This is a genomic window from Pseudomonas guariconensis (assembly GCF_015680235.1).
In the GTDB taxonomy this organism is placed as follows: Bacteria; Pseudomonadota; Gammaproteobacteria; order Pseudomonadales; family Pseudomonadaceae; genus Aquipseudomonas; species Aquipseudomonas guariconensis_A.
In genome coordinates, this window is the sequence record NZ_JADLJL010000024.1 from 1 (window position 1) to 57671 (window position 57671).

Below are 57671 nucleotides of genomic sequence, written 5' to 3' on the forward strand. Positions count from 1 at the left end.
CCGGAGCGCAGCGCAGGGGCCGGATGCAGGAGCCAGCGTTTTTTGGTTACTTTTTGTCGCGTTTGACAAAAAGTGACCCGCCGTAAGGGCGCAAAGGTGACTCAGCGTCGCCATCGCAAACGGACTGTTCGTTTAAATCAATACCAACGAGTCGACCACACACCGGGCGCATTGGAATCGCGAAATATCCATTCGCCATGGCGGCGCTCACTCATCTTTTCGCCTTTACGGCGACCTACTTTTGCTCTTGGGCAAAAGTAGGCAAAAGCCGCTGGCCCCTGCCTGCCTTCGGCGCTCATGCAATGGGGAACTTTTCTTCAATACCCACCCCAGCCTTCTGCCCCAACATGGCGCCCTCCTCCACAAGGAATACTTACCATGAGCCTGTCATTGTCCATGGCCGCCTTCGCCCTGGCGGCCTCCATTTCACCCGGCCCAGTCAATATCGTCGCCCTGGGTAGCGGTGCCCGCCACGGGCTGCGTGCCAGCCTGGCCCATGCCGCAGGCGCCACCCTGGGGTTCTGCCTGCTGCTGTTGCTGGTCGGCCTTGGCCTGCACGAGCTGCTCCTGCGTTGGCCGCACCTGGGTCAGGTGCTGCACGGTGCTGGCGTGGCGTTCCTGTTGTACATGACCTGGAAGCTGGCCAGCGACGATGGCCAGCTGGGTAGCGAACACCGTCAGGGCGCGCCATCGGCCTGGCATGGCGCGCTCATGCAATGGCTCAACCCCAAGGCCTGGCTGGCGGCGATCGCAGGGGTCGGGGCCTACACCGGTGGCGAGCAGCACTTGCTGTGGCTGTTCGCCTGGATCTATGGGCCGATCTGCTTCGTTTCGATAGCCAGCTGGGCCTGGGCAGGCAGCGTGATTCGCCACTTCCTGGGCAACCCGCGGCACATGCGTGCGTTCAACCGCACATTGGCAGGCTTGCTGGCGGCCAGTGCCGTTTACCTGGTGCTAGGGTGAGCCTGCGCCTGATCGCCGCTCGGCGACCTAGCCCTGCCGATAATGCCCCGGGGTCGCTGCCAGGTGCTGCTTGAATGCCCGCTGTAGATGCGCCTGGTCGGCGAACCCCGCCTCCATCGCCACCTCGGCGATCGGCCGCCCCTGGCGCAACTGCGCCCGGGCATGCTGCACGCGTTGGTCCAGCAGGTAGCCGTGGGGCGTCAGGCCAAAGCGCTGGCCGAAGGCGCGTATCAGGTAAGCCCGTGACAGGCCCACAGCAACGCAGATGTCGTCCAGGGTAAGGGGGTCGAGCCGGTGCGCACGGATGAACGCGGCTGCAGCTTCCAGACGTGGATGGGCGCGCAACCCGCTGGCCGGGGCGCGTTCCAGATAACCCGGCAAGTCCTCGAAGAAGCGAGCCAACAGCGCCTCCCGGCCAACTGTCTCGGCATCGAAGAGCGCAGCGAATACCGCCAGCAGCCGGCCGTAGAGCGCAGGGGACGCACTGTAGGTCGCCTCAGGCAACGCGAAGCCACGGGCCTGCAGCCATGGCAGGTCGACGAAGAGCATCAGGTAGGACCAGGGTTCGCCCTCGATCGGGTTGCAGGCATGCACCACGCCCGGGTTCATCACGACCGTGGCGCCTGCGCCCACCTCCCGCTGGGTACCACCGGTGAGGTAGGTACTACGCCCCCCGGTGATCACACCGATGGAAAAGCTCTCATGGGAATGGGCCGCGTAGCACACCTGGCGCCCATCGCCCACGCGCCGGGCCTCGACGAAGGGCAATGCCGGATCCCGCCAGAACCGCGACACCTCGATCATCGCCCTGCCCTCACTCGCCGCCGCCCTGCACGACCACCAGCAACTGCGCCTGGCGCGGCCCGACCGAGCGCAGGCGGTGCGGGGTCTGGGCATTGAAGTGCAGGGCATCGCCCTGCTCCAGCACTACCCGTTCGTTCATGAAATCCACCTCCACCTGCCCTTCATGCACGAACAGGAACTCTTCGCCCTGGTGCTCCTTGAAGGTCGGGTCGCTGAATTCGGTCGGCGGCTGGATGAGAAACGGCAACAGGCTGCGCTGGCCGACCTGGGAAGTCAGCACCGTATACCCCGGGCCTTGGCCATCGCCCACCAGCGCCTGGCGTTCGCCTTGGCGCACCAGGCTGTAGCGGGCCTGGGCATGCTGGTCGTCGGCGAACAGCTCCTCGACATTCACGTTCAGCGCCCGCGCCAGCTTCAGCGCTGCGGCGATCGACGGGGTATTCAGGCCGCGTTCCACCTTGGACAGGTAGCTCTTGGTCATGCCGGATTTCTCGGCCAGCAACTCCAGGGTGATCCCTAGCTTTTTTCTCAGCAATTTCAGTCGGATAGACATGTGACGCGGTTTTCCCGGGCGAACGTACTTGCTTATGACACTTTGTGTCATATAGGATTATTTGTGTCATGCGCTTGACCGCCCCGCACCGGACTACCCCACGCAGCAGGTAACGAGGCGACAAGTACCGACATTGTCCATCACGCCACAGAGGATACCCCCATGGCCAAGACCCTGACACACAGCAAGGACCAGTTGGTCCGCCAAGCCCTGACGCAGATGCAGGGCTCGCTCGCCGATAATACGTGGACCGTGCGCGAAAAGCTGGCCCTGACCTGCCGAATTCTCTTCGACCATGGCCATGATTCAGGCCTGGCCGGGCAGATCAGCGCACGTGGCCCGCAGCCGGGCACGTTCTACACCCAGCAGCTGGGCCTGGGTTTCGACGAGATCAGCGCCAGCAATCTGCTGCTGGTCAACGAAGACCTGGACGTGCTCGAAGGCCAGGGCATGCCTAACCCGGCCAACCGTTTCCATAGCTGGGTGTACCGCGCACGCCCGGACGTCAATTGCATCATCCACACCCACCCAACCCACGTCGCCGCGCTGTCCATGCTGGAGGTACCGCTGCAGGTGTCGCACATGGACCTCTGCCCGCTGTATGACGACTGTGCCTTCCTTGAGGCCTGGCCAGGGGTGCCAGTGGGCAACGAAGAAGGCGAGATCATCAGCCAGGCCCTGGGCGACAAGCGCGCGATCCTGCTCTCGCACCATGGTCAGCTGTCGACCGGCAACAGCATCGAGCAGGCCTGCGTCTACGCCCAGCTGATCGAACGGGCCGCGCGCCTGCAACTGCTGGCGATGTCCGCAGGCACCATCAAGCCTATCGCCCCGGCGCTTGGCCGCGAGGCCCATGACTGGATCGACCGGCCCAAGCGCCATGGCGCGGCCTTCGCCTATTTCGCCCGGCAGAGCCTGCGCCGGCATACCGACTGCTTGAACTGAACCCTGAACGCCTTGCTTGCGGAGCCTTTCATCATGACCACAGAATTCCACGGCATCATCGGCTACACCATCACCCCCTTCAGCGCCGACGGCGAACAGCTCGACCTGCCTGCTCTGGGCCAGTCCATCGACCGGCTGATCGACCACGGGGTACAGGCCATCGCCCCGCTGGGCAGCACCGGCGAAGGTGCGTATCTGAGCGATGAGGAATGGCGGCAGGTGGCCGAGTACAGCCTGGCGCGCATCGCCGGGCGCGTGCCGAGCATCGTCAGCGTCTCCGACCTGACCACCGCCAGCGCCGTGCGGCGCGCCCGTTTCGCCCAGCAACATGGCGCCGATGCGGTGATGGTGCTGCCCTCGGCTTACTGGAAGCTCGGCGAGACCGAGATCATCCAGCATTACCGGGCCATCGGCGCGGCCATCGACATCCCGATCATGCTCTACAACAACCCGGCCACCAGTGGGACCGACATGTCGGTAGAGCTGATCCTGCGCATCGTGCGCGAAGTCGACAATGTCACCATGGTCAAGGAGAGCACTGGCGATATCCAGCGCATGCACAAGCTGCACCTGCTCGGCGAAGGCCAGGTCCCCTTTTACAACGGCTGCAACCCGCTGGCGTTGGAGGCGTTCGTGGCGGGCGCCAAGGGCTGGTGCACCGCCGCCGCCAACCTGATCCCCGACCTTAACCAACGCCTTTACCAGGCGATACGGGCGGGCGACCTGGCGCAGGCCAAGGCGTTGTTCTATCGCCAATTGCCGTTGCTGGACTTTATCCTCAAGGGCGGCTTACCGGCCACTATCAAGGCCGGGCTGGCCATGACCGGGCTGCCCGTGGGCGAGCCACGGCGGCCGGTGTTCGGCCTGGACGAACAAACTCGCCAGGCTTTGCAGGCGCTGTTGAGGCACTGCCACGCATGAATTAAAGCCGCCGATCGCGGGGCAAGCCCGCTCTCATAGAACAACGCATAACTATTTGATTTTGCAAGTCCTTGTGGGAGGTTGCGCTAGCCGCTTGTTCTTTATGCGACAGCGCAGCCCGGGAGGGATGGGTGATCTCCCACAGGATGTCTCCATTCCCGGAGCCAGCGCTGCCCTGTAGCAGCGGCCTTGCGCCGCGATCAAGGGCGCAGCCCTTGCCTACCCCTAGAGCCGCCAATCGACGCCAAGCATCACCGTCCGAGGTTCGCCGTAATACACCCCGTTATAGAACCCGATGTTGTTGTAGTAATGCTCATCGAACAGGTTCTTCACGTTCAGCGAGGCCGACAGGTGCTCGTCGAACTGGTAGCGGGCCATCAGGCCTACCACCGAGAACGCGCCTTGGCTGACGGTATCGGCCACGGTGATGAACTTGCCTTGCTCGGTACGCCCGATCGGGCGCTTGGTCGACTTGTAGGTCTCGCTCTGCCAGTCCAGCGTGCCGCCAACCGTCAACGCCGGCGTGAGCTTGTAGGTGGTGGCCAGACGCACCAGGTTCAGCGGCTGCTCGGGGCTCTTGCGGGTTCGGTCGGCCGCGGCGGCATGGGTGTAGCTGTAGCCCAGGCTCATCTGCCAGTCGGGCATCACCTCGCCTGCGACCTCGGCCTCGAAGCCCTCCACCACCACGCCCTTGCCCCCGGACTTGTAGAACACTTCGTTGCCGCCTGGGTCCACCGAGTCGTCACGCTCGGGCACGTTGTCCTGCTTGCTGCGGTACACCGCGCTGCTCAGGTTCAGACGGTCTTCGAATAGGCTGCCCTTCAGGCCCACCTCATAGACCTTGCCGACGATCGGGTCCAGGTAGTTGCGGTTCACGTCCCGCACCGTCTGCGGGTTGAAGATATCGGTGTAGCTGGCATACACGGTGTACTGCTCGGTCAGGTCGTAGAGCACACCGGCGTAAGGGGTCCACTGGTCGCTCTGGGTCTGTTGGGTGCGCGGCAGCTCCTTGCCGTTGAGGGCATCGTCGTAGGCCCATTGGCGTTGTTCGCTCTGCCAGGTGCCGTAACGGCTGCCGAGCACGACATGCAGCCGCTCGGTGGGGTTCACACGGGTGGCGATGTAGCCGGCCTTCTGCCGGGTATAGCCACGCGAAGCGTCTCGCCCGGAGTCGGTGTCGAAGAACTTGGGGATAGAGCCCATGTGCTTCCAGTCCGGGATCTTGGTGTAGTCGTCCGGCAATGCCTGGCGCACCAGGTAAGGCTCGGTGTTGCGCCGCTGCGACTCGCCGTAGCCGACCATCAAATCATGGCTGCGACCGAACAGTTGGTAAGGCCCGGCCAGGTTGAAGTCAATGGCGTCCATCTTCTCCACGCCGGAGAAGTGCGCCAGCCAGGCCGTCATGCCGCTGCGGTCGGCCTCGGGGAAGCCGTTGCCGCCGTAGTAAACCTTGCCATCGCTGTCGCTCTGGCGATGGGTATAGGCCGCCTTGAGCAGCCAATCGTTGCCCAGCCGCTGGTCGAGGGTGACGAACACAGTCTCGTCCTTCAGGGGCCAGGACGACCAGGGTGCGGTAAGGTTGGTCGAGCGTGGCAGGTTGGCCTTGCTGCCGTCGGCGTTCCAGATCGGCACCGTGCCCCAGGACGAACCCTGCACGTGCTTGTTCTGGTAGTCATAGCCGACCGCCAGCACGGTACTGTCGCTCAGGTCGGCCTCGAGGATCCCGTAGGCGACCTCGCGCTGGTTGGCGTATTTGTCCATGAACGACTTGGCGTCGCGGTAGGCCAGCACGGTGCGCCCACGCAGCCGCCCATCCCATCCCAGCGGGCCGCCGACATCGAGGTAGCTGTAGTAGTTGTCGAAGCTGCCGGCACTGGCGCCGGTGCGGATCGCCAGTTCATGGGTGGGCCGCTTGCGTACCATGGCGATGGTCCCGGAAGGGTCGCCCGCGCCGGTGGTCAACCCGGTGGCACCGCGCACCACTTCGATGCGGTCGTAGATGATGGTGTCGGAGTCGGACTTCAGGCCCGAGAAGGTGTTGAGCATCCCATCGACCTGGAAATTGTTGATCGCGTAACCACGCGAATAGTAGGCCGGCCGCTCCGAATCGTTGCGCTGCACAGTGACCCCAGTGACATGGGCCATGGCTTCGGACAAGGTGTTGAGCTGAAAGTCGTCCAGTTGCTGGCGAGTCAGTACCGAGACCGATTGTGGCGTTTCCTTGATCGACAGATTCAGGCGCGTGGCTGCGCTCATGCTGCCGGTGGTGTAGGAGCCGGTATGCTCCGTGGTGCTGCCCAGGCCTTGGGCGAAGATTTCGGTGGAACCCAGTTCCAGGACCTCTGCGCTGACCTGGTTGTCGGTTTCTTCGGCCAGGGTTGCAGTGGCGGTGACGCACAACCCCAGGGTCAGGGTCATGTAACGGCTGATGGGCGCGAACATCGCTGCCTTACTCCTTGTTCGTTTCGATGAATGTCCTTGCCTGCCGCACGGCGGCATTCACTTGGGAACGAATCACTTATGCGAATCGTTATCGATAATTCATCGAGACGAAAAAAAGGGCGGTTTCCTACCGCCCTCTTCTAGCTTTCCTACACCTATGGCATGACCGGTGGCACGTATTGCAAGGTCGTGCCCAGCGCCCACAAGAGCACCAGCACCAAGGGTACATGCACCAGCAGTTGCACGAAGGAGAAGCCGATCAGGTCCCGCGCCTTGAGCCCCAGCACTCCCAGCAGCGGCAGCATATAGAACGGGTTGATCAGGTTCGGCAGCGCTTCGGCGGCGTTATAGATTTGCACGGCCCAGCCCAGGTGGTACTGCAGGTCGTTGGCCACCAGCATCACGTAGGGCGCCTCGATGATCCACTTGCCGCCACCGGACGGGATGAAGAAGCCCAGCACCGCCGAGTAGACGCCCATGAGCACGGCATAGGTGTCGTGGGAGGCGATCTGCACGAAGAAGGTGGAGATATGGTGGGCCAGGGTCTGTTCGTCCACGCCCTTGACCTGGGTGAGGACAGCCGCGATCGAGCCGTACAGCGGGAACTGGATCAACACCCCGGTGGTGGTCGGTACGGCACGGGCCACTGCGTCGAGGAAGCTGCGCGGGCGCCAGTGGAGCAAGGCGCCGAGCATGATGAACAGGAAGTTGTAGGTATTCAGGCCCGAGATCGCGGTGATGGCAGGCTTGGTGGCAAATTCGTGGTACAGCCAGCCTGCGGCCAGGGCCACCAGCAGCAGGGTCAGGATCGGGCTGTACTCCAGCCACTCACCCGGGCGCGTGCGCTGGGCCGGTGGCGGCGCGCTGAAGCTTGGGTCCACGCCGCACTGTTCGGCGGTGCGGGCACTGTTCGGGCCGGGAGCGGTGGCATAGGCGATCACCAGCGAGACGATCACCAAGGCCGCCAGCATGACGCCGGACTGCCACAGAAAGATGGTTTCGGTGAACGGGATCACCCCCGTGATAGCCAGGATCGAAGGCGGCAGACTGGCCGGGTTGGCCTGCAGCTGCGCGGCCGAGGACGACAGCCCCAGCGCCCAGACCGCACCCAGGCCCAGGTAGGCGGCGGCACCGGCGGCGCGATAGTCCATCTTCAGGTCCTGGCGGCGTGCCAAGGCGCGTACCAGCAAGCCGCCGAACACCAGCGACAGCCCCCAGTTGAGCAGCGAGGCGAGCATCGAGATCAACGCCACCCAGCACACCGCCGAACGGCCGTTCTTGGGCAGCCGGGCCAGGCGGTCGATCAACCGCGCAGCGGGCGGCGAACTGGCCACCACGTAACCGCCAATGACCACGAAGGCCATCTGCATGGTGAACGGGATCAGGCTCCAGAACCCATCGCCGAAGGCCTTGGCGGTGTCGGTGGGCTTGCCGCCCATGAGCATGGCGCCCAGACACACCAGCACCACAGCGAGGGCGGCGAACACCCAGGAGTCGGGGAACCAGCGCTCGGCCCAGTTGGAGCAGCGCAAGGCGAAACGGGCGGAGCGGCTGTCTTGGATTTCAGCGGCCACGGTAGTCTTCCTTTTATTGGTTTTATGGTTTTTTCAAGAACAAGCACAAAACCCTGTGGGAGCGGGCTTGCCCCGCGATAGCGTCCGCTCAGGCGATGATGTTGCCTGGCCTGACGCTATCGCGGGGCAAGCCCGCTCCCACAGGGAGGGTCTACAACCTCTGATGTCAGAAGGTCATTTCCTTCACATCGTCCGGCACGATCAGCTTGCCGGCGGTCTTCTCGATGATCTCCTCGACGCTTACCCCAGGAGCCGTCTCGCGCAGGATGAAGGCGCCGTTTTCGATCTCCAGGTAGGCCAGATCGGTGAGCACCTTACGGATGCAGCCGGCACCGGTCAGCGGCAAGCTGCAGCGCGGTAGCAGCTTGGACTCGCCGTCCTTGGAGGCATGGGTCATGGTGACGATGATGTTCTCGGCACCGGCCACCAGGTCCATGGCGCCGCCCATCCCCTTGACCAGTTTGCCGGGGATCATCCACGAGGCGATGTTGCCTTCCACGTCCACTTCGAAGGCACCGAGCACGGTGAGGTCGACATGGCCGCCACGGATCATGGCGAAGGATTGGGCTGAATCGAAGATCGAGGCACCGCGGCGGGCGGTGACGGTCTGCTTGCCGGCGTTGATCATGTCGGCGTCGATCGTGCCTTCGGTGGGGAACTCGCCCATGCCGAGCAAGCCGTTCTCGGACTGCAGCATCACGTCCATGTCGGCGGGCACATAGTTGGCCACCAGGGTGGGGATGCCGATGCCCAGGTTGACGTAGTAGCCGTCCTTCAGTTCACGGGCGACGCGTTGCGCCATCTGTTCGCGGGTCAGTGCCATGGTCAGGATCTCTTTGTTGTTCTGTGGGCGGCGCTCAGGCCTTGACGGTGCGCTTCTCGATGCGCTTCTCGAAGGTGCCGACGATGACCCGGTCGACATAGATGCCCGGGGTGTGGATCTCGCTGGGCAGCAACACGCCCGGCTCGACGATCTCCTCGACCTCGACCACGGTGATCTTGCCGGCGGTAGCGGCCAGCGGGTTGAAGTTCTGCGCGGTGTTGCGGTACACCACGTTGCCGTAGTGGTCGGCCTTCCAGCCCTTGACGATGGCGAAGTCGCCGGTGATGGATTCTTCGAGGATGTACTTGCGGCCCTTGAACTCGCGCACTTCCTTGCCTTCGGCGACCGGGGTACCGTAGCCGGTGGCCGTGTAGAAGGCCGGGATGCCGGCACCGCCCGCGCGCATCTTCTCGGCCAGAGTGCCCTGGGGGGTCAGTTCCACTTCCAACTCACCGCTGAGCAGTTGGCGTTCGAACTCAGCGTTTTCGCCCACGTAGGAGGCGATCATCTTGCGGATCTGCCGGTCTTCCAGCAGCACGCCCAGGCCGAAGCCGTCGACGCCGCAATTGTTGGATACCACGGTCAGGCCCTTGACACCGCGGCGCTTGATTTCGGCGATGAGGTTTTCGGGGATGCCGCACAGGCCGAAACCACCGGCCAGCACCGTCATGTTGTCGGTCAGGCCTGCGAGGGCCTCTTCATAGGTTGCTACGCGCTTGTCCAGTCCGGCCATGCTCAGTCGCCTTTTGTAGTTGTTGGAACCGTGGACGCATCTTCACCGCTGCCGACTGATTTGTTAATTTTGTTTTCGTCATCGATTGATAATTTTTTCAAAACAAAAACAGGTTCGCCATGAACGTCAAGCAGTTACGCGCCTTCGTCACCGTGGCCAAGTACCAGAGCTTCGCCCAGGCCGGCGAACACCTGCATATTTCCCAGCCGGCACTGAGCCTGACCATCAAGGCGCTGGAGGACAACCTCGGCGGCGCCCTGCTCACCCGCACCACCCGCAGCGTCAGCCTGACGCCCGAGGGCGAGGTACTGCTGCCCCTGGCCCGGCGCCTGCTGGCCGACTGGGACGACACCGAAGAAATGCTGCGCCAGCGTTTCACCCTGCAACTGGGGCGGGTCTCGGTAGCGGCCATGCCGGCATTTGCCGGCAACCTGCTGCCCCGGTCGTTGAAGGTGTTTCGCCAGCGCTACCCGCGGGTCAATGTCACGGTGCACGATGTGATCAACGAACAGGTGCTGGAACTGGTGCGCCATCGCCGCGTCGAACTGGGCATCGGTTTCGAGCCGGAGAACCTCGACGGGCTGCGCTTCCATCCGCTGTACCTCGACCGTTTCGTGGCCGTGGTGCCCGCCGATTCGCCCTTGGCCGAGCAGCCCCAGGTGAGCTGGCAGCAACTGCTCGCAGAGGACTTCATCGCCCTGCAACGGCCCTCGGCCGTGCGCCTGCTGCTCGAGCAGAATGTGGCGGCCAGCCACGGCAAGCTGGCGGTGGCCTTCGAGAGCCACCAGTTGTCGACTATCGGCCGCATGGTCGCCAACGGCCTGGGCGTCAGCGCCGTGCCAGCGCTGTGCATCAACCAGATGCAGGAGCTCGGCGCCCGCTGCGTGCCCCTGGTCGAGCCCAGCGTGGAGCGGCGCATCGGCGTCATCGCCCTGGCCGACCACAAGCTTTCCACCGCAGCGCAAGCGCTGCTCGACGTCGTGCTTTCCCACACCGATCCACAGGAGGTGACATGCGTTTCGTGAATCTGGCAGGTTCGAAGGTGCCGGCCATCGGCCAGGGCACCTGGTACATGGGCGAGGACCCGCGGCGCAAGGCGGCTGAAGTGGCCGCACTGCAACAGGGCATCGACCTTGGGCTGACCTTGGTCGACACCGCGGAGATGTATGCCGAGGGCGGAGCCGAAGAGGTAGTCGGCCAGGCCATCGCCGGGCGCCGCGACCAGGTGTTCCTGGTCAGCAAGGTGTACCCGCACAATGCCAGCCGGCGCGGCGTGCCGGCGGCCTGCGAGCGCAGCCTCCAGCGCCTGGGCACCGATTGCATCGACCTGTATTTGCTGCACTGGCGTGGCCAGTACCCGCTGGAGGAAACGGTCGAAGCCTTCGAGCGCCTGCGCGAGCAAGGCAAGATCCGCCGCTGGGGCGTGTCCAACTTCGACCTCGACGACCTGCTCGAGCTGGGCAACGACGATTGTGCCACTAACCAGGTGCTGTACAACCCGGCCCAGCGCGGCATCGAGTTCGACCTGCTGCCGTGGAGCCAGCAACAGCGTTTGCCGACCATGGCCTACTGCCCGCTGGCCCAGGCCGGGCGCTTGTTGCAGCACCCGGTGCTGGTCGAGATCGCCGAGCGCCATGGGGCGACCCCAGCCCAGGTGAGCCTGGCCTGGGTGACGCGCCATGATGGGGTGATCGCCATTCCCAAGGCCGTGGATCCGATGCATGTGCGGCTCAATGCGGCGGCGGGTGAATTGGTGCTGCGTGCTGAAGACCTGCAGGCGATCGACAAAGCGTTTCCGGCGCCGACGCGCAAGCAGCACCTGGCGATGGTGTGACCCTCATCGCCGGCAAGCCGGCTCCCACCAGGCCTGCGCTGTCTTCAGAGACCCCGCCGTAGCTGTGGGAGCCGGCTTGCCGGCGCTTGGACCTTAAGCGCTAGTGAAAATCCCGGCTACGCACATCCAACCCCTGCAGCAGAAGGCTGATATCTTCCAGCCGCCGGGCAACCAGATGGCGCACGCCCTTCTCCTGTTCCAGCCGCCCGCTCACCTTGAGCAGCTGCGAACCCACCAAGGCCCTGCGCTGGCGCTCGGCCAAATCGCGCCAAACCACCACATTGACCATGCCATGTTCATCTTCGAGCGTGACGAAGGTCACCCCGCTGGCGGTCTGCGGCCGTTGCCGCCCCACCACCAGCCCGGCCACCGCGACGCTGTCCCCATGCTCGACCTCGGCCAGTTCCACGGAGCTGCGACAGCCCAGCGCTCGCAAGCGCCGACGTAACAAGGCCAGGGGGTGCGGCCCGAGGGTGGTGCCCAAGGTGGCGTAGTCGGCGAACAGGTCCTCGCCCACCGTGGGCATCGGCAGGGCCACGGGTACCTCGGGCATTGCCTGCACCTGGGCGAACAACGGCAATTGCGCCTGCACCGCCGCGACCTGCCAGCGCGCCTGGTGGCGGTCGCTGGCCAGGGCACGCAAAGCGCCGGCATCGGCCAGGCGGGCCCTGGCGCGGCTGTCGAGCTCGGCGCGCAGGCACAGGTCTTCGACATCCCGCCAGGGGCGCAGCGCCCTGGCCTGCTCCAGGCGCCGGGCATCGGCCTCGCTAAAACCGCGAATCTGTCGCAACCCCAGGCGGATCGCCAGTGCGCCTTGCGCGTCAGGCTCCAGGGTGCAATCCCATTCGCTGTGGCACACATCCACCGGTCGCACCTCGATGCCCTGGCGCCGCGCCTCCTGCAACAGCTGATCCGGGCTGTAGAAGCCCATGGGCCAGCTGTTGACCAGGGCGCAGGCGAAGATCGCCGGCTCATGGCATTTGAGCCAACTGCTGGCATAGCAGAGCAAGGCGAAGCTGGCGGCGTGGGACTCGGGGAAGCCATAGCTGCCAAAGCCCTTGATCTGCTCGAAGATGCGCTCGGCGAAGGCCTGCTCGTAGCCATTGCGTTTCATGCCTTCGAGCAGCCGTTCGCGGTGCGGCTCCAGGCCCCCGTGACGCTTCCAGGCCGCCATGCTGCGGCGCAGCTGGTCCGCCTCGCCAGGGGTGTAGTCAGCGGCGACCATGGCCAGCTCCATCACCTGCTCCTGGAACAACGGCACGCCCAAGGTACGCCCGAACACGTCCTTGAGCTTAGGCGACGGGTAGGTCACCGGCTCCTTCTCCAGGCGCCTGCGCAGGTAGGGATGGACCATGTCGCCCTGGATCGGCCCAGGTCGGACGATGGCCACCTCGATCACCAGGTCGTAGAACTTCTGCGGCTTGAGCCTGGGCAGCATGGCCATCTGCGCCCGCGATTCGATCTGGAAAACCCCCATGGTCTCGGCGCGGCTGATCATGGCGTAGGTGGCTTCGTCTTCCTTGGGGATGCTCGCCAAGGTCAGGTGCCGGCCACGGTGACGGGCCAGCAGGTCGAAGCAGCGCCGCAGGGCGCTGAGCATGCCCAGGGCCAGCACATCGACCTTGAGCAAGCCGACGAGGTCGAGGTCGTCCTTGTCCCACTGGATCACCGTGCGCTCGGCCATCGCAGCGTTTTCCACCGGCACCAGGTGGTCCAGTGGCTGCTCGGAGATGACGAAGCCGCCGGGGTGCTGGGACAGATGCCGGGGGAAGCCGATCAGTTCGCCGGCCAGCACCAAGATGCGCCGCAGCGACGGGCTCTGCGCCTCGAAGCCGGCCTCGGCCAGGCGCTGGGCATCGGGAATGCGGTCGCTCCAGCGCCCGCAGCACTTGGCCAAGGCATCCACCTGGTCGGCCGGCAGCCCCAGGGCACGGGCCACGTCACGCACGGCACCAGCGGCATGGTAGGTATTGACCACCGCGGTGAGTGCCGCGCGGTGCCGGCCATAGCGGCGGAACACGTACTGGATCACTTCCTCGCGGCGCTCATGCTCGAAGTCCACGTCGATGTCCGGTGGCTCGTTGCGCTCGCGGGACAAAAAGCGCTCGAACAGCAACCGGTGCTCCATCGGGTCCAGCTCGGTGATGCCCAGCACGAAGCACACCACCGAGTTGGCGGCCGAGCCACGGCCTTGGCAGAGAATGCCCTGCTTGCGGGCAAAATCGACGATGTCATGGACGGTGAGAAAGTAGCTTTCGTAGCCCAGCTCCTGGATCAGGCACAGCTCCCTTTCCAAGGTCGCCAGCGCTTCGGCGCTCGGCCCCTGGGGCCAGCGCTCGGGCAGGCGCAGCTGGCACAAGTGGCGCAACCAGCTGCCAGGCGTATGGCCCTGGGGCACCAGTTCGCGGGGGTACTGGTACTTCAATTCTCCCAGGTCGAAGTGGCAGCGGCCGGCGATGGCCTGGGCCTCGGCCAGCAGGTCGGCCGGGTACAGCTCGGTGAGTTCGGCCCACGTGCGCAAGTGGCGTTCGCCATTGGCAAACAGGTAGCGCCCGGCCTGGGCCACTGTGCAGTGCTGACGGATCGCCGTCATGCAGTCCTGCAGGGCGCGGCGCCCCCGGACATGCATGTGCACATCGCCGCAGGCCACGGCGCGGATCCCCAACCGGCCTGCCAAGCTGCGCAACCGCTGCAGGCGGCGAGCATCGTCGCAGCCACGGTGCAGGTGCACCGCCAACCACAGGCGCGGGCCGAACAGCGACTGCAGCCACTGGCCGGTGGCCGGGTCGTCGTCGGCATCGGCGACCCACAGCGCCAGCAGGCCCTGGCAGCGCCCCTGCAGGTCTTCGGCCAGCACCTGGTATTGACCCTTCTGCGCCCGTCGCCGGGCCTGGGTGATCAGGCCGCAGAGGTTCTGGTAGCCCGTCAGGTCCTCGACCAGCAGCACCAGCCTGGGCCCCTGTTCCAGCTGGACTTCACTGCCGATGATCAGCCGTACCCCATGTTGCCGGGCGGCCTGCCAAGCCCGGACGATACCGGCCAGGGTGCATTCGTCGGTAATAGCCAGGGCCTCATAGCCCAGGGCCTTGGCCCGCCTGAACAGTTCGTCGGCGCTGGAGGCGCCGCGCTGGAAACTGAAGTTCGACAGGCAATGCAGCTCTGCGTAGCCTGGCGCGCTCATGCGAACCAGCCTTGCAACCACAATGGCCCTGGCTGGGCCAGGTCGCGATAGGCCCAGCCGCGCAAGCCATCGCGGGTTTCGATGCGGTAGTAGTCTCGGCGCACATCGCCGCCGTCCCACCAGCCGGACTCGATGCGCTCAGGCCTTGTCAGTAAACGCAGGCCCGCCTCGGGCAGGGGCTGGGGCTGAGGCAGCAGCCAGCCGGGGCGGCTACCCGGCGCGACCGGCAGTACACCCGGTGCGCCCTGCTCGGCCACCTGCCAGGCGCATTCGGGGCGAGGGTCGGCTTCGGCGCACAGCCCCGTGACCGCTTCATCGCCCAACCGCGCACGCAGGCGCTCACGCAACTGCTCCCAGGGTTGGGCCTGCTGCGCCCGGGGGGTGAACAATGCCTGGTGCTGGGGAACGAAAGGCGGCAGGTCCTCGGCCAGCAGCCGCAGGTTGCGCACCGGTGCGCGGATACGCAGCGGCTCCAGGCGCCCCCGGGCCAGCTCGAACAGCATCGCGGCCTCGCGCTCGGCGGCCAGCAGGCCGACCTTGAGCTCGGTATCCGGCCCTTCGACGTGCTCCAGGTACAGGTTCAAACGCTGCACACCGCAATCCCGGCCCGCGAGAAACGCCGCCAGGTCGTTGATCAATCGGCGCAGGGGGAACAGCAGCGCCTGGTGCGACTCGACATCGAAGTTCAGCTCCAGCCGCGCCTCGAACCGGTCCGGCGGCTGGTAGAACGCCAGCCCCAGGGTGCGCAGGCCGAGCAGTTGGTCTAGGTGCAATTGCACGTCGGCGGCGAAGCGTCGGGCCAAGGTGTCGCGCGGCAGCGTCAGGACGTCGCCGAGCCGGCGCAGGCCCATGCGGACGAACGCCTCCGCCGCCGCCGGAGGCAGCCCGACCTTGCCGATCGGCATGTTGGCCAGGGCCGCCCGGGTCTGTTCGGTCGTTGTCACAGCCAGGCCGTCATGGCTATTGGCGAGCATGCGTGCGGCCACCGGGTTGGTCGCCAGGACGATGCGCTGGCGCAGCCCCAGCGCTTCCAGCTCCTGGCGCAGGCGCGCCTCGAACACAGGCCATGGCCCGAACAGCCCCAGGCTGGAGCCGACTTCCAGCAGCAAGGCCCGGGGGTAGTGCCGGCTGACCTGGGCACTGAAACGGTAGGCCCAGGCGGCCAGCAACTGCTGGAGCTGTTCGATGCGCACCGGGTCGGCCTCCACGCAGGTGAAGCCATCGGCCAGGGCGCGGGCGGCGGTGAGGGTCTGCCCGGCACGCAAGCCGAGCGCGGCCGCAGCCGAGTTGACCGATTGCACGATACGCCGTTGGTGCGGCCCGCCGATCAGCACCAGGGGCGCGTCGGGATCGTCGTGCTCACGCAGGAGGCTGTCCAGTGCCAGTTGCGGAAAGACAATGCACGCCCAAAGCATGGTGCATCAACCCCGCCCCGGGCAGGCGATGGGGGTGGCCGGCGGCAGGCCGCCACGGCACTTGAGGACCCGCCACTGGGCAGGCCGGGCATCGATGGCGATACGCAAGGCCGCAGGCGAGGGATTGTGCGCGGCTTGCTGCGGTCGGCAGGCGAAGGCCAAGGCCTGGCCGGTCTCGGCAGCCACCTGCAGGCGCCGCAAGGCGCGGTCATCGGCACGCTCGGGCCAGCACAACACCGCTGCACAACTGCCGGAACGCAGGCACTGCTCAGCCGCCCACAAGGTATCGGCCGGTGCCGCCTGGACCTGGGCCAACCAACGCAGGTCGACCCCTGCCGCCTGCCAGGCCGGGGCATAGGGGATGAACGGCGGCGCCACCAGCACCACCCGCCCACCCTCGCCGGTAAGACGCGCCAGGCTCGGCCAGAGCAGCTGCAGCTCGCCACAGCCCGGGCTGGCCAGCAGCAGCTCGCTGAGCGCAGCCGCCGGCCAGCCCGCGTCGGGCAGGCACTCGTCAAGCGAGGCATGGCCGGTGGGCTGCAAGCCCTGCGGCCGAGCCTGGGCCTGGCGCCCGCGCCATACCCGGCGCTGGTCGAGCAGGCCGTCGAGGTCGACTACCGCGCCCATCAGTCTCGCCTCAACAGGCCACAGAACACGCCTTCGATGACGAAATCCCGATCCGGTGCCACATCGATCGGCGCATAGGCGGGGTTGCGCGGTAACAGGCGGTAGCCACCCGGGATGCGCTGCAGGCGCTTGATGGTCACCTCACCATCCAGCCGGGCGACCACGATCTGCCCGTCGCGGGCCTCGCCCTGCTGGCGGATGCCGACCAGGTCGCCATCGAAGATGCCGTCGTCGATCATCGAGTCACCGCGCACCTTGAGCAGGTAGTCGGGGGTGCGGCGGAACAGGCTGGGGTCGAGCAGCAATTGTTCATGGATGCCCAGGTCGGGGCCGATCGGCGCACCGGCCGCCACCTGGCCCAGCACCGGGATCTCGAGGATCTCGGGGCGGCGCAACGGTTCGGCCAGGCGGATGCCACGGGCCTGGTTGGGTGTCACGTCGATATGGCCAGCCTGGCTCAGGGCGACGATGTGCTTGCGTGCCACGCTGCGCGAGGCGAAACCGAAGCGCTGCGCGATGTCGGCCAGGCTCGGAGGCTGGCCGTGATCGGCGATGCGCTCGCGGATGAACGCGAGAATGGCGCGGCGTTTGGGGGTCATGTTGTCCATGGAGTACATTTGTACTCTTTTCGTAGAGCACTGAACAGCCCCCTTCGTCGCTACCTTGGCTATCTCGCCCGAGCGATCAGCACTGGAAACACAAAAGCCGGTAGGTAAAAAGCCCGAGTCTCGCCAACCACTGACATCGCACGCGTCGGCTGTGCTGTGGCAAACTGCCGGTTCTATTGGTTGACCGATGAAATCGCCTCCCTATGCCTGAAGCACACCCCCGCTCTGCTCCCAACGCCAAGGCCAATGAAAGCGAATCCGAACCGCTTGCCCGTCGCGGGCGCCCGGTTGGCGATCGCGACGCCAAAAGGTCCGAGCTGCTGGCGGCGGCGATCGCGGTGATCGCGCAAGAAGGCTATGCCGGCGCTACCATGCGCAAGGTGGCGCAGCACGCCGGGTGCACCACAGGCGCGGTGACCTACTACTTCGCCAACAAGGAAGAAATGGTCAGTGCCGTTGCGCAGACCCTGTTCGATAAGGTCGACGCACTGCTGGACATCGACCTCGATCAGGTCGACATCAAGTCGCTCATTGAGCAGTGGCACCAATGGATCAGCCTTGACGAGCCAGGCAACTGGCTTGCATGGCTGCAACTGCTCACCCATGCCCGGCACCAGCCCGCGTTCGCCAGCGTCATCAAGCAGCGCTATACCAACTTCCGCGAGGTGGCCACTTCGGTGCTGGAGGCCGGCCAGCGCCAGGGCCAGATCCGTGAAGATGTGCCGGCCGATGTGTTGGCCGATCACATTGCCGCGTTCAGTGATGGCTGGCTCATGATGCTGCCTTTCGAATCCGAGCCTGTCAGCGCAGAGCGCGGGAAGGCCTTGATTGACGCCTTCATTGTCATGATTTCTCCCCCCAAAAGCGCCAAGTCCTAAGTCGCCTCCCGGTAAACCCGGCGCCTTCCCAGGAAGGCGTCACCCCACCAAACCGCTCGGTCTTCGCCGCCTTCCGTCGTCGCGCAGCCGTCGCCCCGCGCCTTGCCGATCCAACCCAAGCACCAGGCCCCGATAGCGCCTGCCCTGCTTTTTTGCAGGCTCTGGCGCCATTGCGTCTTGCATGTAAGCAAAACTCCTGTATTTTACAAAACACTTGATATAACAAATAAAACACAACCAAGTGGCAGGAGCGAAAATGGGCTTTAGCACCAAGACGCTGTCGCGGTCCGAGCAGGCATGCCAGGGCTGCCGGCTCCTTATTCCACAAAGACGCAGGTTGTCTGAAATGGACGACCTCACCTTCCCCCACCTCTCCCAACCTGGCCTCGGCCTGACCCTCCACGCAAGCGGGCGGGCAATTCGCAACGGGGCACGGAGGGGCGCCATGATCACGTAACGCCAACTTCCGAAGGACAGCCCTTTGTCCGACGCGTAGCGATAGCAGGCCCTGCCAACAGCGCACCGGCTTTTGCGGCCCTGCTTGCCTGCGATTTGCCCTTCGTCCCGACGAGGCCCGCACAGCCCATGTTCAAAAACATCTCGCTCACCTTGAAACTCTTCCTGCCACCCGCCATCGCCCTGTTCGGCCTGTTGCTGTTCGTGGGCTACACCGCGGTGCAACTGGACGACAACGACAGCCGATTGGTGTCGCTCGAAAAACAGCGCTACCCAACGCTGGAAGCTGCCGACAACGTGATCTTCCAGTTTTCCCGCCTGCCCGGCCTGCTCAACAGCGCCGTGGCAGCGGGCGAGCGGGACACCTTGGATGAAGCGAGCGACGTGCTGGCCGACGTCCATGCACGGCTGCGCGACCTGGAACCGCTGACCGCTGAACGGGCCGACCGACACCGGGAGCTTCAAGCCTGGTCGGCGGCGATCAAGCGCTACGCCGATAACGCGCTTGCCTCCTCCGGCCAACTGCTCGACGGGGCCGCGTTCGATGATTTGCGCCCCCATTTCGACCGCATGGCCAGCGACCTCAAGAACGCCCAGGCGCTGGGCGAACAGTTTCGCAGCCACGCCTACGCCGACTTCCAGAGCAGCTTGACCCAGGTCCGCGCCGACAACGCCACCACCACGCACGTCGGCTACCTGCTCAGCTTTTGCCTGCTGCTGTTGGTCAGCGCCAGCGCGGCCTGGGTGATTCGTCAGGTCATGGGCAATGTCCGCGGCGTCATCGCGTCGCTCAGGACCATTGCCAGCGGCGATGGCGACCTGACCCGCCGCGTGCATGTCGACTCCTCGGACGAAATCGGCGAAATGATCGGCCTGTTCAACGGCTTGCTGGACAGCCTGCAAGGCACCCTGCGCCAGGTCATCGAAACCGCCGCGCCCCTGGAGCAGATGTCCCGCGAGCTGCACCGGCTCACCCAGGACGCGGAGGACAGCGCGCGCTCGCAGCAGGAGCGCACCGAGTCCATCAGCCGTGACATCGACACCATGACCAACAGCATTCAGGAAGTGGCACAGCGCTCCGGACAGGCCTCCGAGCAAGCCAGCGCCGCGGCGCGCCAGGCGAACGAAGCCAGGCACAACATCGACAGCCTGTCCTCCAGCATCGGCGACCTGGGCAACAGCGTGCTCGGCTCGGTGCAGGCCATGGAACAACTGGAAGCAGAAACCCAGCATGTCGGCTCGGTGCTGACGGTGATCCGCAGCATCGCCGAACAGACCAACCTGCTCGCCCTGAACGCCGCCATCGAGGCGGCACGGGCCGGTGAGCAAGGGCGAGGCTTCGCCGTGGTCGCCGACGAAGTGCGCAACCTGGCCCAGAAAACCGCCGCTTCCACCGCGCAGATCCAAGACATCATCCAGCGCCTGCAAAGCAGCGCCAGCGGCGTCTTGCACGCGATGAACCTGAACGGCGAGAAGGCCAGAACAAGCATCGAGCGCTCTGAACATGCCACGCAGACCCTGGAGGCGATTACCAAGGCCGTTCGCCAGATCGATGAGTTGAACGCCGGCATCGCCCGTTTCACCAATGAGCAGATCGGCCTTTCCCGTTCGATCCAGCAAGACACCGAGAAGCTGCAACAGGATACCCAGGCCACCACGCAAGGTGCCGACGCCACCGCACGGCTCGGTGAGCAATTGGTCGGTACGGGCAACCACCTTCGCAGCGCCACCGCTCAGTTCCGCATTTGACCCTTACCCACCACAAGAGCAGTTGAAGCATGCAAGGCATTAGAGCACTCGGTATCGCAGGCCTTATCGCGACCACCCCGGCAATGGCCCTGGACCAGGGAGACTATCGATTCAATGGCTTCGGCACTGCCGGCCTCACCCACCTGGGAGGCGAGGGTCAAGGACGGAGCTTCGGCATCAGCGGGCAGACCACGGACGCCTGGCGCGGTGACCAGCTCTCCCGGCTGGGCGGCCAGCTCCAATATGGGCTCACCGACACGCTGGGGATGACCGTGCAGGGCACCCTCAAGCCGGAACAGGACACCTGGAAAGGCAACCTGGAATGGGCCTACCTCTCCTGGAAGGCGACCGAAGGCCTGACATTGCGCGCAGGGCGGCTGCGCCTGCCGATCTACATGTACTCCGAAACCCTCGACGTCGGCGTCACCCACCCTTGGTTGCGGCTGCCGGATGAGGTCTACAGCCAGGTCCAACTGAGCAACTACGAAGGCGCCGATGCCCTCTACACCCTGCCCACCGGCATCGGCTCCGTGACGCTCCAGGTGGCAGGCGGCCAAGCCGCCAAGCGCAACCTGTTCGCCATGGATGATCTGTACGACATCGACTACAAGAAGATCTTCGCGGCGAATGTCAGCCTGGAAACCTACGACTTCGGCACGCTGCGCGTCGGGTATGCCGAAGCAGACATCGACACGGACCTCAGCGCGTCGGTGGTCGCCCCAGGGGGAGCGCCCACGCGTGTCGACTTCCTGAGCCTGAACCGCAAGAAAGGCCGCTTCGCATCCATCGGTTACCAGTACGACAACGGCACCTGGGTCTCCTCAAACGAGTGGACCAGCAACAACACCGAAGGTGACCAGCAAGGCAGCATCGATGCCTTCTACCTCATGGGCGGGCGCCGTTTTGGCGACGTGCTGCTCCACCTCACTTACGCTCAGCTCGACGAAGACGCTGGCCGCCAGAGCTCCTGGACCTACGGCGTGAACTACAACCTGGCGCCGAACTTGGTGCTCAAGGGCGAGTACAAGCGGGTGGACACGCGCGGCAACGGCTACCGCGGCACCTTCGTGCAGAACGCCCAGGAGGCCTTCGACCAGGCAGTCTTCGCGGCCAGCAACGGTGCCGCCGGCACTCCTTCGCACAACTACGACGGCGATATCGTCAGCGTCGGCGTCGATTTCGTCTTCTAAGGAGCGCCACATGAAACCACTCATCACCGCAGTATTCGCCGCAGCCCTGGCCACGGCCTGCACCCTGGCCCGCGCCGAAGTGGCCGTGATCGTGAATGCCAGCGCCAGCGCCGCACCGTCCCAGGCCGAGGTGGCCAACATATTCCTGGGCAAGAACACCAGCCTCAAGGGCCTCGACCAGAAAGGCTGGAACACCACCAAGGAAAGGTTCTACAGCGCGCTGACCAACAAGAACGAATCTCAGCTCAAGTCGTACTGGTCAGGCCTGGTGTTCACGGGCAAGGGGCAACCACTGCAGAGCGTGGAGGATGACGCCGCAGTGATTGCCAGAGTGGGCAGCGAGTCGAATGCCATCGGCTATGTCGACACCTCGGCCGTCAATGACAAGGTCAAAGTGCTCTTCACCCTGCCCTGAGCTTCGCCGCCTCCCTCGACCTGGAACGCCGAGGGAGGCGGTGCCTTGGTGCCCGCAAGCAAGGACCCGCACGGCTGCGACCTGCAAGCCTTGGTTGAGCCATTATTTACTCAAATGGGTGCCCTATGAGCCGTTTTCCTTCACAATGCCTGCACACTATGCAGTGTGGAATCTTCTGATGCACCTCCCTACCGATGAGCGCTTGCTCAAAGCGCTGGCCGACGCGATCGTCGTCCACCCCCGAGCCACCTTGAAGGAGCTGGCCGAGGCGGCGGGCGTGAGCAAGGCGACCCTGCACCGTTTCTGCGGCACCCGTGACAACCTGGTGAACATGCTGGAACGCTATGGCGACCAAGTCCTCTCCCAGGTCATCGGCAACGCTGACTTGCACGGCAGCGAGCCGACCGCAGCCCTGCATCGCCTCATCGTCGAGCACCTCAAGCATCGCGAAATGATGATCTTCCTGCTCTTCCAGTACCGCCCGGACTCGTTCGACGACAGCGAAGCGAACCGCCCGTGGCGGGCCTATGCCGACGCCCTGGATGCCTTCTTCCTGCGCGGCCAGCAGGCGGGGGCTTTCCGTATCGATATCAGCGCGGCGATCTTCACCGAAATGTTCCTGAGCATGGTGTACGGCATCGTCGATGCCGAACGACGCGGGCGAGCGGCCAGCGCGACGTCCGTGCAGACGCTGGAACTGATGTTCCTCGACGGCGCTGCGGCACCCGCCCGCTGACCTGACTGCGTACGCTTTAAAAAAAAGGCCCCAGGGTATTGATCCCTGGGGCCAAGTGGCTGGACATGCCAACCAAAGGAGGCTATTTCAGCCCTTGCTCGGCCAGCCGCCGCCGAGTGCGCGGAACAGGTCGACCAACGCCAGTTGGCGCTGGGTACTGGCTTCGATGAAGGCCGCTTCGTTCACGTAGCTGTTGCGCTGGGCGTCCAGGTAGCGCAAATGGTTGTCCACTCCCCCCTCGTAACGTGCCTTGGCCAGCGCCAGGGTCACACGGCTGGTATCGGCCAGTGCCCTTCGCGCAGCCTGCTCGCGGCGCAGGGTGTCGGTGGCGGCCAGCGCATCGGCCACTTCGCGGAAGGCCACCTGGATCGCGCCTTCATAGGCGGCCACAGCCGAGTCCTTGCGTGCCTCGGCCAGGCTGAGCCCGGCCCGGTTGCGCCCGGCGTCGAACAACGGCAGCGACAATTGCGGCATGAAGGTCCAGCTACGCGAGCCTCCGTCGAACAGCCCGGACATCTGCGCACTGGCGGTCCCAAAGCTGCCGGTCAGGCTGATACGCGGGAAAAACGCTGCCCGCGCCGCGCCAATATTGGCATTGCGCGCACGCAGCCGGTGTTCGGCGGCGAGGATATCGGGGCGACGCTCGATCAATGCCGAGGGTGTACCCGGCGCAATGTCATTGAGCACCATGGGCTCATCCGAGCGCTCAGTGGGCATCGTCTTGGCCGCTTCGGCGCTGCCCAGCAACAGCACCAGCGCATTGTAGGCCTGGCGTTGTTGGCGCACGGTGACCTCAAGTTCGGCACGAGACTGCTCGACCAGCCCCAACGCCTCCTGATGGTCCAGCGCCGTGGCCGTACCGGCAGCGCGACGCTGACCGACCAACGCCAAAGAGTCCTCGCGGCTGGCCAAGGTCTGGCGGGTCAGCGCCTGGCGCCGCTCGGCACCGTCCAAGGTCAGGTAGGCCTGGCTCACCTCGGCGATCAGGGCGATGCGCGCGGCACGCGCGACTTCCTCGGTGGCCAGGTACTGTTCCAGTGCCGCATCGCTCAGGCTTTTGACACGGCCGAACAGGTCCACTTCGTATTCCGGCAGCGACAACCCCACCTGATAGGTGCTGCTGACCCCTTCGCGGCCATCGCTCGAAAGCGTCGACGGCAGGTGCTGGCGATTGCCCGCGGCGCTGGCGTTCAGCCCCGGCACCCGGTCGGCTCGCTGGATCCGATATTGGGCACGGGCCTGCTCGATGTCGAGCAGGGTCTGACGCAAGGAGCGGTTGTTGTCCAGGGCACGGGCGATCAGCTGACGCAGCACCGGGTCGACGATGAACGCCTGCCACTGCAACTGCTCCACCGAACGGCCAGCATGACCGGCAGCATCGCCCCACTCGGCCGCCACCGGTGCTTCTGGGCGCTGGTAGGTGGGCGCCAGGGAGCAACCGGTCAAGGTCAAGGCCAGGGCCAAGGGAAGCACACGATTGAATGTGATCATCACTTGGCTACCTCGACCGGTTGCACAGGTGCGGGCTTGCGCTTGAGCAGCGTCAGCACCCAGACGAAACAGATCGGCACGAACATCACGCCTAGCAAGGTGGCACTGAGCATGCCGCCGATCACACCGGTACCGATGGCGCGCTGGCTGGCGGCTCCCGCGCCGGAGGCGATGGCCAGTGGCACCACGCCGAGGATGAACGCCATGGAGGTCATCACGATCGGACGCAAACGCAGGCGCGCGGCCTCGATGGCGGCGTCGCACAGGCTATAGCCCTTCTCCCACAGTTCTTTGGCGAACTCGACGATGAGGATGGCGTTCTTCGCCGCCAGGCCAATGATGGTGATCAAGCCGACCTTGAAGTACACGTCGTTGGGCATGCCGGTGAGCGTCACCGCCCACACCGCACCCAGGGCACCAATCGGCACGATCAACATGACTGTCAGCGGGATCGCCCAGCTTTCGTACAGCGCCACCAGCAGCAGGAACACCACCAGAATGGCCAGGGCGAACAGGCTGGCCGCCTGGCCGTTGGACACCTTCTCCTGGTAGGAAAGGCCCGTCCAGGCGTAGCCGATACCCGGCGGCAGCTCGCTGACCAGGCGCTCCATCTCGGCCATCGCCTGGCCGGTACTGTGCCCCGGCGAAGCGTCGCCGGCGATGCGGATAGATGGGTAGCCGTTGTAGCGCACCAGTTGCACCGGCCCCTCTTCCCACTGGGTGGTGACGAAGGCGCTGAACGGCACCTGCTCGCCATTGACATTCGGAGCATAGAGGCGCAGCACGCTTTCGGGGGTCATGCGTTCGCCTTGCTCAGCCTGCACCACCACGCGCTGCTGGCGCCCGGCATTGGTGAAGTCGTTGATCACCGCCGAACCGAAAGCGGTGGCCAAGGTGCTGTTGATGGCCTCGAAGCTCACGCCCAGCGTTCGGGCTTTTTCCCGGTCGATGTGCACGCGCAACTGCGGCGCCTCGGCCAGGCCTTCCATCATCGCGTAGAGAATCACCGGGTTGCCGTTGGCACGGGCCAGCAGTTGGTCACGGGCGGCGAGCAGTGCTTCACGGCCAAGGCCGCCACGGTCCATCAGACGCAGGGCGAAACCTCCGGAGTTGCCCAGGCCGTCGATGGGCGGAGGCATGACCGCGGTGATGGTGCCGTCACCGTTGGCGGCGAACTGGGCATTGATCGCTGCCGTTTCCGCCTCCGCCGATTGCGTCTTGTCACGCTGCGACCAGTCCTTGAAGGTGGGGAACGCCAGCGCGGCGTTGTCGCCCTGGCCCGAGAAACTGAAGCCGCTGACGATGAACGAGTTGGCCACCGCCTCACGAGACATCAGGAATTTTTCCAGCGTCTCGGCGGTGTGGTCGGTGCGTACCCGGCTGGCGCCTGGCGGCAACTGTACGTCGACGACGCTGTAGCCCAGGTCTTCAGCTGGCACGAAGGCCTCCGGTAGACGCAGGTAGGAATAGCCCAGCACCACCAGGATGCCGACATACGCCAGCATCCAGCGCCCGGCACGCGCCACCAGCTCGCTGTTGAGCAGCGAATAGCGCTCGGTGATACGGGCAAAGCCACGGTTGAAGGCACCGAAGAAACCGCCCTTCTCATGATGGCCATGGGGCACCGGCTTGAGCAGCGTGGCGCACAGCGCTGGGGTGAAGGTCAGGGCCAGGAAGCCGGAGAACAGGATCGAGACAGCCAGAGACACAGAGAACTGCTGGTAGATCACCCCCACCGAACCGGACATGAACGCCAAAGGCAGGAATACCGCCGCCAGCACCAGGGTGATACCAATAATGGCCCCGGAAACCTGCCCCATGGCCTTGATGGTCGCCTCCACCGGCGATAGGCCTTCCTCGGCCATCAAGCGCTCGACGTTCTCCACCACCACGATGGCGTCGTCCACCAGGATGCCGATGGCCAGCACCATGCCGAACATGGTCATCATGTTCACCGAGAAGCCGAGCAGCTTCATGATCATCAGTGTCCCGAGCAGGCACACCGGTACCACGATCGAGGGCACCAGGGTGTAGCGGACGTTCTGCAGGAACAGGAACATCACCAGGAACACCAGCACCATGGCTTCGATCAGGGTGTGGATCACCTTCTCGATGGCCACATCGACGAAGCGCGAGGTGTCGTACGGCACCGAATACTCGACCCCTTCGGGGAAGAACTGCGACAGTTCGGCCAAGCGCTCCTTGACCTGCGTCGCGGTCTGGATGGCGTTGGCGCCCGGCGCCAGCTGCACCGCGCCGGCCACCGCCGGGTGGCCGTTCAGACGTGCCGACAGGTTGTAGTTCTCGCTACCGATGGCCATGCGCGCGACATCCCCCAGACGCACGCTGGAGCCATCCGGGTTGGCGCGCAGGACGATGCCGGCGAAAGCCTCCGGCGTGTCGAGGGTGCCATGCACCGCCAGGGTGGCGGTCAGCTCCTGCTCGCTGGCGCCCGGCGTGCTGCCGAAGCTGCCGGCCGGTACCTGGACGTTCTGGCCGCGAATCGCCGTGTTGATGTCGTCGATGGACAGGCCATAGCCCACCAGTTTCTGCGGGTCCACCCAGACCCGCATGGCCGCTTCCGAGGCGAAGAACTGCAGCTTGCCCACGCCAGGCACGCGCAGCAGTTCGTTGTTGATGTTACGCGCGGCATAGTCGGCCAAGGCCGTGGTATCGCCACGGTTGCCGGCCGTGCTGGTCAGGGCGTAGATCAGCAGGAAGCCGGAACTGGCCTGCTCGACTTTCAGCCCTTGGGTCAGCACCGCCTGAGGCATGCGCGCCTCGGCCTGTTTCAAACGGTTCTGCACATCGACCTGCGCCATGTCCGGGTCGGTGCCTGGCTCGAAGGTCACCATCACTTCGGCCACGCCGTTGGAGTTGTTGGTGGACTCGTAGTACAGCAGGCCCTTGGCGCCATTGAGCGACTGTTCGATGATGCTGGTCACCGACTCCACCATGACCTTGGCCGAAGCGCCGGGGTAGGAGGCGGTGATGGAAATCTGCGGGGGCGCCACGTTGGGGTACTGGGCCACAGGCAAGGATGGAATCACCAGCAGGCCCGCCAATGAAATGAACAACGCCACGACCCAGGCGAAGTTCGGGCGATGGATGAAGAACCTGGACATCTCACTTCCTCGCATCACTGAACAGCAGCCGTTTGTTTCTGCACTGGCGCCACCGGCATACCGGGGGCCAACCCTGCCGGGCTGCCGACGATCACCTGATCACCCGGCTCCAGCCCCTCGGTAATCTGCCAGCGCGAGCCCTGCATCACGCCGGTTCGCACGACGCGTGCCTCAGCGAGGCCATTGGCGGCGACCAATACCCGCGCCTGGCCGTCACTGCCTCGCTGGACCGCACGCTGGGGGACCAGGATGGCGTGGTTGTCGGTGCCTTGAGGCGTGCGCACGCGCACATACATGCCCGGCAAGAGGGTGCCGTCCGCGTTATCGAAACGCCCACGCAGGGTGACCTGGCCGGTACCGCGGTCCACACTCACATCGGTGAACATGAGCTCGCCCGAGCGCTGGAAATCGGTGCCTTCCACTTGCGCGGTCAGGCGCTGGCTGTCGGCCGAAAGTGCGCCGTCCTTCACCGCTTGTCGCAGGCGCAGCGCGTCAGCAGCAGACTGCGTGAAGTCGATGTAGATTGGGTCGAGTTGCTGGATACGCGCCATCAGCGTCGCATCCCCCTGCCCCACCAACGCGCCTTCGGTGGCCAGCGCACGGCCAATGCGTCCGGAGATCGGCGCAGTGACAGTGGCGTAACCCAGGTTAAGGCGTGCGGCCTGCACATCGGCCTGCGCGGAACGCACCGCCGCACGGGCACTGCGCAACTCGGCAGTGGCGCTGTCGAAGTCCTGCTGGCTGACCGCCTCGATCTTGACCAGCGGCTCATAGCGCTTCACACGTGCCTGGGCTTCCTGCTGCACGGCCTGGGCACGGGCGAGGTCGGCCTCGGCGCGGGCCAGGGCGGCCTTGAACGGCGCCGGGTCGATCTGGAACAGCACATCCCCCGCCTTGACGTCAGCCCCTTCCTCGAAGCGCTTGTGCAACACGATACCCGGCACCCGCGCCCGCACCTCTGCGACGCGCATCGGCTCGACCCGGCCCGGCAACTCAGCGGCCAAGGTCACTTGCTCGGAGGCCAACGTCACGATTTCCACCGGGTAGCTCGCATTGGCTGCACCGTCCTGCTCTGCTGCGGGCTCGCACCCGGCCAAGGCAATCGCCACAGCGAGTACGCCCACTCTTATCGAACCTGTCTTGCCCATCACTCACCCGAGCCTTGATTGAAAACGGGGCGAATGCTACTTTTCAAACCCAGATGAGTCAATAATGTCTCATAAAAATCAAACAAGACTCCTCATGACCACTTCAGGCTTCCCACCTTCATCGCTTCCCGCCAAGCTGGTGAATGCTCTCTATGCCGCTGCCGCCTTGCGGCCCAGAGCGTCCATGGGTGAACTGGCGGCGTTGGCGGGCATCAGCCGGGCCACCTTGCACCGTTACTGCGGGACGAGAGACAACCTCGATAGCCAGCTCGAACAGCACGCCAAAGACACGCTGATGCACATCCTCGACAACAGCGATACGTTGGCCTCCACAGAGCCCCTGGCCGCGTTGCGTCAGTTGATCCACGCGCACCTGGCCCAAAGTGAACTGATCGCATTCCTCGCCTCCCGTTACCCTGTGCACATGAGCGTGCAGCACGACCTGCGGTTCTATCTGGAACGGCTCGATGCATTGTTCTTCAGCGGCCAGCGACAGGGTGTATTTCGCGCGGATGTCACCGCGGCATTGCTGACCGAGATGTTCGTATCGCTGTTGCATGGCATGGTCGATGCCCGCCAACGAGGGCGCGCGCCAAGGGAGAGTGCAACGGTGCTGGAGAACGCGTTCTTGCAGGGCATTGCAGCGCGGGCGCCCTGTTGAGCGCCCGCATGGGGGGCAACAGCCGTGAGGCCGCTATTGCGTCAAAGGTAGGGAATGAACGCTATTGCTCGTCGCCATCGAGCGGCGTACTCCAGATCACCAGCTCAAGGGCAGCGGCGATCTGGATGCGATGGTCGGCAAGCGGGACCGGCAGCAGGTCCTGGGCGCGCTCCAGTCGGCGCAGCAAGGTGTTGCGATGCGTACCCAGTACCTCGGCGGTCTGGGTGATGTTGCAGCCATTGGCCAGGAAGGCGTGCAACGAATGCTGAAGTACCGTGGGCTCGGTCGCCAAGCGCCCCAGGGTGCTCAAGACGAACTGCCTGGCCGCGCGGGCATCTTGGGTCATCAGCGACACCATCCTCACCTGATCGATCGTGGCAACGGCAGGTGAACCCGCCAACCGGCCCATCAACCGCTGGGTGGTCAAGGCTTCCAGGTGCGAGCGCCGGAAGCCATTCATCCCCGCGCCCGCCGAACCGATTGCCGCGCGTATCTTGGGAAATTGTCGAGCGACACCTTGCAAAAGGTACAGGTCCAGCGGCTTTGCCGCATTGCACCAGGCCCACAGGGTCGCAGGGCCGGCGAATACGATCAGAGGCGCTACCGTACCCGTGAGCTGCGCCAGGGCTCGCGCCATATCTTCCAGGGGGCGAATCTCGGCGTCCGGGGTTTCGCTCCAGACGAGGCAGGCGTGATGCCTCTGAGCCAGGCTGTAGCCCAGTCGCCTGCCAAATTGCTCGGCGTCCACATCCCTGCCGTCGAGCAGCCGGCTGACGAGGCTGCGTTTATCGATAGGGTCGTCATGGGCCTGGGCGCTCTTTTCTTCGAGGATGATCTGGGTCACCACACGCATGTTGCTGTCGATGAACGTAGAGATCGACCGCGACGAGACCTCCAGGAACTCCGCGAGCAGCGCGGGATCCTGCGTCAGGCTGAAGGCCATCTTCATCCACAGGTCCCAGGCTGCGTTCTGTGTCGACCTTGCGACATTCATCAGCAGCTCGGAGAGCCCCCTGCGGGCGAGCTCCCTGGCCGTGTCCACCATGTCAGCAGACACGTAGGGCTCCACCGGCTCCCCAGGGCGCTGCAGATTGGCATTGGCCCAGTGCAGCAACTCTGCCCGATTGGCGCGCCGGCACGCGGCGAGGATGACCGGATCCTCCAGCAACTTGGCATCTTCCGGTGTAGAAAACAGTGCCTGGTTCAGGCGCTCGATCCACTCGGGCGGCAGCGCCTGAGCGAGTTCGGCGCCTTTGCGCATGAGCTCGCGAACGGCTTCCGAGGGGCGTGGCCAGGGGAATGGCGTGCTGGTCATGATCAGTGCAAATCGCTCAAAAATCGTCTGGTAAATGGTGCAGTACGTACCTTGGCTCAAGGCCAGTGGAAACCTAGCATGAACTCACTGCCTGAACAAAAAATACAAGGAGGCACCGTGACGCTTCATGTCCCTTTTTTGGGTTTAGCGCAGTGGCAAGCGGGTTTGTTTCCTGATGCCAGCAGTTGGGGGGATCAACCCGCCTGCGCCAACCGTTCTTTCAATCTGGAGTGTTCTCAATGTCAGCCTCTCGCGACTCCATGCCAAGCCTGCCCGTGGTAACCCGCTCGACTTCAGCGCAAGAGATTGCGCTGCTGAGCGACCAAGCAGGAGCGGTCATCATTCGCAACTTCATGACCCCCGAACAAGTCGTGCGGATCAACAACGAACTCGACGCTCCCTTGGCCGCGCTCGATGCCGGCTCCAAGCATGAGCACGCGCTGATCGCCGAGTTCCACGGCCATCAGACCAAACGGCTCACCAACCTCGTCACCCACAGCAAGACCTTTCGTGAGGAAATCCTCGATGACGACCTCTTTCACGAACTGGGAAACGTGCTTTTCGCTCCGGAGTGCGGTGACTGGTGGCTGACCACGGCCCAGTTGATCGAGATCGGCCCGGGCAACAAAGCGCAAATGCTGCACCGCGACATGGCGCAGTACCAACCGTTCGTGGCCATGAACAAACATGCGCCACGCGCCATCACCAACCTGATGCTGGCGCTGACCGATTTCACCGAGGAAAACGGCGCCACGCGCTTGATTCCGGGGAGCCAGGACTGGGATGACTTCAACGACGTCGGAACCCCAGAGATGACGATCCCCGCCCTGCTGAAAGCTGGTGATGCCGTGCTGTTCGGCGGTAAGGTCGTTCACGGTGGCGGGGCCAACGTGACCGCTGACTATTACCGTCGCGGACTGACCATCCCGATGCAGGCTTCGATCATCACGCCTGAAGAAGCCTACCCGTTGATCGTGCCGCTCGAGCTGGTGCGCACGCTTTCTCCACGCGTTCAGAAGATCCTCGGTTTCCGCTCCCAATACCCCAATGGCAGCCCAGGCCTTTGGCAGCATAACTACGCAGACCTGACGGATTACCTTCAGCTCTAGCATCCAGCGTTGACTTGCCTGGCCCTGAAGGTGCCACGACCATCCAAACGCCCAGGCAAGGAAACAGGCCAGGCATCGGTTTGCGATGCCTGGCCTTTGAGCGCCAGCCCTTCACTCCCGATAGGGCATTACCCCACGACGTGAAAACAGAACCGGTGTGCCATCGGCATTGAACAGCGCCGCCGTCAGCGATAGGCCATCAGCCGACTGGGTTTCCTCGAAACTGTGTCCACCATCACTGCTCTGCACCATCAGCCCGTCCAACCCGACCGCCAGCACACGAGAGCCCGCTACCGCTACGCAAGTGACAGAGCCCTTGCTTTGCGTGGGCACTCGGCGAAAGCCCTTGCCGTCCGCTGAACCCTGCAACAAGGTACCGCGCTGGCCACCCAGTAGCAGACGCCCATCGGCCAGTACCGCGCCTGACCACAGGGTGCCTTCGTAGCCGGTATCCAGGTAACGCCAATTCTTCCCCTGGTCTTCGGAATGCAGCACCTGCCCATGCTCGGCCGTGGCGTAAAGCGTGCCGCGGCTGTCGGCAAACAGCCCCATCAGGTTGAGGTCGGCCCGCTTGGCCCCGGGCGGCGCTTGCACCGCCTGCTCAGCCCACGTCAGCCCCCCATCCTCGGTCGTCAGCACCAACGACCAGAGCCCTACCGCCACGCCCTGCCGGGCATTGAAGAAGTGCACGGCGAACAGCGGTCGGTCTTCTTCGGTGGCCAGGCGCTGGACCTGCCAGGACTCCCCACCATCGGTGGTGGCCAGGATCGCGCCCCAGTGGCCCACCGCCCACCCGCGCTTGGCATCCACGAACGACACCCCCGTCAATGGCGTGGACAGCGGTACCGACCTCGCCTGGCGCCACTGCTTGCCCTGGTCGTCGGACAACAACACGACACCGTGGTCGCCCACGGCAACCACGCGCTCCCCGGCCCAGCTGGCGGCCAGCATGGTGGCCTGCGTGGCATTGCTCGCCTGTACGGCCGGCACGGCCTGCAACGGCGCGGCCTGAAGAGACATCAGCGGCAATGCTGCTGCGAGCAAGGCCGCGGTGAATGAAACCCTGAATTTCATGCTTCTCTCCTCAGTGCACCAGCGCGCCGATCATGCGCACGGGACGCTTACGCGGGAACACCCGCTCCAGCCAGACGGCAAAGGCCGGCAGCACGGTCATGGCCATGACCATGTTGACGATGAACATGAAGGCCAGCAGCTTGCCCATGTCAGCCTGGAACTTGAGCTCCGAGAACGCCCAGGTGGCCACGCCCACGGCCAGGGTGATGGCGGTGAAAATAGTGGCGACACCCACCTCGAGCAGCGCGCACTCGACCGCCTTGGTAATCGACTGGCCATGGGCCAGATGCAGTTGCAGGCGATTGTAGATATAGAAGGCATAATCAACGCCAATGCCCACCGCCAGCACCATCACCGGCAAGGTGGCGATGGTCAGGCCGATCTGCAGCTCCTTCATGAACCAGTAGCCAATGAAAGTGCCGATGGTCAGCGGCAGGCAACACACCAGGACCGCTCGCAGGTCCCGGTACACCACGAACACCAGCAATGCGATGGCGGCATAGACATACAGCAGCATGGGGGTTTCGCTTTTTTCCACCTCTTCGTTGATGGCGGCCAGGACGCCGGCGTTACCGGACGCGAGGCGAACCGAAATGCCGGGCATCGGGTACTCGCTGCGAAACGCCTTGGCGGCGTCCACCACTCGGTTGATGGTGGTGGCCTTGTGGTCTGCCAGGTACAGGTGCACAGCCGACATGCTGCAGTCGGTGCGCATCAGCCCGGGCGTACGCGCCACCTCGGTGGCCAACGCGGCGTAGTTCATCGGGTCGATGGGCACCGCCGCCATCTTCGGGTTGCCTTCGTTGTAGCCCTCGTTGAACTGGCGCATGTTGGTGGAGAAGGACGCGACCGACAGGACACCGGGCACTCCCTGCATGGCCCACACGAAGCGATCCTGGTACTGGCCCAGGGCGACATCCTCGCAGGCCACCTGGCTGCCTTCGCTGGAAGCGGCCTTGTTGACTTCGAACACCACGCTGAGCCAGTCCAGACCTATGTCGTAGTTGCTGGCGATGGAGACCGCATCGCGATTGAAGCGCGAATTCTCGCGCAATTCCGGCGCGCCCGCCTGCAGCGTGCCAACGACACGGTCATGGCTTTGCCAGATCGCCACCAGGAACACCACCAAGGCCGCGCCAAGCACCCACTGCGCCTTGCGCGGTTCGGCGAGCCGGGCCAGGCCACGCAGCCAGCGGGTGCGCCGCTGCCGGGAAATTTCCTGGGCGGCCGCATACTTGTCATCGACACGTAGCAAGGACGCCATCAACGGCAACATCACCAGGTTGGTGATGATCTTGTAGGCCACGCCAAGCGAGGCCGTGATCGCCAGCTCTCGAACCATCGGGATCGGGATCAACAACAGCGTCACGAAGGAAACCAGCGCGGTCACCAGCGCCAGCGTCCCTGGAATCAGCAACCCCGTGAAGCTCGAGCGCGCCGCCGCTTCGGCGCGCTTGCCGATGGCGATCTCGCGCACGATGAAGTTGATCTGCTGCACGCCATGGGACACCCCGATGGCGAATACCAGGAAGGGCACCAGCACTGCCAACGGGTCGAGCCCGTACCCCAACAGGCGCAGGCTGCCGAACTGCCACACCAGCGAAGCCAGCGAACAGACCAGCGCCAGCAGCGTGAAGCGCAGTGAGTGGCAATACCAGTACACCGCCCCCGCCGTCAGCAGCAACGCCAGCAAACAGAACTCCAGCACCGCTGAAGCTCCGTCAGCGATATCGCCGATCTGTTTGGCGAAACCGATGATCTGGATTTCGAAATCGCCATCCTCGAACTGCTGGCGGATCTCTTTTTCCAGCCTGTGGTTGAACGCCACGTAGTCCAGGTGGGCGCCATGGGTGTCGTACTCGTTGAGTTCCACCGTGATCATCGCGCTGCGCTGATCACGGGAAACCAGCGTGCCGATGAAACCACCCTGGGCAGTGGAGCTGGCGATCGTCGCGATGACCTGGTCATCCAGGTGCTCGGGAGAAACCGTTCCCGGTACCAGTGGATCCGCGCGAAAACCCTCTTCGGTGATTTCGTTGACGAAGGCATTGGGCGTCCACAACGAACGCACGCTGCTGCGCGAAACACCAGGGAGGAAGGTCACTGCCTGGGTGACGTCATACAGCCGTTTCAGGCCTGCGGCACTCCAGATATCGCCCTGTCGGGCCTTGACCACGAGAGTCAGCCGGTTCGCCCCCAGCAGGTCATTGCGGTAGGCCTCGAATGTCTCGATGTATTCATGGCCTACCGGCAATTGCTTTTCGAAGCCAGCATCCATGCGCAGTTGCACGGCGAACCAGCCCATGATCAGCGTGAACACCGCCAGGCTCGCCAGCACCAGACGACGATGCCCGAACAACACACCCTCGACACGTGACAACAGGCCACGTGCCGGGGCTTCAGATAGCTTTACAGAACCGTTCACAGCAGGCCTCACAAAGTGCGGGAGATCGCGATGCCGACATAATCGCGGTCACGATAAAGCTGGTCGTAGGGCGTCTCGCCGCCCATGAACTTCGCGTAATTGAGGGAAATCTGCCAACTGGCCGGGTTTCGCACGAAGTTCAGGTACAGATTCATGCTGCTCGCGTCTTCGGTGAAGGTGGCACTCAGGTTCGGCGTCCTGCCCCCCAGCGAGCGCGAATAGAAGACACCTGGCGTGACCTGCCAGCCCGGTAACAAGGTGCCGTCGTAGGTCAGGCTGAAGTCCAGATTGATGCCCGAGGACGTCTTGTCGCCACGGGACTTGGGCGCTGTCGCAGGATCCAGTTGCCAGGCATTGAGCCCTGGGGCGAGTGGTTCGCCATTGACCTCGTCATGCAGCCCGGGGTAATGGATGACCACCAGTTCCGACAGCAGGGTACCCGTGCTGGCTCCGGTGAAATCGAGCAGCGTCGGGGAGTTGGACGGTGTGAAGCTGTAAAGGCCGGTGAGGTGCCACTGGAATTTCTTTTCGTCTTTCCAGCATTTGCCCCCATTGCTGGAACACAGGTCGACAACAGGGTTGAGCATGACCGAATCCTTCGGCCGGTAAGAAAGCTCTGTACCCACTGCCCAGTCACCGATCGGCATGTTGGCACTGACGCCATACATCATCCGGTCTTCCTGGTATTCCCAGGTCGGTGCCGCCGCGAAGGTGTTAGGGTCAAGAATGGCGACGCGCAATGATGGCAACTTGTCGTGATAACGCATCACGTAGAAGCCATAGTTGATGTCGCTGTCTTCCGGCTGCCAACGCAGCGAAAGGCCCCACTGGCCGCTGTCGCGGGCGTCTTTTTCGGAGAACCCGTAGTCTCCCCTGCCCTCACCCAGCGCGTTGGTAGTGGACCAGTAGCTGCCCACCGGCGGCAACTCGCTCTTGTTCCAGCGAAATTGATAGTAGGCCTCGACGTTGACACCCGAGCCCAGGCCCGAGGCGACACTGAGCATCGGCGCGGGCAGCACGGCCTCCTTGAGCTGCACGCCAGGGCGCGCCAAGGCTTGGTAGTCGTAGGCGTTGGTGTTGTTGATGCCACCGGCCACGAACAGGCTTTCGCCCCAGTTGATCACCTGGTTACCCAGGCGCGCGCGGACCCGCTGCCCGCCCACGTCGAAGCCTTTGCTCACCCACAGGTCCAGCAGGCGAGCCTTGAAGGCGAGGTCGTCACGCGCGTCGTCACTCAGCCCGTTGCTACCGACGCTTTCAGGGGTGTTGAACGACAGCGTGCCGGTGGTATCGGTGGCAGCGAAGTCGCGGATCCAGGTGCCACGCGCCATGAAGGTGACGTCCTCGGGCATTTTGAGCAACAGCTCATGGGTGCCCTTGAGGTAGTTGGTGAACATGTCGCCGCGGTCGTAGTTCAGGTCGCCCTGGTCCGCCACGCCGGAGCTCTGTGCCAGGCAGCCGGAGGGCACGTTGTGCCCGGTCGGCCCCTGGTTGATCAGGTTGCAGCCCCGCGACTCGGTACGCAGGCCCATGCCTGCGGTGATCGTGGAATCGAAGGAGCCATTGAGGGTTTCGGTTTCAAATGTGAACCCCATTGCCAAGGGGGTTGCGCACACGATGACAAGGCCTGACGCTTTCGTAATTATTTTTTTCATGTTGGCTCTCGATCTGGCGTCGGTTTAGCGCTCGCTGATGGCTCGCAGGTTGTCGGAGGTGAAGAAGTCGCGCTTCAGGCGAGGGTTGCCACTGTCTTCGGTGATCCAGCGAATATCGTTCTTGCCTGCCCCGATGGAGGTCATGTCGAAGAGGTAACGACCCTCGGCCAGGTTGTACTGGACCTGGGCCTGCACGTCGCAAGCGCCGGTCTCGAACACGGGAATCGAGAACCCTTCACGCACCTTCCAGATCTGCCCTTGCTTGTCGAAGTCGACGGCCAGCAGCGGGTTCCAGCTGTCCTCGTCGATGTAGAACATGCGTTTGGGCGCTTGGTGGCGCATGCCTTGGCGAACATTGGCCTCGACGACCCAGACGCGATGCAGTTCATAGCGACGCGACTGCGGCGAGATCGAGTCGTTGCCAGCGAACGACTCCACCTTGGCAGCGGTATCGTAGGCACCGAAATCGTTGTAAGGCACCAGCAGTTCCTGCTTGCCGATCAGCTTCCAGTCGAAACGGTCCATGGTGCCGAAGAAGACGTTCGCCTCGTCGACGGTGTACTGGTTGTCGAGGCCGATCTGTGGCGCGTCGTAGGAATACGACGGCATGCGCCGCACGCGACGCTGACCAGGGAAGTAGTAGAAGGTCGTGGCCTGCTCGCCGGCCACAGCCGTTTGCACGGCGGATTGACCGGCCAGCGCAGCGGGCTCCAGGTAGTTGAAGAAGGTCGCGTTCTCCAGCCGGCCATAGGAAGAGAAAAGCGCGCTCCCCTTCTTGCCCCAAGGGGTCAGGAAGAAGGTGTCGGTCGACTGGCGCAACCATTCCCCGCCCTTGCGCGGAGAAATGCCTGAAATGCTCCGGGGAATTTCCACGCCGACGCCGCGATAGCGCATCTTCATGTTCCACATCACCTCGGCCCCGGTGCTGGGCATCGGGAACGGGATACCGGGTACATGGGCTTCTTCAAGGGCTACACCGGCAGCGTCGAGCTTGGCAAAGCCAACGTTTTGCCTGGTGTTCTCGATCACGAAATCCGGCGCGCTGCAGGTACGACGGGTCGGGTAGACATCCATGCGATAGCCTGGGACTTTCTTGAACAGTTCGAGCTGGCCAGGGGACAGCTTGCTCGCATGCTGTGTCACATTGTTCGCGTCGATGCTGTAGAGGGGCTTATCACCCTTGAACTTCCAGTGCTCCCCTCGTACCTGACCGTAACTCCACCCCGCCCCCTGCTGCCCTGGCTGTGCCCAGGCCGGAATATCCCCGCTTGAACTCGCTGCGCTCTCACCGCCCAGAGGGGTCAGCTTCGAACCCAGCGCCTCAGGCTCCTGGGTCGCTGCCTGAACCGAGCAGATCGCGGTCGATACCGCGCAAGCCAGCAGCAGTTGCCTGAAAACACGGCGAGCGGACACTTCACCTTCCAGCCGTTCAGTCACTTCTTTCATTGCAGGATCCTCAACAAAGGGCTTTGACCGTGGCTCGACTTTCCAGACGGAAAACCAGCCCTGTCACATCTCATGATCAATTGACCTGATCAACCGACCATGTCGCAAGATCATGACGCAAGCCATATGCCAGAATCCTCATGAATAAATATATTCTTTTAATATCAATTAGTTAGATGATGCTCGCTGCGGTGGACGCAGCGCTTTCATGCACCATCATGTGAATTATCGAAACAAGTGTTACCAAAAGATGATCGACGGCTGGGCACAACGACACCAGCTGAGGCGTGCCATTCACCCGACAACCGTACGGCGCATAAAAATGCCCCAAAAAAAACCGCCCCGAGGGGCGGCAAAAAAGCAGGCCTGTGGCCCGCCATGGAGTAAACGTTATCGGGAATGAACGAGCGACTGAGAGGAAACCCGCTTGGAGCGCTCAAGCGCGCCATAGGCGTAGTACAACTGCACGATCGAATAGGACCAGGTCAGGAAGGCGAAGGTCATGAAGACCATCTTCGTGTCATCGCCCGGAATCGGAAAGAAGTCATACCGCAACGCCACCGTCAGCCCCGCCGCCCCGCCCAGCACGGTAGCCAATGCATGGAACACCTCCCCGGTACGTGCCAGGCGCCACGTGAAGTAGCACAGGTACACCGTGTAGAGTGACCACATGAGCACGTAGAAGTACGCCAATGAATCGTTGACGATGCCAGACAGGTAGTAGACGCAGGTGGCGGCAAAACCGGCCACGAACAGCAGCAGGTCTTTTGCTATAGAAGGTTTGTAACCGTGGGTAACCGCCATCAACCCCAATGTTGCGATAACAGGTACGCCCACCCCGCGCGAAAACGCATCGAGAAAAATCGCGACATTGTAATTGGCCTGCCAACCCGTCGCGATGAACGTCGTGAAGTTCGATGCGGAAATCCCCACGACCAGGAACTCCAGGCCAAGCAGATAATTCTTCCGCCTGACGAATGCCACGCCATAACCCAGCCCGCACACCACCAACAGAATGCACGAAACCAGTGCACCTAGATCTCTGAGTTCCACGATAACCGCCTCTGTAAATAATGCCGCGCCACAGCCTTACGCCATCGAGGCGCCGGCACTGTTCAGTTTTTCAATGCACTGTCTTTGCGCACTTTTTTATCGGTCCAGGCATCCAACAACCGGGCCGCTGCAAACGCCGTGTTTATGGCACACCATTGGAAAGGCTCCGGCAGCATGGACGGTGTCTTGTGCTGCAATGCCGAAAGCAGTGGCGGCTTTTGGCCGTTGATTCTCTGGGCGAACAGCGAGCCCATGAGCGATTGCGTCGCAAGGCCATGGCCCGAGCACCCCGCCGTATAGAAAATGTTCTGTTTCGCCCCCGTTGTGCCGATGACGGGCAGGAAATCGTAAGCCCCACTGACATAACCGCTCCAGCAGTGCTGAATGCCAAGGCCTTGCAGACCCGGAAAACGTTGGCGCAACACCCGCGCCAACGCGGCATAGGCGCTGTAGTCCGGAATGTTGGGAGTCTTGGAGCCGTAGGCGTAGCCCAACTGTTTGACCGTCAACACCAGGGTGTCATGCGCCGTCAGGCGGTGGCTCTCCATCGTGTAGTGCGGGGTGATGATCCCTTCTCGCCCTTTCCATCCCAGGGCAGCCAACTGCTCCGTCGACAGGGGCTCGGTTTCGATTGCCGATACGCGAATCGGCGCCACCTTGTTGCGCAACAGTCCCACCTGAGGCGTATAGGCGTTGGTTGCCATGACCATCACGGGCGCCGTTGCAGTGCCCAACGGAGTCTTGCAAGTGATGACTTGCCCTTCACTGTAGGAAACCAACGGGGTGCGTTCGTAGAGTTTCACGCCGGCCTGGATGGCCGCACGGCGCAGGCCACCGATGTACTTCCCTGGGTTCAGGGTGCCACCGCGCTGCTCGCTGCCAAACAAAAAGGCAGGTGGGAGCCCGCGAGCGCGCATCTCGGCCTGGTCCACGAAACGGGTCACAGAGCCCAATGTGTGCCCAAGCGCCATGTTCGCGCGCAGCCGCTTTTCCTGGCCTGGATGCACGGCAGCTCGGATAACCCCCGAGGGGATGTAGTCACAATCTATACCCAACGCCGCGAAACGCCCTTCCACATACGTGACAGCCTCGTCGTAGAAACTGACGAACGCCCTGGCCTGTTCCAGCCCCACGCGCTTGACGAAGACTTCGCACTCGATTCCCATGCTGCCGAGCAGGTAACCGGCATTGCGCCCACTGGCACCGAAACCGGCGAACTCCTGCTCCAGCACGATGACGCTCGCCCCAAGGGCTGACAGCTCCAAGGCCGTCGATAAACCGGCAAACCCGGCTCCTATCACGATCACATCGGCATGCGCGTGACCTTTCAATTCAGGTTGCAGGTCGACAGGACGTTCCACCCACCCGCCGAGGCTGCGAAACCTCAGTGTTTCAGAACCGTTCCCGGCCACATTGTTCGACGCATTCATTCACTTCGCTCCAGGGAACTCTGCCAAGGGGAAGGGTTAGAAGCCTTTGCCTGGCTCGGAGAAAGACGCCATGCCCAGAAGCTCTTGTGGGTCGCGCATCTGCCCATCGATTTCAACCCAACCCAGCAGCGTGGAGCTGGCACTCCAACCCAGCAGACGTTGCAGTTGCGCAGGGAGCTGCCGAACACGCTCAACAGGAATGGACAGGAAGTGGTTTTCTTCCAGTCGCAGGAAAGCCAAGTCATACGCCATGGTCAGACCGGTGCGAGGCGTTGAGGATGTATTGGCGCCACCACCGTGGTAGACCGACCCCATCCATAGCAGCGCAGAGCCTGCCTTCATTTCGGCGGCGATTGTTTCTTCCTGCGTTGGCATGCGTTCGTCATCCCATTGATGGCTGCCGGGAATGACACGTGTCGCACCGTTCTCTTCGGTGAAGTCCGTAATGGCCAGCATGATTTGCAGCCGAGCCTCACGACCATATTGCGGATGCCGCCAGAGCGATGTGGCATCGTCGCGATGCAAAGGTTGCAAACCCTGGCCTGGGCCGATCTGGATAGCCTGGGTAATGCTGAGTTGGATATCCGGCTCGATCTCGACGCGGTCGCTTCCGACCCAGACATGGGTAGGTGTTTGCAAGATCTTTCTGGCGGACTCGAGAAACAACGGATTCAGCGCCACCTCTACCGCCGTGTCACTTCGCCCGAGGATTCGGGCGACGCGGCGTGTCTGGGTGCCGGCAAAGTAAGGGTCCATACCGCAAGGCGTGACACTCAAAAAGGTGTCCAACTCCTCGGTCAGGGCCTTCAAGGTGCCTTCCGAGACAAAGTTGGAAATGATTACGGCACCGTCACGCTTGATGATTTCCACTACCTGCTCGACCGGTGTGTCGCTGCTGACCGTCGAAAGTTTCCGTGTATCCATTTGCGCATTTACCTGTGTGCTTTGAGTCATTGTTTGACCGCGGATCTGGGCCCAGGGCCCGGCTACAAGTTGCCGTAGGCACCCTGCGCTCACCTGTCGCGAGCGCCGAAATCCGGCACTACCGACAAGAGCGATCGACTGATCAACCGACATGGTCACTTGATCAAGTCTTATGACCAAAGCAATTCACGTGCCGTTTTCCTCACCCGCGCCAGCGTCCACGGAAATTCAGGGGCGAGCGCCTGGCCTGCCGATGCACGGTGATACTGGCGTTCCCAAATCGGTGCTTCCCCGTGTTCGCCCGGCACGCCATATTGTGTATTAACGAAACACTTGTTATCTAAACTTTCCCAGGGAAGGCGTCGCGCAGACCGACCCCTGACGCTCAATCGCATCGACGCATGGATTGGGAAACAACCATGCGTTAGCATTCGTCCCCGCCGAGGCCAGACCCGATGGCTGGCGGCAATACCGAAGAGGGAGAAATGCCCAATGGCTCGAATAGGCGCTGAATTGCGCAGACAAGACTTTATTGAAGCCACCGTGAAAGTGATCGCGGAACATGGAATAGCCAACGCCACCACTCGCCGTATCGCGGCCGAGGCGAATTCGCCACTGGCTTCGTTGCACTACGTCTTCCATACCAAGGACGAGTTGTTCTATGCGGTCTATGAGTCCTTGATCAACATGCCGCAACAGTCGTTGCAGGACGTACCCACAGGCGCCACGGCGGCAGAGTCGGTGGGGGAAATGCTGCGCCAGCTCGTCAAATGGTTCACCGCCCACCCTGACCTGGCGACCACACAGTTCGAGCTCTTCTTCTGGAACCTGCGCAACAACCCGGCCATGGCAACCAAGATCTATACCGTATCCGTCGAAGCGACCAAGCAAGCCATCGAAAAGGTCACTGGCCCCGGGCTGGACCAGGCCAGGCTGACCACTATCAGCCGCTTGCTCATCAACCTGTTCGACGGCCTGTTGCTGGCTTGGTCCGCCCATGGCGACCGGGAACGCTTGGAAGCCGAGACCGAAACCGCCTGCCAAGCTGTAAAACTGCTGGTGGCCAGTTACTGATCAAGGTTCGAATGCGCCGTGCTTCAGTACGGCGCGATCGGTACTGACTAGCCATCAACCTGGCTTACCTTCCCGCCTTTCTCATACCGGGCGACTGCCCCAGCCTGCCCCTCCTTGCCTCTCCCTTTCTCGAGAGAACTGCCCCCGCGCCATGGCGCGATGGTGCAAATCATCCCAAACCAATAAAAACCTGGTGCATTTCGCACCTTGATCCGCCTGCGTTGCCAATCCTATTCTTGCCAAACGATCAAGTCATTTGACCAAGTCTCTATAACACAACAATAGGAGGCGACATGTCCTCTCACACTGCTCTTCCGGTTGAGCCGCTCGATATTTTGATCATGGGAGCCGGTGTGTCTGGCATTGGTGCGGCAGCCTACCTGCGGCGTCATCAGCCGCACAAACGTTTTGCGATTCTCGAGTCCCGCGAACGAATGGGCGGCACCTGGGACCTGTTCCGCTACCCTGGCATTCGCTCCGACTCGGACCTGTACACCTTCGGTTTCGACTTCAAGCCCTGGACCAAGGCAAAGTCCCTGGCGGACGCCGCAGACATTCTCGAATACCTGCGAGAAGCCATCGACGAATATGAACTGGCGTCCTTCATCCAGTACCGGCAGAAAGTCGTTTCGGCGAACTGGCAGAGCGATAAAGGGCTCTGGGCAGTGAGCGTCGAGGATGGTCACACGGCAGAAACCCGCATCATCGAGTGCCGCTGGTTGTTCAGTGCAGGCGGTTACTACCGCTATGACCAAGGGTTCAGCCCACGCTTCGAGGGCACGGAGGCGTTCAAGGGACAGATCATTCACCCTCAGCACTGGCCGGAAAACCTGGACTACACGGGCAAGCGTGTCGTCGTCATCGGCAGCGGTGCAACGGCGGTAACCTTGATTCCAGCGATGGCGGACAAGGTCGCCAGCATCACCATGCTGCAGCGCACCCCTTCCTACATCATCAACCAGCCCGCCAAAGACTCCGTTGCAGCGTTTCTGCGCAAAATCCTGCCTGCGCAAACCGCCTATTCCCTGACACGCTACAAGAACGCCAGGATCACCCTGGCTTTCTGGGCATTCTGCCAACGCTTCCCCAAGCTTTCGAAAAAGCTGCTGCTGTGGCTGACCCGCAAGGAATTGCCCAAAGACTACCCGGTCGACGTACATTTCAACCCGCCCTACAACCCCTGGGACCAGCGCTTGTGTTCGGTCCCCGAAGGCGATCTGTTCAAAGCCATCAGCGCAGGCAAAGCCGACATCGTCACCGATCACATCGAGCGGTTCACCGAGTCCGGGGTATTGCTCAAATCGGGCAGGACACTGAAGGCCGACATCATCGTCACCGCCACGGGGCTGAACGTACAGCTGTTCGGCGGCATCACCCTGCACAAGGACGGCCGACCGGTGATACTCAGCGAAACCCTGGCCTACAAAGGCATGATGCTCTCTGGTGTGCCCAATTTCGCCTTTGCCGTGGGCTACACCAACTCGTCCTGGACCTTGAAAGTGTGCCTGCTGTGCGATCATTTCTGTCGCCTGCTGGGCTTCATGGACAAACAGGGCCACAACGTCTGCGAACCCAAGGCGCCAGCCGGTATCGAAACCCGCCCCTTGCTGGACTTTGGCGCCGGCTACGTGCAACGCGCCTTGGACAGCATGCCGCGCCAAGGGCCGTGTGAGCCCTGGGTGATGTCGATGGACTACTTCCGCGACGTCAAACTGCTGCGTCGGGGCAACGTTGCCGACAAGTGCCTCTCGTTCACCACAGTGCCCAACGCGCCCTTGCACGCTGGTGTCATGCTGCAGCAACAAGGTAGCCGTCGATGAGCGCCGATCGCTTCTGCGAGCTACCGGGGGAGCGCAAGCTCTGCTATCGCACCCACGGCGCTGACGACGCCCCGGCGGTCCTGCTCATTGTCGGCCTGGGGCTGCAATTGACCTACTGGCCGCAACCGATCATCGCCGGCCTGGTCGAGCGCGGGTTCCGCGTCATCACGCTGGACAACCGTGACTCGGGCCGATCGTTCTTCACCGACGTGGTACCTCCCACGGCCATGCAGCAGTTCCTGCGCAAGCGCACTCCCGGCTATGACCTTGGCGACATGGCCAACGACGTGATCGGGCTCATGAACGGCCTGAACCTGGAAACGGCGCACGTGGTGGGGATGTCGATGGGCGGCATGATCGCCCAGACCCTCGCTGCCCGGTACCCCGAGCGCGTCAGGACGCTCACTTCGATCTTCTCGACCACCGGCTCGCTGCGCGTCGGCCAGCCCGCGCTCAAAGCCCTTTTCCAGCTACTGCGCCGCCCGCCGCGCAACCAGCAGGAAAGCGTTCGGGACTACGTGGACATCATGCGACTGATCGGCTCGCCCCTCGAATGCGACGAGCAAGCCCTGCGCAACTACGCCACGCAGGCCTGGGAGCGCGGCGGCGGCGAGGTGAGCAACCTCGGCACCGCCCGGCAGATCGGCGCCATCATCAACTCTGGAGACCGCACCCAGGAGCTGCAGCGGGTTCGCTGCAGCACGCTGGTCATCCACGGGGACAAAGACCTCATGGTCGCGACCACCGGAGGCTTCGCCACGGCCGCGGCGATTCGCCAGTCGAGCCTGGTGCTGTTGCCTGGGATGGGGCATGACTTCCCAACGTGCCTGTCGGGCACACTGCTTTCCCTGCTGGCAGGGCACATGCGCTAACACCGTTTCCATTTAGGGGCGGATTGCTTGGCCGCCCCTCTTTTTATTCCACCAGAGGTTTCTCGCAACAGGCTTAACCCAAACCCAAAACAACAACATTCCAATTTCAAGCACACCTGAGCCGCGACGACGGCCTGGCGCGATGCTCCTCCACTGCCCGTTCAACAACGACAACAACTGAGCAAGAGGTACGTATGGAATTCAAGTTCTTACTCCCCACCAAAGTCGTGATGGAGCCAGGCCTGCGTGAGCGCACTGGCGAGCATCTGCGTGAATTGGGGCTCAAGCACGTTCTGATCGTCACGGATGCCGGGGTCAAGGCCGCCGGGCTGCTGAACAGCGTTTACGCCAGCCTGGAAAAGTCGGGCATTTCGTTCGACGAAATCGCGGACGTGAAGGCGAACCCTCGCAGCGAAGACATCAACCGCGCGGCACAGCTGTACCGCGGCAAAGGTATCCAGGGCCTCCTGGCCATCGGCGGCGGCAGCGCGATGGACGCGGCCAAGGCCATCAGCCTGCTGCTGACCCACGAGGGCCGGATCGAAGACTACGAGGGTTCTTTCACCCTTAAGCATGCCATTCCACCTATCGTCGCCATCCCGACCACCGCCGGCACCGGCAGTGAAGTGACCTGCTTCGCGGTGATCACCGACACCGTCCGCCATTTCAAGATGAGCGTCCAGGATTACCGGGTCGGGCCCGTTTTGGCACTGCTCGACGCCCATATTCTCGACACGCTGCCTTCGTCGATTGCCGCCGCAACCGGCATGGATGCCCTCACCCACGCCATCGAAGCCTACACCGGTCGCATGGCGAACCCGATCAGCGACGGCCTGGCGCTGCACGCCATCCGCCTGATCAGCCAACACCTCAAGCCCGCCGTGCTGGAGCCTGGCAACCTGCACGCCCGCCAGCAGATGCTGGTAGCCAGTCTGATCGCCGGCATGGCCTTCGGGAACGCGGACGTTGCCAGCGTGCACTGCATCTCCGAAGCCATCGGTGGCATGTACGACACACCGCACGGCGTGGGCAACGCGATCTTCCTGCCCTTCGTGTTCGGCCATAACCGCGATGCCGACATTATCCGCCACGCGCAAGTCGCCTATGCATTGGGTATCGACCCCAACCTTTCGCCAGCCGAGGCCGCCGAGGCCGCTGTCGGTTATCTGTTCCAGATGAGCAAGGATCTGGGCATCCCCCGCTTCGCCGAGGTGAAGGGCGTGCGCGAGGAAGACTTCCTGGCCATCGCTGAAAAGTCGAAGAAAAACTTCTCCGACGCCAGCAATGCCAAGGAAATGACCGTCGAGACCTACCGTGAAATCGTCGCCACTGCTTACCACTTCGTAGCGTGAGGGATGTCAGTCATGAGCGAATCAATCCCTAGCGCTTCACTGAAGCGCACCCTGGGACCGTTTTCGGTACTGCTGTTCGGCCTGGCGTTCCTGGCCCCGTTGATCGTCTTCGGCACCTATGGCGTGATTACCCAGGCCAGCGGCAACACCACGGCGATGGCCTACCTGATCGCGGCGACCGGCGTGGTGTTCACGGCGTTGAGCTATGGCCGGCTGGTCAGGGTGTTCCCGGTGGCCGGTTCAGCCTACACCTATACCCGCAAGATGCTGAGCGCGAACCTCGGTTTCATGGTGGGCTGGGCCGCCCTGCTCGACTACTTCTTCATCCCCATGCTGATCTGGCTGCTCGGCGCCAGCTACCTCAACATGGCGTTTCCAGAAGTGCCGCAGTGGGTGTGGATCATCGGGTTCATCGTCTCCACCTCGCTGCTGAACGTGCTGGGCATCCAGGTTGCCAACCGTTTCAACGTGCTGTTGATGGTCACGCAACTGGCCATCATCGTCGTGTTCATCGGCCTGTGCGTGCACTACATCGTCGCGGCCAACGGCCCTGGCGGGCTGTTGTCGGCCAAGCCGTTCTTCAACCAGAACGTGCCCTTCGCCACCAGCATGGCCGGCGCCGCCATCGCCGCGTACTCGTTCCTGGGCTTTGACGCGCTGTCCACGCTCAGCGAGGAAACCCGCGACCCGGGCCGCACACTGCCGCGCGCCATTCTGCTGGTCGCGTTGATCGGCGGCTCGGTCTACGTCGGCTCCTCGTACTTCATGTACCTGGCGCACCCCTCCTCTACCTTCGAGTTCGTGGACGGGGCTGCCTTCGAGATCGCCCGCATGATCGGCGGCGACCTGTTCTTCGCCGTGGTCCTGGCGGGGATCATCATCGCCCACTTCGCCGCAGGCATGTCATTCCAGGCCAGCGTGGGCCGGCTGCTGTACGCCCTCGGCCGGGACAACCAACTGCCACGCAAGCTATTCGGGGCCTTGCATCCTCGCTACAAGACCCCGGTCTTCAACATCCTGCTCTGCGGCATTTTCGGCACCGCAGGTTTTGGCCTGACGATCGCCACCGCGACGTCCCTGGTCAATTTCGGCGCTTTTCTAGCCTTCACCGCCGTCAACCTCTGCGCGTTGCGGCTCACCTTTGACGCACGCGTCAAGGACGGGGCCGGCCTGCTGCGCGGCGTGCTTTTCCCACTCATCGGCCTGGTCACGGCCGGCTGGATGCTGGCCAGCCTGGATAAAGACGCACTGATCATGGGTTGTAGCTGGCTCGCCCTGGGCGCGGTTTACCTCGCCTGCCGGACCAGCTTCTTCCGCAACCCAGTGCCTGACGCGCTGGCGTAGCGGCCACCTTCCAATCGAATGCCCTGACGACAACCACAAGGCAAGGCCATGGCCTTGCCGTTCAATGGCGAGAATCGACATGCAAACCAAACTCTTGATCAACGGTGCCCTGGTGGCCGGCGAAGGCGAAAACCTCGACGTGTACAACCCGTCCCTGGGCAGCGTCCTGGTACAGACCACCGAAGCCAGCCGTGCCCAGGTCCATGCCGCGGTGCAAAGCGCGGATGCGGCCTTCGACGCCTGGTCGCAAACGCCGCCCAAGGACCGCGCGGCACTGCTGCTCAAGCTCGCTGACAGCATCGACGCCCAGGCGCCGGTGTTTGCCCGCCTGGAGGCAGACAACTGCGGCAAGCCGTTCACCGCCGTGTTGCAGGATGAACTGCCTGCCGTATCCGACGTGTTCCGCTTCTTTGCCGGTGCCGTGCGCTGCCTGCAGGGCTCGGCGGCGGGCGAGTACATCCCGGGCCACACCTCGATGATCCGCCGCGACCCGGTGGGCGTGGTCGCCTCCATCGCGCCGTGGAACTACCCCCTGCTGATGGCGGCCTGGAAACTGGGCCCGGCCTTGGCCGGCGGCAACACCGTCGTGCTCAAGCCGTCGGAACACACACCGATGAGCACCTTGAAACTGGGCGAGTTGCTCGCCGACATCTTCCCCGCCGGCGTGGTCAACATCGTGCACGGTCGCGGCGCCTCGGTGGGTGAACCGCTGACCAGCCACGCCCAGGTGCGCATGGTGTCGCTGACCGGCTCCGTGCGCACCGGTAGCCGCATCATCGAAGGCACCGCCGACAGCGTCAAACGCATGCACATGGAGCTCGGTGGCAAGGCACCGGTGTTGATCTTCGACGATGCCGACATCGACGCCGCCGTCGAAGGCATCCGCGCCTTCGGCTTCTACAACGCCGGCCAGGACTGCACCGCCGCATGCCGCCTCTATGTGCAGAAGGCGGTGTACCCGGAGTTCGTGCGCAAGCTCGGCGAAGCCGTGTCCAGCATCAAGTGCGGGCTTCAGGATGACCCGGCGACCGAGATGGGCCCGCTGATCACCCAAGAGCACCTGGAGCGTGTCGAGGGCTTCGTGAACCGTGCCAAGGAACTGCCTCACATTGAGGTGGTCACCGGCGGCAAGCGCGCTGCGGGCGGCGGCTTCTTCTTCGAGCCGACGGTCCTGGCCGGCGCTACGCAGGAGGACGAGGTGGTGTGCCGTGAAATCTTCGGCCCGGTGGTGACGGTTTCGCCATTCGAAGACGAAGCCCAGGCACTGGCATGGGCCAATGAATCGGACTACGGCCTGGCCTCGTCGGTATGGACCGCCGATGTGGGTCGCGCCCATCGCCTGGCCGCTCGCCTGCAATACGGCTGCACCTGGGTCAACACCCACTTCATGCTGGTGAGCGAAATGCCCCATGGTGGCGTGAAGCTGTCCGGCTACGGCAAGGACCTGTCGATGTACGGGTTGGAAGACTACACCGTGGTTCGCCACGTGATGTTCAAGCACTGACCGCCCACGACCCAGATAGCCCAGATCATTTTTCAAGAGGTTTGCATGAACAACATCGAGACATTCGAAAGGCTCGAGTCCAACGTGCGGATGTACTGCCGTGACTTGCCGCTGGTGTTCGATACCGCCCAAGGCAGCAAGATCCGAGGTGAAGACGGCCGCGAGTACCTGGACTTCTTCGCTGGCGCCGGCGCCCTGAACTATGGCCACAACGACCCGCGCATGCGCGATGCCTTGATCGCGTATCTGTCGTCCAACGGCGTGACCCACGCCCTCGACCTGCACACCACCACCAAGCGCCAGTTTCTCGAAGCGATCGAGCGCGACCTGTTCATGCCACGCGGCTGGGACTATAAGGTGCAGTTCACCGGCCCGACCGGTGCCGACGCCGTCGAGGCGGCGTTGAAGCTGGCGCGCAAGGCGACGGGGCGTACCAAGGTCGTCTCGTTCTATGGGGCTTACCACGGCATGACCGCCGGCGCCTTGGCCGTCACCGGCAACCGCACTCGCCGTGGCCCTGGGCTTTCCACCGATGTGGTGTTCGTGCCGTACGAAGACAGCCCCTACGGCGAATTCGACAGCATTGGCTTCCTCGAGCGCCTGGCCAACGACCAGGGCAGCGGCTCGGAGCTACCGGCGGCGGTGATCGTCGAGTCCGTGCAGATCCAGGCCGGCGTCTACCCGGCTTCCAACGAATGGCTGCAACGCTTGCGCAAGTGGACCAGCGATCACGGCGTGTTGCTCATCTGCGACGAAATCCAGGCCGGCTGCGGGCGCACCGGCGACTTCTTCGGCTTCGAGCGCTCCGGGGTGGTGCCAGACCTGATCACCTGCGCCAAATCGATCGGCGGCTTCGGCCTGCCGATGGCGATCGTGTTGATTCGCGCCGGGCTGGATGTGTGGCAACCGGGCGATCACATCGGCACCTTCCGCGGCAATCAACTGGCCTTCTTGACGGCCCAGATCGCGCTCGGCTATTGGCGCGATGAGTCGTTCCTGAAGTTGCTGGCCACCAACTGCGCGGCCATGGAGCGCGCGGTCGCCGGTTTCGCGGAAATTCCTGGCGTCGCCTCCGCGCGCTGTCGCGGCATGATCGCCGGCATCGACTTCGGTCGCGGCAACGTCGCATTCGCCAAGGATGCCCAGCAGCGTGTGCTGCAGGCGGGTGTGCTGGTCGACCGCTGCGGCCCGAACGGCGAAATCATCAAGCTGATGCCACCGGTGAACACCCCGACCGACCAGCTCGAAGAAGGCCTGAAAGCCTTCGGCGAATCGGTCGCGGCAGCGTTTAGCCAGTAACTGCACGGGCCTGCGGTGCGGCCTGTATCGATACAGCGCCGCATGCAGGCTCATCGCGTGCAGTCGACAACCCGTCCGTGGCAGGAAATCACACCAATGAGCAACGTCACTTCAACCATCCAGAATGACTTGGCTTCATTCATACACCCCAACACCAACCTGGCGCAGCACCAGGAAATCGGCCCCCTCGTGATCGCCGGCGGCGATGGCGTGCGGGTCTTCGATGAGCAAGGCAACGCCTACATCGAGGCGATGTCGGGCCTGTGGAGCGTTGCCTTGGGCTTCAGTGAAAAGCGCCTGGTCGACGCCGCCGTCGAGCAGTTCAGGCAACTGCCCTACTACCACAGCTTCAGCCACAAGACCAACGCCCCGGCGGCGGCGCTCGCCGCCAAGCTGGCCGAGCTGGCGCCGGGCGACCTGAACCATGTTTTCTTCACCAATTCAGGCTCCGAAGCCAACGACTCGGTGGTGAAGATGCTCTGGTACGTGAACAACGCGCTGGGCAAACCGCACAAGAAGAAATTCATCTCTCGCCAGCAGGCCTATCACGGCGCCACCATCGCTGCCGGGAGCCTGACCGGCATCCCCTCGATTCATCGCGACTTCGACCTGCCGGCCATCCCGGTTCACCACCTGACGTGCCCGAACTTCTACCGGTTCGCCCGGCCAGGGGAAACGCAGGAAGCCTTTTCGGCCCGCCTGGCGAACGAACTGGAGCGCTACATCCTCGCCGAAGGGCCGGAAAGCATTGCCGCTTTCGTCGGCGAACCGGTGATCGCAGCGGGCGGCGTGATCCCTCCTCCCACTGGCTACTGGGCGGCGATCCAGGCAGTGTGCAGGCGCTACGACATTCTTGTGGTGATCGACGAGATCGTCACCGGTTTTGGCAGGCTGGGCACGATGTTCGGGGCTCAGCTGTACGACATCCAGCCCGACATCATGGTGCTCTCCAAGCAGCTCACCTCTTCCTACCAGCCGCTGGCGGCCGTGGTGGTGTCCGATGCCATCAACGATGTACTGGTGAGCCAGAGCCAGCGCCTGGGGGCATTCGCCCATGGCCTGACCTGCACGGGCCACCCCGTCGCCACCGCGGTTGCGCTGGAAAACATCCGCATCATCGAAGAGCGCGACCTGGTTGGCCATGTCCAGCGCCTGGCCCCCATGTTCCAGCGCCACCTGCGCGCGTTCGAAGACCACCCGCTGGTCGGCAACGTCCGAGGCGTCGGGCTGATGGGCGGGATCGAACTGGTTGCGAACAAGGCCACCGGCCAACCGTTCGCCCAGCCAGGTGCACTGGGTGGCTACGTGTTCAAACAGGCCCACAAGCATGGGCTGATCATTCGCGCCCTCTACGACACGATCGCGTTCTGCCCGCCGTTGATTACCACGCAGGGCGACATCGAAGCGATCTTCAGCGCCTTCGAGCGCACGTTGGCTGACGCAACGGACTGGGCCCGATCGCAGAACCTGCGATGAGCAAAGGCTCTTCCGCGGGGCATCACATAAAACAACAATCAAGAGGCTTTGAACGTGCGCGAACAAAATGATGAAAGTTTCGAGTTTGATGTGTCCGTGGTCGGGCTCGGTGCGATGGGAACGCTCATGGCACACGCGTTGCTCAAGCAAGGCAAACGCGTGGCGATCTGGAATCGATCACCCGGCAAGGCTGCGTCGCTCGTCGCCGCTGGCGCTCACCTGTGCGACAGCGTTGAAACCGCGCTGGTTGCAAGCCCGGCCACGATCTTCGTGCTCCTGGACAACCACGCGACCCACGAGGTGCTCGGGATGCCAGGTGTGATGCATGCACTGGCCAACCGTACGATCGTCGATTACACCACCAACGCCCAGGACGAGGGACCGGCGCTTCAGGGCCTCGTCAATCGGGCGGGCGGCCATTACGTCAAAGGGATGATCGTGGCCTACCCGCGCAACGTCGGCCATCGCGAAAGCCACAGTATTCATACCGGCGATCGTGAGGCCTTCGAGCAGCACCGGTCGCTGCTTGAAGGGCTCGCCGGCCATACGGTGTTCCTTCCCTGGGGCGAAGCATTGGCCTTCGCGAGCGTGCTCCACGCCCATGCGTTTGCCGCGATGGTTGCGTTCTTCGAGGCCGTGGGTGCGAGCGAACGGTTTGGCCTGTCGGTTTCAAAGACAGCCAGGCTCCTGCTCGACACGTCACGCTTTTTCGTCGCCGACGCACTCGAGGAAGCGGCACGCCGGCTCGAAGCGCAGGATTTCGCAGGCGACCAGGCGAGGCTCGATGTACATGTAGATGCCTTCGCGCACATTGCCCAATCCCTGCATGCACAAGGGGCCTGGACGCCAGTGTTCGACGCGGTATGCCAAGTCGCGCAGCGCGCGGCGTCAATGGGCTATGGCGACCAGGACATTGCAGCCATCACCCTGTCATTCGCCCACGACAAAGCGCCCGGGCACTAACCGCGTGATACTGGCCTTTCGGATCGAACCTGAAGACAACAACAATAAAAATCGCTGGAGGATCATATGCGCCGATTTGGTTTTCTACTGGCCGTGTTGACGTTGGCCGTTTTCCTGAGTGTCCTGCTTGCCCCCAGGCCTTCTCTCGTCAACCGAGCGGCGGCGCAGCACATGGGGCATCCGATCACCAGCATCGGCGAGATTTTCAGGGGGTATTAACGAGGCTTCACCTGGCCGCTGGCACGCATCCGCCAGCGGCCGCAGGTAATCAATGATCGACCGCACCGCTGGCGCCAAGGCCGGTCTGGCCCCTTACGAACTGGTCGGCGAACGCCGCCCTTTCTGCCTTGGCTCGCGCAGTCCGGTCTAGCCGGGAAACGCCATACGCCACCGCAAACGCCAGCGGCATGGAGAACAGCGCTGGCTGGGTATAGGGGAACAGCGGCTCGGCAAAGTGCAACACATCCACCCACACGAGCTTGGAAAACACCACGAAGCCCATGGCGCTGACCAACCCCACGTAGCCACCGGCCAACGCGCCGCGCGTGGTCAACCCCGACCAGAACATCGACAGGAACAGCACCGGGAAGTTGGCCGACGCGGCGATGCCGAACGCCAGCGCGACCATGAAGGCCACGTTGATGTTTTCGAACACGATGCCCAGAGCTATCGCCACCAACCCAAGCCCGAGGGTGGCCAGCTTGGTCACCCGCAGCTCCTGCGACTCGCTGGCCGCGCCCTTCATGATCACCCGCGCATAGAGATCATGGGCGATGGCGGAAGCACCCGCAAGCGCCAGGCCTGACACCACCGCCAGGATGGTGGCGAAGGTCACGGCAGACAAAAAGCCCAGCAGCAGGTTGCCGCCTACCGCCTGGGCCAGGTGCATGACCACCATGTTGCCCCCGCCCAACAGCTTGCCACCCACCTGCCCGCCTTCGAAAAACTGCGGTTGCTGGCTGACGATCACGATCGACGCCAGGCCCAGCAGGAAAATGACATTGAAAAAGTAGCCGATGAATCCGGTGGCATAGAGCACCGACTTGCGCGCCTCACGGGCATCGCTCACGGTGAAGAAGCGCATCAGGATATGCGGCAGGCCGGCAGTGCCGAACACCAGCCCCAGGCTCAGCGACAGCGCGGTCAATGGGTCGGCCAACAGGCTGCCAGGCGCCAGCAGGCGCTCGCCCAGGGCATGGGTGTCCATGGCCTGGGTGACCAGCGTGTCATAGCTGAAGTCGAACTCGCGCAGCGCCAGGAACAGCACCAGCGAACCGCCTACCAGTAGCAGGAATGCCTTGATGATCTGCACCCAGGTGGTCGCCACCATGCCACCGAAGGTGACATACAGCATCATCAGCACGCCGACGATCACCAGGGCGATGTGGTAGTCCAGGCCGAACAGCAGCCTGATCAGCTGCCCGGCCCCGACCATCTGCGCCACCAGGTAGAAACACACCACGGTCAGCGAGCCGATGGCGGCCATGGTGCGCACCTTACCTTGGTCGAGGCGGTACGAGGTGATGTCGGCGAAAGTGAAGCGGCCCAGGTTGCGCAGCCGCTCGGTCATCAACAGCAGCAACACCGGCCAGCCCGCGAAGAAGGCGATGAGGTAGATGTAGCCATCCATACCGGAGGTGTAGATGAGCGCGGTGATCCCCAGCAACGTCGAGGCGGACATGTAGTCACCGGCCAGCGCCAGGCCGTTCTGCCAGCCTAGGATGCCGCCACCGGCGCTGTAGAAATCCGCCGTCGAGCGGGTGCGCCGCGCCGCCCACCAGGTGATGCACAAGGTGAAAAGCACGAACACCATGAACATGCCGATGGCATGCAGGTTGAGCGGCTGACGCTGACCCGCGTCGAGCGCAGGCGAAGCCAACAACAGGCCGGAGTGCAGCAACAAAGCCAGAGGCAGTAGTTTCTTCATGCGCGCGGCTCCTCTTCCAACCCGGCAACCAGCGCCTGCGTCAGACGGTCGAACTCGCCGTTGGCCCGGTACACATAGAACGCCGACAGCGCACAGAAGAACACGAATAGGAAAGCCCCGGCCGCGACGCCGAAGGTCATGTTCGACCCCTCGGCCAGGCGCCTGGCGATCAGCTCGGGCCAAAACGATACCAACGCGATGTAGCCATAGAACGTGGCCAGGATCAGCACGAACAGGCTCAGGGTAAAACGATTTCTGCGCGTCACCAGTTGCTGGAACCGGGCATTGGCGCGAACACGCGCATATAACAGGCTGGACATGGGACACCTCGATCAATGTACTTGTTGTTATGGGGTGTGCAGGGTTGCCGCTCGATCAAGGCTCGGCGTCGGCGGTATGCGCCTCCTGTTGCCGGGCCCACTCGCGCAGGACGAACTTCTGAATCTTGCCGGTGGCAGTCTTGGGCAGCTCCGTGAGCGACACATGCCGCGGCGCCTTGAAATGCGCCAGACGCTCGCGGCACCAGCAGATCAGGTCCCCTTCGGTGACCGTGGCCAGCGCATCTGGGCGCAGGGTGACGAACGCATGGGGGGTCTCGCCCCAGCGCGCATCCGGGCGCGCCACCACCGCGGCCTCGATTACCTCGGGGTGCTGGTAGAGCACTTCTTCGATCTCCAGCGAGCTGATGTTCTCGCCGCCGGAAATGATGATGTCCTTGGCCCGGTCCTTGATTTCCACATAGCCGTCCGGGTGCAGCACGGCCAGGTCGCCCGTGTGCAGCCAGCCATTGGCCAATGCGGCCCGGGTGGCCTCTGGGTTGTGCAGGTAGCCTTTCATCACGGTGTTGCCGCGCACCACCAGCTCGCCAAGAGTAAGGCCATCGGCTGGAACCGGGCGGCCGGTATCGGTATCCAGCACCGTGGCCTCCTCGAGCATCGGGTGGGCGACACCCTGGCGGCTCATGAACTGCGCCCGGGCCTCAAGTGGCAACTCGTCGACCCCCGGCTGCCACAGGCACAATGTGCTGGGGCCATAGCTTTCGGTCATGCCATAGGCATGGGTGATGTTGAAGCCACGCGCCTCCATCGCCGCGATGACCGCACTGGGCGGGGCAGCACCGCCAGTGATCACCGATACCGGCACCGGAGGGGCACTGGCATGCTCGGCGTGGATCAGCATCGACATCACCACCGGGGCGGCGCTCAGGTGAGTCACGGCATGCTCGGCGATGGCGGCATTGATCGCATCAGGCTGGACCTTGCGCAGACACACGTGGGTGCCACCGGACAACGTCACCGCCCAGGTATGGCTCCAGCCGTTGCAGTGGAACATCGGCAAGGTCCACAGGTAGACGCTGCGCGGCCCCAACTGGAAGATCAGCGCCCCAGCGCAGGCGTTTAGGTAGGCTCCGCGGTGATGCAGCACCACGCCCTTGGGGTCCCCCGTGGTGCCGGAGGTGTAGTTGATGGCGATCGACTGCCATTCGTTCTGTGGCGCACTCAAAGGTCGCGCGGGGTCGCCCTGGGCCAGGAACGCTTCGTAGTCCAGGTCGTGGGCCAGGTCGGCGCGCTCGGCCTGATCATCGTCGATGCCCACCAGCAAAGGCGGCGCATCGAGCATGGCCAGCGCCTGACTGGCCACGGCCCCGAACTCGCGATCGCAGATCAATACCTTGGCCGCGCAGTGACGCAGGATGAAGGCAATGCTGCGCGCCTCCAGGCGGATGTTGATGCACACCAGCACCGCCCCGGCACCGGGCACGCCATAGTGGGCCTCGAGCATTTCCGGGATGTTCGGCGCCAATATCGCCACCCGCTCGCCCGGCTGAACACCGACCCGCTCCAAGGCACTGGCCAGGGCGCGGCTGCGCTCATGCAATTGACGGTAGCTGTAGCGCCTTGCGCCATAGACCACCGCATCGCGCTGCGGGTACACCTGGGCGGCACGCTTGAGGAACGACAGCGGGGACAGCGGGACATGGTTGGCTTCGTTGGGAGCAAGCTCATGTTCGAGGGTTGGAACCATCATGGCAGGCACCTCATCGACACATTGCTCAGGTTTTGCACGCACATACCTACCTCCTGTTCTTGTTGTTATTGCGCCAGGGCGCGTTACAGGCTGCTGCACAGATGGCCGCCATCGACCACGATCTCAGCGCCGCTCATCGCCCGCCCAGCATCGCTGGCGAGCAGCAGCAAGGCGCCGTCCAGGTCCGACGGCACGCTGAAGCGTCGGCTGGGGATACGCGAACGCAACTTGTCACCGGCCTCGCTGGCCAGGAAGGCCTCGTTCAAATCAGTCATCACGTAGCCGGGCGCCAGGGCGTTCACCCGGATG

At 63.5% G+C, this 57671-nt stretch carries 46 protein-coding genes (1 of these 46 running past the window's edge); 21 read left to right on the forward strand and 25 right to left on the reverse strand.

The window, feature by feature from the left end; translation table 11 throughout:
- The first annotated feature begins 378 nt into the window (after positions 1 to 378).
- Positions 379 to 963, forward strand: a complete 585-nt coding sequence (locus tag IRZ56_RS16300; protein WP_196145878.1) for a LysE family translocator — start codon at positions 379 to 381, stop codon at positions 961 to 963.
- A 27-nt stretch (positions 964 to 990) separates the two neighbouring features.
- Here IRZ56_RS16300 and IRZ56_RS16305 read toward each other — a convergent pair whose 3' ends face one another.
- Both IRZ56_RS16305 and IRZ56_RS16310 read right to left on the reverse strand, forming a co-directional pair.
- The gene (locus IRZ56_RS16305) at positions 991 to 1767 is read right to left on the reverse strand and encodes an AraC family transcriptional regulator (RefSeq protein ID WP_196145879.1); all 777 of its coding nucleotides are present in this window, start codon (positions 1765 to 1767) and stop codon (positions 991 to 993) included.
- Between the two features lie 10 nt (positions 1768 to 1777).
- The gene (locus IRZ56_RS16310) at positions 1778 to 2320 is read right to left on the reverse strand and encodes a helix-turn-helix domain-containing protein (RefSeq protein WP_196145880.1); all 543 of its coding nucleotides are present in this window, start codon (positions 2318 to 2320) and stop codon (positions 1778 to 1780) included.
- A 162-nt stretch (positions 2321 to 2482) separates the two neighbouring features.
- Here IRZ56_RS16310 and IRZ56_RS16315 point away from each other — a divergent pair, with 162 nt between their 5' ends.
- Both IRZ56_RS16315 and IRZ56_RS16320 read left to right on the forward strand, forming a co-directional pair.
- On the forward strand, positions 2483 to 3265 hold the full coding sequence (locus tag IRZ56_RS16315) for an aldolase (protein WP_196145881.1): 783 nt from the start codon (positions 2483 to 2485) through the stop codon (positions 3263 to 3265).
- A 33-nt stretch (positions 3266 to 3298) separates the two neighbouring features.
- Entirely contained in the window at positions 3299 to 4186 is an 888-nt protein-coding gene (locus tag IRZ56_RS16320; protein WP_196145882.1) for a dihydrodipicolinate synthase family protein, read from the forward strand.
- 225 nt (positions 4187 to 4411) lie between these two features.
- On the opposite strand, the gene IRZ56_RS16325 is transcribed toward IRZ56_RS16320, so the two are convergent.
- From IRZ56_RS16325 to IRZ56_RS16340, 4 genes are all read right to left on the reverse strand, one after another.
- Positions 4412 to 6628 (reverse strand): TonB-dependent siderophore receptor, encoded by a 2217-nt coding sequence (locus tag IRZ56_RS16325; protein ID WP_196145883.1) that lies wholly within the window; start codon positions 6626 to 6628, stop codon positions 4412 to 4414.
- Between the two features lie 155 nt (positions 6629 to 6783).
- The gene (locus IRZ56_RS16330) at positions 6784 to 8202 is read right to left on the reverse strand and encodes a short-chain fatty acid transporter (protein ID WP_196145884.1); all 1419 of its coding nucleotides are present in this window, start codon (positions 8200 to 8202) and stop codon (positions 6784 to 6786) included.
- Positions 8203 to 8368: 166 nt separating this feature from the next.
- Positions 8369 to 9025, reverse strand: a complete 657-nt coding sequence (locus tag IRZ56_RS16335) for a CoA transferase subunit B (RefSeq protein ID WP_023380384.1) — start codon at positions 9023 to 9025, stop codon at positions 8369 to 8371.
- Between the two features lie 34 nt (positions 9026 to 9059).
- Positions 9060 to 9758, reverse strand: a complete 699-nt coding sequence (locus IRZ56_RS16340; RefSeq protein WP_043215587.1) for a CoA transferase subunit A — start codon at positions 9756 to 9758, stop codon at positions 9060 to 9062.
- A 119-nt stretch (positions 9759 to 9877) separates the two neighbouring features.
- On the opposite strand from IRZ56_RS16340, the gene IRZ56_RS16345 reads away from it, so the two are divergent.
- Complete coding sequence (locus IRZ56_RS16345) at positions 9878 to 10783, forward strand: LysR family transcriptional regulator (protein WP_196145885.1); 906 nt, start codon at positions 9878 to 9880, stop codon at positions 10781 to 10783.
- Positions 10771 to 11592, forward strand: coding sequence for an aldo/keto reductase (locus IRZ56_RS16350; RefSeq protein ID WP_196145886.1), 822 nt, complete (start codon positions 10771 to 10773; stop codon positions 11590 to 11592). The genes IRZ56_RS16345 and IRZ56_RS16350 overlap by 13 nt, the downstream gene beginning before the upstream one ends.
- Positions 11593 to 11692: 100 nt before the next feature.
- Here the strand turns inward: IRZ56_RS16350 and IRZ56_RS16355 are convergent, their stop codons facing one another.
- The 4 genes from IRZ56_RS16355 to lexA are packed head-to-tail and all read right to left on the reverse strand — an operon-like array spanning position 11693 to position 17432.
- Positions 11693 to 14773: an error-prone DNA polymerase gene (locus IRZ56_RS16355; RefSeq protein ID WP_196145887.1), complete on the reverse strand. Its 3081-nt coding sequence runs from the start codon at positions 14771 to 14773 to the stop codon at positions 11693 to 11695.
- The gene (locus IRZ56_RS16360; RefSeq protein WP_196145888.1) at positions 14770 to 16188 is read right to left on the reverse strand and encodes a Y-family DNA polymerase; all 1419 of its coding nucleotides are present in this window, start codon (positions 16186 to 16188) and stop codon (positions 14770 to 14772) included. Before IRZ56_RS16360 ends, IRZ56_RS16355 begins: the two co-directional genes overlap by 4 nt.
- A gap of 6 nt (positions 16189 to 16194) precedes the next feature.
- The gene (gene imuA / locus IRZ56_RS16365; RefSeq protein ID WP_196145889.1) at positions 16195 to 16815 is read right to left on the reverse strand and encodes a translesion DNA synthesis-associated protein ImuA; all 621 of its coding nucleotides are present in this window, start codon (positions 16813 to 16815) and stop codon (positions 16195 to 16197) included.
- The gene (gene lexA / locus IRZ56_RS16370; RefSeq protein ID WP_196145890.1) at positions 16815 to 17432 is read right to left on the reverse strand and encodes a transcriptional repressor LexA; all 618 of its coding nucleotides are present in this window, start codon (positions 17430 to 17432) and stop codon (positions 16815 to 16817) included. Before lexA ends, imuA begins: the two co-directional genes overlap by 1 nt.
- 194 nt (positions 17433 to 17626) lie before the next feature.
- Between lexA and IRZ56_RS16375 the strand changes: the two genes are divergently transcribed.
- The 5 genes from IRZ56_RS16375 to IRZ56_RS16395 all read left to right on the forward strand — a co-directional run bounded on the left by IRZ56_RS16375 (position 17627) and on the right by IRZ56_RS16395 (position 22847).
- Positions 17627 to 18301 (forward strand): TetR/AcrR family transcriptional regulator, encoded by a 675-nt coding sequence (locus IRZ56_RS16375; protein WP_196145891.1) that lies wholly within the window; start codon positions 17627 to 17629, stop codon positions 18299 to 18301.
- 585 nt (positions 18302 to 18886) lie between these two features.
- Positions 18887 to 20506, forward strand: a complete 1620-nt coding sequence (locus IRZ56_RS16380) for a methyl-accepting chemotaxis protein (protein ID WP_196145892.1) — start codon at positions 18887 to 18889, stop codon at positions 20504 to 20506.
- A gap of 29 nt (positions 20507 to 20535) precedes the next feature.
- Entirely contained in the window at positions 20536 to 21696 is a 1161-nt protein-coding gene (locus IRZ56_RS16385) for a porin (protein ID WP_196145893.1), read from the forward strand.
- Between the two features lie 10 nt (positions 21697 to 21706).
- A complete protein-coding gene (locus IRZ56_RS16390; RefSeq protein ID WP_196145894.1) occupies positions 21707 to 22111 on the forward strand; it encodes a phosphate ABC transporter substrate-binding protein in 405 nt (134 codons plus the stop codon).
- A 178-nt stretch (positions 22112 to 22289) separates the two neighbouring features.
- Complete coding sequence (locus IRZ56_RS16395) at positions 22290 to 22847, forward strand: TetR/AcrR family transcriptional regulator (protein WP_196145895.1); 558 nt, start codon at positions 22290 to 22292, stop codon at positions 22845 to 22847.
- Positions 22848 to 22934: 87 nt separating this feature from the next.
- Here the strand turns inward: IRZ56_RS16395 and IRZ56_RS16400 are convergent, their stop codons facing one another.
- The 3 genes from IRZ56_RS16400 to IRZ56_RS16410 are packed head-to-tail and all read right to left on the reverse strand — an operon-like array spanning position 22935 to position 28611.
- Positions 22935 to 24338 carry an efflux transporter outer membrane subunit gene (locus IRZ56_RS16400; RefSeq protein ID WP_196145896.1) on the reverse strand — a complete coding sequence of 468 codons (1404 nt, stop codon included), beginning with the start codon at positions 24336 to 24338 and terminating at the stop codon, positions 22935 to 22937.
- Complete coding sequence (locus tag IRZ56_RS16405; protein ID WP_196145897.1) at positions 24338 to 27463, reverse strand: efflux RND transporter permease subunit; 3126 nt, start codon at positions 27461 to 27463, stop codon at positions 24338 to 24340. Before IRZ56_RS16405 ends, IRZ56_RS16400 begins: the two co-directional genes overlap by 1 nt.
- A gap of 14 nt (positions 27464 to 27477) precedes the next feature.
- Complete coding sequence (locus IRZ56_RS16410; protein ID WP_196145898.1) at positions 27478 to 28611, reverse strand: MexC family multidrug efflux RND transporter periplasmic adaptor subunit; 1134 nt, start codon at positions 28609 to 28611, stop codon at positions 27478 to 27480.
- Between the two features lie 94 nt (positions 28612 to 28705).
- On the opposite strand from IRZ56_RS16410, the gene IRZ56_RS16415 reads away from it, so the two are divergent.
- Complete coding sequence (locus IRZ56_RS16415) at positions 28706 to 29272, forward strand: TetR/AcrR family transcriptional regulator (RefSeq protein ID WP_196145899.1); 567 nt, start codon at positions 28706 to 28708, stop codon at positions 29270 to 29272.
- Positions 29273 to 29333: 61 nt separating this feature from the next.
- On the opposite strand, the gene IRZ56_RS16420 is transcribed toward IRZ56_RS16415, so the two are convergent.
- On the reverse strand, positions 29334 to 30647 hold the full coding sequence (locus tag IRZ56_RS16420; RefSeq protein WP_230390415.1) for a PucR family transcriptional regulator: 1314 nt from the start codon (positions 30645 to 30647) through the stop codon (positions 29334 to 29336).
- A 179-nt stretch (positions 30648 to 30826) separates the two neighbouring features.
- Here IRZ56_RS16420 and IRZ56_RS16425 point away from each other — a divergent pair, with 179 nt between their 5' ends.
- Entirely contained in the window at positions 30827 to 31696 is an 870-nt protein-coding gene (locus IRZ56_RS16425) for a phytanoyl-CoA dioxygenase family protein (protein ID WP_196145900.1), read from the forward strand.
- Between the two features lie 111 nt (positions 31697 to 31807).
- On the opposite strand, the gene IRZ56_RS16430 is transcribed toward IRZ56_RS16425, so the two are convergent.
- The 7 genes from IRZ56_RS16430 to IRZ56_RS16460 form a co-directional block, all read right to left on the reverse strand.
- On the reverse strand, positions 31808 to 32770 hold the full coding sequence (locus IRZ56_RS16430; protein ID WP_196145901.1) for a WD40/YVTN/BNR-like repeat-containing protein: 963 nt from the start codon (positions 32768 to 32770) through the stop codon (positions 31808 to 31810).
- Between the two features lie 10 nt (positions 32771 to 32780).
- Positions 32781 to 35195 (reverse strand): efflux RND transporter permease subunit, encoded by a 2415-nt coding sequence (locus IRZ56_RS16435; RefSeq protein WP_196145902.1) that lies wholly within the window; start codon positions 35193 to 35195, stop codon positions 32781 to 32783.
- Positions 35196 to 35203: 8 nt separating this feature from the next.
- Positions 35204 to 36850, reverse strand: coding sequence for a DUF1302 domain-containing protein (locus tag IRZ56_RS16440; protein ID WP_328311739.1), 1647 nt, complete (start codon positions 36848 to 36850; stop codon positions 35204 to 35206).
- Positions 36851 to 36874: 24 nt separating this feature from the next.
- Positions 36875 to 38296 (reverse strand): DUF1329 domain-containing protein, encoded by a 1422-nt coding sequence (locus tag IRZ56_RS16445; protein ID WP_196145904.1) that lies wholly within the window; start codon positions 38294 to 38296, stop codon positions 36875 to 36877.
- A gap of 390 nt (positions 38297 to 38686) precedes the next feature.
- Positions 38687 to 39349, reverse strand: coding sequence for a hypothetical protein (locus IRZ56_RS16450; protein WP_196145905.1), 663 nt, complete (start codon positions 39347 to 39349; stop codon positions 38687 to 38689).
- A 62-nt stretch (positions 39350 to 39411) separates the two neighbouring features.
- On the reverse strand, positions 39412 to 40779 hold the full coding sequence (locus tag IRZ56_RS16455; protein WP_196145906.1) for an NAD(P)/FAD-dependent oxidoreductase: 1368 nt from the start codon (positions 40777 to 40779) through the stop codon (positions 39412 to 39414).
- A gap of 36 nt (positions 40780 to 40815) precedes the next feature.
- Positions 40816 to 41703, reverse strand: a complete 888-nt coding sequence (locus IRZ56_RS16460) for a phytanoyl-CoA dioxygenase family protein (protein WP_015270447.1) — start codon at positions 41701 to 41703, stop codon at positions 40816 to 40818.
- A gap of 492 nt (positions 41704 to 42195) precedes the next feature.
- Between IRZ56_RS16460 and IRZ56_RS16465 the strand changes: the two genes are divergently transcribed.
- From IRZ56_RS16465 to IRZ56_RS16505, 9 genes are all read left to right on the forward strand, one after another.
- Positions 42196 to 42777, forward strand: coding sequence for a TetR/AcrR family transcriptional regulator (locus tag IRZ56_RS16465; protein WP_090342460.1), 582 nt, complete (start codon positions 42196 to 42198; stop codon positions 42775 to 42777).
- A 293-nt stretch (positions 42778 to 43070) separates the two neighbouring features.
- Entirely contained in the window at positions 43071 to 44597 is a 1527-nt protein-coding gene (locus IRZ56_RS16470) for a flavin-containing monooxygenase (protein ID WP_196145907.1), read from the forward strand.
- A complete protein-coding gene (locus IRZ56_RS16475; RefSeq protein ID WP_196145908.1) occupies positions 44594 to 45469 on the forward strand; it encodes an alpha/beta fold hydrolase in 876 nt (291 codons plus the stop codon). Before IRZ56_RS16470 ends, IRZ56_RS16475 begins: the two co-directional genes overlap by 4 nt.
- Positions 45470 to 45663: 194 nt before the next feature.
- Positions 45664 to 46821, forward strand: coding sequence for an iron-containing alcohol dehydrogenase (locus tag IRZ56_RS16480; protein ID WP_196145909.1), 1158 nt, complete (start codon positions 45664 to 45666; stop codon positions 46819 to 46821).
- A gap of 12 nt (positions 46822 to 46833) precedes the next feature.
- Positions 46834 to 48165 (forward strand): APC family permease, encoded by a 1332-nt coding sequence (locus IRZ56_RS16485; protein WP_196145910.1) that lies wholly within the window; start codon positions 46834 to 46836, stop codon positions 48163 to 48165.
- Between the two features lie 79 nt (positions 48166 to 48244).
- Positions 48245 to 49669 carry a gamma-aminobutyraldehyde dehydrogenase gene (locus IRZ56_RS16490; protein ID WP_196145911.1) on the forward strand — a complete coding sequence of 475 codons (1425 nt, stop codon included), beginning with the start codon at positions 48245 to 48247 and terminating at the stop codon, positions 49667 to 49669.
- 45 nt (positions 49670 to 49714) lie between these two features.
- Positions 49715 to 50968 carry a diaminobutyrate--2-oxoglutarate transaminase gene (locus tag IRZ56_RS16495; RefSeq protein ID WP_196145912.1) on the forward strand — a complete coding sequence of 418 codons (1254 nt, stop codon included), beginning with the start codon at positions 49715 to 49717 and terminating at the stop codon, positions 50966 to 50968.
- 96 nt (positions 50969 to 51064) lie between these two features.
- On the forward strand, positions 51065 to 52444 hold the full coding sequence (locus IRZ56_RS16500; protein ID WP_196145913.1) for an aspartate aminotransferase family protein: 1380 nt from the start codon (positions 51065 to 51067) through the stop codon (positions 52442 to 52444).
- A 54-nt stretch (positions 52445 to 52498) separates the two neighbouring features.
- A complete protein-coding gene (locus IRZ56_RS16505; protein ID WP_196145914.1) occupies positions 52499 to 53407 on the forward strand; it encodes an NAD(P)-dependent oxidoreductase in 909 nt (302 codons plus the stop codon).
- 268 nt (positions 53408 to 53675) lie between these two features.
- On the opposite strand, the gene IRZ56_RS16510 is transcribed toward IRZ56_RS16505, so the two are convergent.
- From IRZ56_RS16510 to IRZ56_RS16525, 4 genes are all read right to left on the reverse strand, one after another.
- Entirely contained in the window at positions 53676 to 55334 is a 1659-nt protein-coding gene (locus IRZ56_RS16510; RefSeq protein WP_196145915.1) for a cation acetate symporter, read from the reverse strand.
- A complete protein-coding gene (locus tag IRZ56_RS16515; RefSeq protein WP_196145916.1) occupies positions 55331 to 55654 on the reverse strand; it encodes a DUF485 domain-containing protein in 324 nt (107 codons plus the stop codon). Before IRZ56_RS16515 ends, IRZ56_RS16510 begins: the two co-directional genes overlap by 4 nt.
- Before the next feature lie 55 nt (positions 55655 to 55709).
- The gene (locus IRZ56_RS16520) at positions 55710 to 57362 is read right to left on the reverse strand and encodes an acyl-CoA synthetase (RefSeq protein WP_230386132.1); all 1653 of its coding nucleotides are present in this window, start codon (positions 57360 to 57362) and stop codon (positions 55710 to 55712) included.
- Between the two features lie 83 nt (positions 57363 to 57445).
- Positions 57446 to 57671, reverse strand: partial view of an SDR family NAD(P)-dependent oxidoreductase gene (locus IRZ56_RS16525; RefSeq protein WP_196145917.1) — the 3' portion only. The gene runs 542 nt beyond the window's last position; only the last 226 of its 768 coding nucleotides appear in the window; its start codon lies beyond the right edge, outside the window; the stop codon is at positions 57446 to 57448.

Coding starts and splice junctions, on each gene's coding strand:
- IRZ56_RS16300 (WP_196145878.1), top strand. CDS start 379: ATGAGCCTGTCATTGTCCATGGCCGCCTTCGCCCTGGCGGCCTCCATT.
- IRZ56_RS16305 (WP_196145879.1), bottom strand. CDS start 1,767: ATGATCGAGGTGTCGCGGTTCTGGCGGGATCCGGCATTGCCCTTCGTC.
- IRZ56_RS16310 (WP_196145880.1), bottom strand. CDS start 2,320: ATGTCTATCCGACTGAAATTGCTGAGAAAAAAGCTAGGGATCACCCTG.
- IRZ56_RS16315 (WP_196145881.1), top strand. CDS start 2,483: ATGGCCAAGACCCTGACACACAGCAAGGACCAGTTGGTCCGCCAAGCC.
- IRZ56_RS16320 (WP_196145882.1), top strand. CDS start 3,299: ATGACCACAGAATTCCACGGCATCATCGGCTACACCATCACCCCCTTC.
- IRZ56_RS16325 (WP_196145883.1), bottom strand. CDS start 6,628: ATGTTCGCGCCCATCAGCCGTTACATGACCCTGACCCTGGGGTTGTGC.
- IRZ56_RS16335 (WP_023380384.1), bottom strand. CDS start 9,025: ATGGCACTGACCCGCGAACAGATGGCGCAACGCGTCGCCCGTGAACTG.
- IRZ56_RS16340 (WP_043215587.1), bottom strand. CDS start 9,758: ATGGCCGGACTGGACAAGCGCGTAGCAACCTATGAAGAGGCCCTCGCA.
- IRZ56_RS16345 (WP_196145885.1), top strand. CDS start 9,878: ATGAACGTCAAGCAGTTACGCGCCTTCGTCACCGTGGCCAAGTACCAG.
- IRZ56_RS16350 (WP_196145886.1), top strand. CDS start 10,771: ATGCGTTTCGTGAATCTGGCAGGTTCGAAGGTGCCGGCCATCGGCCAG.
- IRZ56_RS16355 (WP_196145887.1), bottom strand. CDS start 14,773: ATGAGCGCGCCAGGCTACGCAGAGCTGCATTGCCTGTCGAACTTCAGT.
- IRZ56_RS16360 (WP_196145888.1), bottom strand. CDS start 16,188: ATGCTTTGGGCGTGCATTGTCTTTCCGCAACTGGCACTGGACAGCCTC.
- imuA (WP_196145889.1), bottom strand. CDS start 16,815: ATGGGCGCGGTAGTCGACCTCGACGGCCTGCTCGACCAGCGCCGGGTA.
- lexA (WP_196145890.1), bottom strand. CDS start 17,432: ATGTACTCCATGGACAACATGACCCCCAAACGCCGCGCCATTCTCGCG.
- IRZ56_RS16375 (WP_196145891.1), top strand. CDS start 17,627: ATGCCTGAAGCACACCCCCGCTCTGCTCCCAACGCCAAGGCCAATGAA.
- IRZ56_RS16380 (WP_196145892.1), top strand. CDS start 18,887: ATGTTCAAAAACATCTCGCTCACCTTGAAACTCTTCCTGCCACCCGCC.
- IRZ56_RS16385 (WP_196145893.1), top strand. CDS start 20,536: ATGCAAGGCATTAGAGCACTCGGTATCGCAGGCCTTATCGCGACCACC.
- IRZ56_RS16390 (WP_196145894.1), top strand. CDS start 21,707: ATGAAACCACTCATCACCGCAGTATTCGCCGCAGCCCTGGCCACGGCC.
- IRZ56_RS16395 (WP_196145895.1), top strand. CDS start 22,290: ATGCACCTCCCTACCGATGAGCGCTTGCTCAAAGCGCTGGCCGACGCG.
- IRZ56_RS16400 (WP_196145896.1), bottom strand. CDS start 24,338: ATGATCACATTCAATCGTGTGCTTCCCTTGGCCCTGGCCTTGACCTTG.
- IRZ56_RS16405 (WP_196145897.1), bottom strand. CDS start 27,463: ATGTCCAGGTTCTTCATCCATCGCCCGAACTTCGCCTGGGTCGTGGCG.
- IRZ56_RS16410 (WP_196145898.1), bottom strand. CDS start 28,611: ATGGGCAAGACAGGTTCGATAAGAGTGGGCGTACTCGCTGTGGCGATT.
- IRZ56_RS16415 (WP_196145899.1), top strand. CDS start 28,706: ATGACCACTTCAGGCTTCCCACCTTCATCGCTTCCCGCCAAGCTGGTG.
- IRZ56_RS16425 (WP_196145900.1), top strand. CDS start 30,827: ATGTCAGCCTCTCGCGACTCCATGCCAAGCCTGCCCGTGGTAACCCGC.
- IRZ56_RS16430 (WP_196145901.1), bottom strand. CDS start 32,770: ATGAAATTCAGGGTTTCATTCACCGCGGCCTTGCTCGCAGCAGCATTG.
- IRZ56_RS16440 (WP_328311739.1), bottom strand. CDS start 36,850: ATGAAAAAAATAATTACGAAAGCGTCAGGCCTTGTCATCGTGTGCGCA.
- IRZ56_RS16445 (WP_196145904.1), bottom strand. CDS start 38,296: ATGAAAGAAGTGACTGAACGGCTGGAAGGTGAAGTGTCCGCTCGCCGT.
- IRZ56_RS16455 (WP_196145906.1), bottom strand. CDS start 40,779: ATGAATGCGTCGAACAATGTGGCCGGGAACGGTTCTGAAACACTGAGG.
- IRZ56_RS16460 (WP_015270447.1), bottom strand. CDS start 41,703: ATGGATACACGGAAACTTTCGACGGTCAGCAGCGACACACCGGTCGAG.
- IRZ56_RS16465 (WP_090342460.1), top strand. CDS start 42,196: ATGGCTCGAATAGGCGCTGAATTGCGCAGACAAGACTTTATTGAAGCC.
- IRZ56_RS16470 (WP_196145907.1), top strand. CDS start 43,071: ATGTCCTCTCACACTGCTCTTCCGGTTGAGCCGCTCGATATTTTGATC.
- IRZ56_RS16475 (WP_196145908.1), top strand. CDS start 44,594: ATGAGCGCCGATCGCTTCTGCGAGCTACCGGGGGAGCGCAAGCTCTGC.
- IRZ56_RS16480 (WP_196145909.1), top strand. CDS start 45,664: ATGGAATTCAAGTTCTTACTCCCCACCAAAGTCGTGATGGAGCCAGGC.
- IRZ56_RS16485 (WP_196145910.1), top strand. CDS start 46,834: ATGAGCGAATCAATCCCTAGCGCTTCACTGAAGCGCACCCTGGGACCG.
- IRZ56_RS16490 (WP_196145911.1), top strand. CDS start 48,245: ATGCAAACCAAACTCTTGATCAACGGTGCCCTGGTGGCCGGCGAAGGC.
- IRZ56_RS16495 (WP_196145912.1), top strand. CDS start 49,715: ATGAACAACATCGAGACATTCGAAAGGCTCGAGTCCAACGTGCGGATG.
- IRZ56_RS16500 (WP_196145913.1), top strand. CDS start 51,065: ATGAGCAACGTCACTTCAACCATCCAGAATGACTTGGCTTCATTCATA.
- IRZ56_RS16510 (WP_196145915.1), bottom strand. CDS start 55,334: ATGAAGAAACTACTGCCTCTGGCTTTGTTGCTGCACTCCGGCCTGTTG.
- IRZ56_RS16515 (WP_196145916.1), bottom strand. CDS start 55,654: ATGTCCAGCCTGTTATATGCGCGTGTTCGCGCCAATGCCCGGTTCCAG.
- IRZ56_RS16520 (WP_230386132.1), bottom strand. CDS start 57,362: ATGATGGTTCCAACCCTCGAACATGAGCTTGCTCCCAACGAAGCCAAC.